37 protein-coding genes, 1 tRNA gene and 1 pseudogene are annotated in these 42,100 nt (G+C 72.0%); 29 read left to right on the top strand and 10 right to left on the bottom strand.

The annotated features are described in order from the left end of the window. From ACIRRH_RS13720 to ACIRRH_RS13730, 3 genes are all read left to right on the top strand, one after another. On the top strand, positions 1-91 hold a 91-nt coding region (locus tag ACIRRH_RS13720), incomplete at its 5' end, for an acyl-CoA dehydrogenase family protein (RefSeq protein WP_144385854.1). A gap of 143 nt (positions 92-234) precedes the next feature. Beyond that, the gene (locus tag ACIRRH_RS13725) at positions 235-918 is read left to right on the top strand and encodes a TetR family transcriptional regulator (protein ID WP_403066815.1); all 684 of its coding nucleotides are present in this window, start codon (positions 235-237) and stop codon (positions 916-918) included. Between the two features lie 470 nt (positions 919-1,388). Then, positions 1,389-1,658 carry a hypothetical protein gene (locus ACIRRH_RS13730; RefSeq protein WP_403066286.1) on the top strand — a complete coding sequence of 90 codons (270 nt, stop codon included), beginning with the start codon at positions 1,389-1,391 and terminating at the stop codon, positions 1,656-1,658. Positions 1,659-1,771: 113 nt separating this feature from the next. On the opposite strand, the gene ACIRRH_RS13735 is transcribed toward ACIRRH_RS13730, so the two are convergent. Next, positions 1,772-1,859 (bottom strand) — tRNA-Leu (locus tag ACIRRH_RS13735). A gap of 291 nt (positions 1,860-2,150) precedes the next feature. Between ACIRRH_RS13735 and ACIRRH_RS13740 the strand changes: the two genes are divergently transcribed. The 3 genes from ACIRRH_RS13740 to ACIRRH_RS13750 all read left to right on the top strand — a co-directional run bounded on the left by ACIRRH_RS13740 (position 2,151) and on the right by ACIRRH_RS13750 (position 5,101). Next, the gene (locus ACIRRH_RS13740) at positions 2,151-3,482 is read left to right on the top strand and encodes a M20/M25/M40 family metallo-hydrolase (protein WP_403066288.1); all 1,332 of its coding nucleotides are present in this window, start codon (positions 2,151-2,153) and stop codon (positions 3,480-3,482) included. 258 nt (positions 3,483-3,740) lie between these two features. Next, complete coding sequence (locus ACIRRH_RS13745; RefSeq protein WP_403066290.1) at positions 3,741-3,977, top strand: chaplin; 237 nt, start codon at positions 3,741-3,743, stop codon at positions 3,975-3,977. A 365-nt stretch (positions 3,978-4,342) separates the two neighbouring features. Continuing rightward, on the top strand, positions 4,343-5,101 hold the full coding sequence (locus tag ACIRRH_RS13750; RefSeq protein ID WP_403066292.1) for a chaplin: 759 nt from the start codon (positions 4,343-4,345) through the stop codon (positions 5,099-5,101). 151 nt (positions 5,102-5,252) lie between these two features. Here ACIRRH_RS13750 and ACIRRH_RS13755 read toward each other — a convergent pair whose 3' ends face one another. After that, entirely contained in the window at positions 5,253-5,462 is a 210-nt protein-coding gene (locus ACIRRH_RS13755; protein ID WP_224285495.1) for a DUF5703 family protein, read from the bottom strand. A gap of 363 nt (positions 5,463-5,825) precedes the next feature. On the opposite strand from ACIRRH_RS13755, the gene ACIRRH_RS13760 reads away from it, so the two are divergent. After that, on the top strand, positions 5,826-6,431 hold the full coding sequence (locus tag ACIRRH_RS13760) for a hypothetical protein (RefSeq protein WP_224285494.1): 606 nt from the start codon (positions 5,826-5,828) through the stop codon (positions 6,429-6,431). A 102-nt stretch (positions 6,432-6,533) separates the two neighbouring features. Here the strand turns inward: ACIRRH_RS13760 and ACIRRH_RS13765 are convergent, their stop codons facing one another. Further along, complete coding sequence (locus tag ACIRRH_RS13765; RefSeq protein ID WP_403066294.1) at positions 6,534-8,651, bottom strand: helix-hairpin-helix domain-containing protein; 2,118 nt, start codon at positions 8,649-8,651, stop codon at positions 6,534-6,536. 59 nt (positions 8,652-8,710) lie between these two features. After that, a complete protein-coding gene (locus ACIRRH_RS13770) occupies positions 8,711-9,691 on the bottom strand; it encodes an aldo/keto reductase (RefSeq protein ID WP_403066296.1) in 981 nt (326 codons plus the stop codon). Positions 9,692-9,941: 250 nt separating this feature from the next. Between ACIRRH_RS13770 and ACIRRH_RS13775 the strand changes: the two genes are divergently transcribed. Then, a complete protein-coding gene (locus ACIRRH_RS13775; protein WP_403066298.1) occupies positions 9,942-10,988 on the top strand; it encodes an LLM class F420-dependent oxidoreductase in 1,047 nt (348 codons plus the stop codon). Positions 10,989-11,013: 25 nt separating this feature from the next. Here ACIRRH_RS13775 and ACIRRH_RS13780 read toward each other — a convergent pair whose 3' ends face one another. Then, the gene (locus ACIRRH_RS13780; protein ID WP_403066300.1) at positions 11,014-11,994 is read right to left on the bottom strand and encodes a magnesium and cobalt transport protein CorA; all 981 of its coding nucleotides are present in this window, start codon (positions 11,992-11,994) and stop codon (positions 11,014-11,016) included. 142 nt (positions 11,995-12,136) lie between these two features. Here ACIRRH_RS13780 and ACIRRH_RS13785 point away from each other — a divergent pair, with 142 nt between their 5' ends. The 6 genes from ACIRRH_RS13785 (at position 12,137) to mshC (ending at position 17,880) form a co-directional block, all read left to right on the top strand. Beyond that, entirely contained in the window at positions 12,137-12,829 is a 693-nt protein-coding gene (locus ACIRRH_RS13785; RefSeq protein ID WP_403066302.1) for a histidine phosphatase family protein, read from the top strand. 183 nt (positions 12,830-13,012) lie between these two features. Further along, positions 13,013-13,579: a DUF3090 domain-containing protein gene (locus ACIRRH_RS13790; protein ID WP_224282337.1), complete on the top strand. Its 567-nt coding sequence runs from the start codon at positions 13,013-13,015 to the stop codon at positions 13,577-13,579. 44 nt (positions 13,580-13,623) lie between these two features. Next, positions 13,624-14,421: an SCO1664 family protein gene (locus ACIRRH_RS13795; RefSeq protein ID WP_403066817.1), complete on the top strand. Its 798-nt coding sequence runs from the start codon at positions 13,624-13,626 to the stop codon at positions 14,419-14,421. 148 nt (positions 14,422-14,569) lie between these two features. After that, positions 14,570-15,499, top strand: a complete 930-nt coding sequence (locus tag ACIRRH_RS13800) for an AraC family transcriptional regulator (protein ID WP_403066304.1) — start codon at positions 14,570-14,572, stop codon at positions 15,497-15,499. A 124-nt stretch (positions 15,500-15,623) separates the two neighbouring features. After that, positions 15,624-16,454 carry a carbohydrate-binding protein gene (locus tag ACIRRH_RS13805; protein ID WP_403066306.1) on the top strand — a complete coding sequence of 277 codons (831 nt, stop codon included), beginning with the start codon at positions 15,624-15,626 and terminating at the stop codon, positions 16,452-16,454. Between the two features lie 196 nt (positions 16,455-16,650). After that, on the top strand, positions 16,651-17,880 hold the full coding sequence (gene mshC, locus ACIRRH_RS13810; protein WP_403066308.1) for a cysteine--1-D-myo-inosityl 2-amino-2-deoxy-alpha-D-glucopyranoside ligase: 1,230 nt from the start codon (positions 16,651-16,653) through the stop codon (positions 17,878-17,880). Positions 17,881-17,946: 66 nt separating this feature from the next. On the opposite strand, the gene ACIRRH_RS13815 is transcribed toward mshC, so the two are convergent. Both ACIRRH_RS13815 and ACIRRH_RS13820 read right to left on the bottom strand, forming a co-directional pair. Next, positions 17,947-18,900: a PAC2 family protein gene (locus ACIRRH_RS13815; protein WP_403066310.1), complete on the bottom strand. Its 954-nt coding sequence runs from the start codon at positions 18,898-18,900 to the stop codon at positions 17,947-17,949. A 388-nt stretch (positions 18,901-19,288) separates the two neighbouring features. Then, positions 19,289-20,383 carry a hypothetical protein gene (locus ACIRRH_RS13820; RefSeq protein ID WP_403066312.1) on the bottom strand — a complete coding sequence of 365 codons (1,095 nt, stop codon included), beginning with the start codon at positions 20,381-20,383 and terminating at the stop codon, positions 19,289-19,291. Positions 20,384-20,526: 143 nt separating this feature from the next. On the opposite strand from ACIRRH_RS13820, the gene metH reads away from it, so the two are divergent. The 3 genes from metH (at position 20,527) to ACIRRH_RS13835 (ending at position 26,710) form a co-directional block, all read left to right on the top strand. Beyond that, positions 20,527-24,039, top strand: a complete 3,513-nt coding sequence (gene metH, locus ACIRRH_RS13825; protein WP_403066314.1) for a methionine synthase — start codon at positions 20,527-20,529, stop codon at positions 24,037-24,039. Between the two features lie 139 nt (positions 24,040-24,178). Beyond that, positions 24,179-24,883 (top strand): HAD family hydrolase, encoded by a 705-nt coding sequence (locus tag ACIRRH_RS13830; protein ID WP_403066316.1) that lies wholly within the window; start codon positions 24,179-24,181, stop codon positions 24,881-24,883. Between the two features lie 222 nt (positions 24,884-25,105). Then, entirely contained in the window at positions 25,106-26,710 is a 1,605-nt protein-coding gene (locus tag ACIRRH_RS13835; RefSeq protein WP_403066318.1) for an ABC transporter substrate-binding protein, read from the top strand. Positions 26,711-26,809: 99 nt separating this feature from the next. Here the strand turns inward: ACIRRH_RS13835 and ACIRRH_RS13840 are convergent, their stop codons facing one another. Together ACIRRH_RS13840 and ACIRRH_RS13845 are read right to left on the bottom strand one after the other, a co-directional pair. After that, positions 26,810-27,481 (bottom strand): response regulator transcription factor, encoded by a 672-nt coding sequence (locus tag ACIRRH_RS13840; protein ID WP_188299078.1) that lies wholly within the window; start codon positions 27,479-27,481, stop codon positions 26,810-26,812. Further along, on the bottom strand, positions 27,482-28,381 hold the full coding sequence (locus tag ACIRRH_RS13845; protein WP_224282027.1) for a RecB family exonuclease: 900 nt from the start codon (positions 28,379-28,381) through the stop codon (positions 27,482-27,484). Positions 28,382-28,542: 161 nt separating this feature from the next. Between ACIRRH_RS13845 and ACIRRH_RS13850 the strand changes: the two genes are divergently transcribed. The 3 genes from ACIRRH_RS13850 to ACIRRH_RS13860 all read left to right on the top strand — a co-directional run bounded on the left by ACIRRH_RS13850 (position 28,543) and on the right by ACIRRH_RS13860 (position 31,506). Further along, on the top strand, positions 28,543-29,760 hold the full coding sequence (locus ACIRRH_RS13850) for a site-2 protease family protein (protein WP_403066819.1): 1,218 nt from the start codon (positions 28,543-28,545) through the stop codon (positions 29,758-29,760). 46 nt (positions 29,761-29,806) lie between these two features. Further along, a complete protein-coding gene (locus ACIRRH_RS13855; protein WP_403066321.1) occupies positions 29,807-30,766 on the top strand; it encodes a tRNA (adenine-N1)-methyltransferase in 960 nt (319 codons plus the stop codon). Positions 30,767-30,849: 83 nt separating this feature from the next. Beyond that, positions 30,850-31,506 (top strand): hypothetical protein, encoded by a 657-nt coding sequence (locus ACIRRH_RS13860; RefSeq protein WP_403066323.1) that lies wholly within the window; start codon positions 30,850-30,852, stop codon positions 31,504-31,506. Positions 31,507-31,514: 8 nt separating this feature from the next. On the opposite strand, the gene ACIRRH_RS13865 is transcribed toward ACIRRH_RS13860, so the two are convergent. Beyond that, a complete protein-coding gene (locus tag ACIRRH_RS13865; RefSeq protein ID WP_403066325.1) occupies positions 31,515-31,817 on the bottom strand; it encodes a ferredoxin in 303 nt (100 codons plus the stop codon). A gap of 286 nt (positions 31,818-32,103) precedes the next feature. Between ACIRRH_RS13865 and arc the strand changes: the two genes are divergently transcribed. The 9 genes and pseudogenes from arc to ACIRRH_RS13910 all read left to right on the top strand — a co-directional run bounded on the left by arc (position 32,104) and on the right by ACIRRH_RS13910 (position 41,922). Beyond that, entirely contained in the window at positions 32,104-33,870 is a 1,767-nt protein-coding gene (gene arc, locus ACIRRH_RS13870) for a proteasome ATPase (RefSeq protein WP_403066327.1), read from the top strand. Positions 33,871-34,098: 228 nt separating this feature from the next. After that, the gene (gene dop / locus ACIRRH_RS13875; protein ID WP_403066329.1) at positions 34,099-35,610 is read left to right on the top strand and encodes a depupylase/deamidase Dop; all 1,512 of its coding nucleotides are present in this window, start codon (positions 34,099-34,101) and stop codon (positions 35,608-35,610) included. A 173-nt stretch (positions 35,611-35,783) separates the two neighbouring features. Then, on the top strand, positions 35,784-36,002 hold the full coding sequence (locus tag ACIRRH_RS13880) for a ubiquitin-like protein Pup (protein ID WP_188299085.1): 219 nt from the start codon (positions 35,784-35,786) through the stop codon (positions 36,000-36,002). 131 nt (positions 36,003-36,133) lie between these two features. Next, positions 36,134-36,211, top strand: a pseudogene (locus tag ACIRRH_RS13885) (recombination endonuclease VII); the annotation flags it as partial. Beyond that, on the top strand, positions 36,208-37,005 hold the full coding sequence (gene prcB / locus ACIRRH_RS13890) for a proteasome subunit beta (protein WP_403066821.1): 798 nt from the start codon (positions 36,208-36,210) through the stop codon (positions 37,003-37,005). The pseudogene ACIRRH_RS13885 and the gene prcB, both read left to right, overlap by 4 nt. Positions 37,006-37,036: 31 nt before the next feature. Further along, positions 37,037-37,792 carry a proteasome subunit alpha gene (gene prcA / locus ACIRRH_RS13895; protein WP_403066331.1) on the top strand — a complete coding sequence of 252 codons (756 nt, stop codon included), beginning with the start codon at positions 37,037-37,039 and terminating at the stop codon, positions 37,790-37,792. Positions 37,793-37,910: 118 nt separating this feature from the next. Then, positions 37,911-39,272, top strand: coding sequence for a Pup--protein ligase (gene pafA / locus ACIRRH_RS13900; protein WP_224281064.1), 1,362 nt, complete (start codon positions 37,911-37,913; stop codon positions 39,270-39,272). A 140-nt stretch (positions 39,273-39,412) separates the two neighbouring features. Continuing rightward, positions 39,413-40,402: an FKBP-type peptidyl-prolyl cis-trans isomerase gene (locus ACIRRH_RS13905; RefSeq protein ID WP_403066334.1), complete on the top strand. Its 990-nt coding sequence runs from the start codon at positions 39,413-39,415 to the stop codon at positions 40,400-40,402. A 203-nt stretch (positions 40,403-40,605) separates the two neighbouring features. Continuing rightward, a complete protein-coding gene (locus ACIRRH_RS13910) occupies positions 40,606-41,922 on the top strand; it encodes an FKBP-type peptidyl-prolyl cis-trans isomerase (protein ID WP_403066336.1) in 1,317 nt (438 codons plus the stop codon). Positions 41,923-42,100 lie beyond the last annotated feature (178 nt).

Consider the following 42,100-nt stretch of genomic DNA (forward strand, 5'->3'; position numbering starts at 1 on the left):
GGAGCGGATGATGCGGGACGCGAAGATCACGCAGATCTACGAGGGGACCAACCAGGTCCAGCGGATCGTGATGGCCCGCAACCTCCCGTAACCCGCCCCGAGGCGCACCGGCGGCCGGGCCCGTGAGCGGTCCGTCCGCCGGTGCCGGCCCTCGGCGTGGATGTTAGGTTCCGGTCAATGAGCGAGAAGGAAGAGCAGGACCAGCCCATGAATGACGGGCCCTCGAAGCCGGCGATGCGCGAGGCGCTGGTGGCCGCGGCCTTCGAGCTCTTCCTGGAGCGAGGCTTCGAGCAGACGACCATCGACGACATCGTCTCGCTGGCCGGCGTCGGCCGGCGCTCCTTCTTCCGCTACTTCCCGGCGAAGGAGGACGTGGTCTTTCCCGACCACGAGCGCAGCCTCGCCGAGATGACGGAGTTCCTGGACTCCGGCAGTGGTGAGGAGGACCCGGTCAAGCACGCCTGTGACGCCGCCCGCCTGGTCCTGCGGATGTACGCCGAGCAGCCCTCCTTCTCCGTCCAGCGCTACCGCCTGACCCGCAAGGTGCCCGGCCTGCGGGCGTACGAGCTGTCCGTGGTCTGGCGCTACGAGCACACCCTCGCCGCCTACCTGCGCGGCCGCTTCGCCGACCGCCCGGACGGCCCGCTGCGCGCGGACGTGATCGCCGCGGCCGTCGTCTCCGCGCACAACCACGCCCTGCGCACCTGGCTGCGCTCGGGCGGGGAGAGCGACTGGGTGGCCGAGGTGGACGCGGCGATGGCCTTCGTCACCGGCACCTGGAGCGACCGCCCGGCCGAGACCGCCACCGAGGACGAGTCCGACGACGTCGTGGTCCTGGTCGCCAGCCGCCGGGCGCCGCTGTGGCGGATGGTCCAGGGCATCGAGAGCGCCCTGGGCACCGACGCCCGCCAGGTCTGACGGGGCCCGCCGGGCGGTCGGGCTCGCCGCATCCGGGGCCGGCCCCTCGGCCGTCGCGGTGACCAGGAGCACCTGTCAATGCGATGGTGGACCGCCAACTCGCTTTCTGTGGGCGAGACTTCGGCGGAAGTCGGACGCGTGACCTGCGGGGGCCCGTCGGCGTCCGGGCCGCCGGCCAACTGTTCCCGTGCATCCCAGTCGACGCCTGCGGGAAGTGGGGCGAAGCGGCGGCCCGCGGCGGGGGGCTCGATCAGGACGGGGAGCGACGTTCGTCTGCTCCAGCCGACTGATCCTCGGAGATAGGCATACGAACTGCATTCCCGCTGGTAGGGGCGGCGTTTCTGACGGGGCGTGAGGCCGGGCCGGGCGTGGCGCCGCTTGCGACCGGATGCGGGCCGTGGCTGTCTGAATCGCGGCGGGGCCGACCGGCGCCGCCACCGGATCCGGAAAACTCCGTGGAGGAGATCTTCATGCGTGCTCTCAAGCGAGTCGTGGCCGTCGGTGCCCTCACCGTCCCGCTCGTCGTCGGCTGCGCAGGCCTGGCCTCGGCCCAGGAAGGCCTGGACGCGTCCTTCGGAAAGGGCCAGTTCATCGCCAACGAGAACGGCGCCGGTGTCGCCGGCACCCAGTCCTCCGTCGGCCCCGACGGGCTCTCGCACGCCGACTTCTGGATCTGGGCCGACGAGACCGGCGTCTACGGCTCCTTCACGGGTGCGGGCGCCACCTGGCAGCAGGGGTGACCTAGCCTGCGGATCCCCTCGGAGCCCCCGCGGGCTCCGAGGGGATCTTCCTGCACCTGAAGAGGGCCGAAGCCGAAAAGCAGAAAGGCCCCAGATGAACTGGGGCCTTCCATTGGTGTCCGAGGGGGGACTTGAACCCCCACGCCCGATAAAGGGCACTAGCACCTCAAGCTAGCGCGTCTGCCATTCCGCCACCCGGACCGGGTGTCGTCCTCGCGGCTTCCGATCTCTCGTCCGTCGCGCTGACAGATGTAACTGTAGCAAAGATCGGCTTGGGGCCCCAAAACGGTTTCCGGCGGGCGAGCGCAGCCGGTGGCGGGGGCAAGAGGCGGCGTGTGGCGGTGGCGTGACCAGGGGGTTTCGGGAGCGTGCGGGGGGTGGATCGGGATCCGGGGCTGGGGGAGGATGGACGGACGTGCTCGTACGGCCCGGGTGCAGGTCCTGGGGGTGGCGCGCTGGTGCGTCGGTGCGGGCCCAAGACGAGGAGTGACCGTGAGCGAGCGGAGCGAGTCGGCGGCGCCGAAGGTGACGGCTGAGTCGGAGGTCGCCGAGATCTGTCGCGATCTGATCCGGATCGACACCAGCAACTACGGGGACGGCTCCGGCCCGGGTGAGCGGAAGGCGGCCGAGTACGTGGCCGAGCAGCTCGCCGAGTTCGGGCTCGAACCGAAGATCTTCGAGTCGGCCAAGGGCCGGGCCTCGACCGTGGTCCGGATCGAGGGCGAGGACCGTTCCCGTCCGGGCCTGCTGATCCACGGCCACACCGACGTGGTGCCGGCCAACGCCGCGGACTGGACCCACGACCCGTTCGGCGGCGAGATCGCGGACGGCTGCGTCTGGGGGCGCGGCGCGGTCGACATGAAGGACATGGACGCGATGACCCTGGCCGTCGTCCGCGACCGGCTGCGCACCGGGCGCAAGCCCCCGCGCGACATCGTGCTGGCCTTCCTCGCCGACGAGGAGGCCGGCGGCACCTACGGTGCGCGCTTCCTGGTCGACAAGCACCCGGGGCTGTTCGAGGGCGTGACCGAGGCGATCGGCGAGGTCGGCGGCTTCTCCTTCACGGTCAACGACCAGGTCCGCCTCTACCTGGTGGAGACGGCCGAGAAGGGCATGCACTGGATGCGCCTGACGGTCGAGGGCCGGGCGGGCCACGGCTCGATGGAGAACGACGACAACGCGATCACCGAGCTGTGCGAGGCGGTCGCCCGGCTCGGCCGGCACCAGTTCCCGCTGCGGATCACCAAGACCGTCCGGGCCTTCCTGGACGAGCTGTCGGACGCGCTCGGGGTCGAGCTGGACCCGGAGAACATGGACGAGACGCTGCGCGTGCTCGGCGGCATCGCCAAGATGATCGGCACGACGCTGCGCAACACCGCCCAGCCGACCATGCTCGGCGCCGGCTACAAGGTGAACGTGATCCCCGGTCAGGCCACCGCGCATGTGGACGGGCGCTTCCTGCCCGGCTACGAGGACGAGTTCCTGGCCGAGCTGGACAGCGTGCTCGGCCCGCGTGTGAAGCGCGAGAGCCTGCACTCGGACAAGGCGATCGAGACCGGCTTCGACGGCGCCCTGGTCGAGGCGATGCAGACCGCGCTGCGTGCCGAGGACCCGATCGCCCGCGCGGTGCCGTACTGCCTGTCGGGCGGGACGGACGCCAAGTCGTTCCAGGACCTGGGCATCCGCTGCTTCGGCTTCGCGCCGCTCCAGCTGCCGCCGGAGCTGGACTTCGCCGGGATGTTCCACGGTGTGGACGAGCGGGTGCCGGTGGACGGTCTGAAGTTCGGCGTCCGGGTGCTGGACCGTTTCATCGACGCCTGCTGAACCCCTGATCAGGCGACTGGGTCGGCCCGTTCCCGCAGTGCCGGGGGCGGGCCGACCGCATTGTCCGAGCTGATGATTGTGAGACAGGAAGAAGGAGATCGACAGAATCGATTCTGCCGGGAATTCCAAGCTGATCACTTGTACGAGACCTCACCGTTGCGGGTGAATGGGAGATTCGCTCCGTACCCCGTTTGCCGCAGCGTCGTTCATTCCTGTGCAGCCCGCCGAACGGGTTGCGTTGTCCATACAGGAGGAATGATGAAGGTCAAGAAGATCGCCGCTGTCGCCGCCGCCACCGGTGGCCTGGTGCTCGCCGCCGCCGGTGTCGCGTCCGCTCACGCCGGTGCCGAGGGTGTGGCCGCCGGCTCCCCGGGCGTCCTCTCGGGCAACCAGATCCAGGTTCCGGTGCACGCCCCGGTCAACATCTGCGGCAACACCGTGAGCGTCGTCGGCGTGCTGAACCCGGCGTTCGGCAACCACTGCGTCAACTCCTGAGTCAACCTCCGGGCCGTCGAGGCCTGTTGAGCGGACTCAGCCCGGCCCCCGGGCGGCGGATGTGCCGCACCGGGGGCGTTCGCGTTCCCCGGCGATCCGGTGCGGGCCGGACTTGCTCCGGCCGCCCCTGGCGGTCGCCGGATACACGGGATCCGACGTGATCGCTCGATCGGGTGAAGTCGATTCGCTCGGCTCAACCTCCCCGTTGGCCCCTCGTTAACCCGTATGCAGCCGAAGCCCTTGCGTGATTTACGGATATACCGAAATTCCGACTTGTTCGAAGGTTCATGTCAAGGCCAACACGTCGTCTCGAAATGTCAGGGGAAAACATGAGGAATGTAGCCAAGAAGGGGATCCTCACGGCCGTGGCCACCGGCAGTGTGCTGGCCTCGGCCGCCGGCTACGCCTATGCGGGGGGAGCCGAGGCGCAGGGGGGTGCCACCGGTTCACCCGGCATCGTCTCGGGCAACTCGGTGCAGGTGCCGATCGAGGTGCCGATCAATCTCTGCGGAAACACGATCGACGTGATCGGCGCGCTGAACCCGTCGTTCGGCAACCGCTGCGCCAACGTCAACCACGGCGGGAGTCACTCGGCACCCAAGCCCGCCCACAGCGGCCGGCCCGACGGCGCCACCGGCGGTGGTGGCGCCGGTGTCGACAGCTCCAGCACCGGCGGGGGCTGGGGGACCACCACCATCCCGGGCGCCGGCGCCTCCGGCGTAGCCACCGGCTCGGCGGGTGTGATCTCCGGAAACCAGATCCAGGCGCCCGTGCACGCCCCGGTCAACGTCTGCGGCAACGCGGTGAACGTGGTCGGCGTCGCCAACCCGGCCTTCGGCAACCACTGCGCCAACGTGGAGAAGGCCCCGCCGAAGCCGCCGGCCGAGGGCTGCGCCGAGGCGTGCCCGACCCCGCCGCAGACCTCCGCCGAGGAGGTCCCGGGCGTCCCGCGCAACGGCGGCCCGGCCACGGCGCCCGCCGTGGCCAGTCAGAGTGCCCAGGCTCCGGTCGCCCAGCTGGCCTCCACCGGTGCCGGTCAGGTCGAGCTGCTCGGTGCCGCCGGTCTCGCACTGCTGCTCGGTGGCGGCGTGCTCTACCGCCGGGCCCGGGCCGGCGCCCGCTGACCCGGCCGACCGGGGACCGGGGTGCGCGCTGAGCCGGACCCGCGCGCACCCACCGTAGGAACGACGCATCCGCGGCCGCCGAGTGAACGGGCGGCCGCGGATGCGTGAAGGCTCGGTGCGAGTCCTGCCCGGGGCCGCGGCGCCCCGCCCGTCACCAGCTCCGGACCTGCCGGATGATCCGCCGCTTCAGCCGGACCGTCCGGCTGCCGTCGGGGAACAACCTGAGCCGGTCGAGCTCCCAGTGCCCGTACTCGGCGTGCTCGGTGAGCAGTTGGCGCGCCGCGTTGCGCGTGGTGCCGCGCGGCATGCGCAGGGACTGGTACTCGTACTCCGGCTGCCGGACCGGCTTCCGTGGGGTCAAAACGCTCCTCCTGGGGATCACCTTCAGGCAAGCCTACGGCCTGCCCCGGACAGTCGGCCCGGGTATTTCCGGCCGTCCTCCCGTGCGGAGGCGGCGGCCCGAAGGAGTGTGACCCGGGACGGTCGACTGACAGGGCATCAGTTCCGTTGTCGCTGTGGAGGGGATACCCCTGTCCCGGCGCGCGAAGCGGCACCCGGACGGCCCCGGTGGGTCCGGTGCGCGTCCTCCGCGCCCGCTTCGCGCCGGAGCCGTGGGGGACGAAAGGGTGTGGATCGGACATCAGGGGGGAAGTTGCGGTGAAATCGCGGGTGTAGGTGACAACCGCTGTGCGTACCGACACTGCGGGGAGATAGCGTCTGCACCATGTCTGATGCCGCGCAGCCCACCATTGCCGAGGTACGCGCCGCCGCTGAGGCGGTCAAGGCCGCCATCGACCGTCATCTGGAAGCGGTGTCAAGCCCCAACGCAGCCGATGATCCCGCCGTTTCCGCCGCCTACGAGCAGCTGGCGACGGCGGCCATCGCCTACGACCAGCTCCTGTACGAGGCCTACGACGAGGTGACGCCCTTCGAGATCCCCGGGGACGAGGGCCCCGGCGGGTACCACGGCCCCGAACAGCCCGAGGCGATCAGCGTGTTGATCCGCCGCGACTACCACGTCGTCGACTCCGAGCGGCTGCGTGCCCAGGCCGAGCGGCTCGACGAGTCGCTGACCCCGGGCGGCGCCGGTGCGGGCGGGGTGAACGCCGCGATCGGCGTGCTGTTCGGCGAGTACGAGCCCGACGAGATCGCCGCCCGCAGCGAGGAGTTCGGCCTGGAGGAGGCCGACTCGACGCTCTGGGTCGCTGCCACCGAGCCGACCGAGCCGGGCGAGTGGCTGCCCGAACCCTTCGAGCACGCCGATCCGCAGCTGCTGATCTGCCGGTTCGACGTGAGCGAGGTCTACGACGACGAGGACCCGGACGACTGAAGCCGTCCAGGACGCACGACGGGCGGGCCCGGGACCACCGGGGCCCGCCCGTCGTGCGTTCCGCCCGGCAGGCCGCCGCAGCGGGGCCGGCCGGAACGGCCGTCAGTACGCCGAGGCGGTGGCGTTCTCGGCGAGGACCGCCCGCAGCCGGGTGGTGCGCGGCTGCGCCGGGCGCTCGGCGACGGCTTGGGCGAGCGCCGGGCCCGCCGCGTGCACCACGGACAGGTGCCGCTCGCCGCGGCCGAAGGCGGTGTAGACCCACTGCCGGGTGAGCGCCGGGGCGGCGTCCTCCGCCAGCACCACCACCGCGCCCGGCCAGCGCCGGCCGAGCGCCTGGTGGACGGTCAGCGCCCAGCCGTGCCGCAGCCGGGAGGCCTCGGCCGGCGGAACCGTCCGGCGCGAGCCGTCCGGGTACTCCAGGTGCAGACCGGTGGCGTCGCCGTCCAGCACCCGGGCCGGGCGGGTGAGGCCGGGGGCGGGGGAGTCGACCACCCGGTCGCCCGGGTCGAAGCCGCCGAACCGGCCGGGGCCGGGGTTGAGCCGGGCCTTGGCGGCGGCGTTCAGCGCGCGGGTGCCGGCCGGGCCGCCGTGGCCAGGGGTGAGCAGCACCACCTGCTCGACCGGGATGCCGAGCGCGCGCGGGATGGAGTCGGTGAGCAGCTGGATGGCGCGGTGGACGGCCTCGCCGGCGTCCTTGGCGGTCAGGATGACCACCTCCTTGTCCGGCGCCTCGACCGGCTGGAGCTCGCCGATGCCGACGCCGGAGACCAGCTCGCCGATCGGGCCGAAGTCCGGGGTGCGGGAGGCGACCGCCGGGCAGGCCTTGGCGGCCAGCAGGTCGGCGAAGAACCGGCCGGGGCCGGCCGACCAGAGCTGGCCCGGGTCACCGCTGAGCACCAGGCGGGTGCCGTCGGCCAGCGACTCCAGGACGGTGGCGGCCAGTTCGACGTCCAGCAGCGGGGCGTCCAGCACGACCAGCAGGTCCAGGGCGAGTGAGCCGTCCGGGGCGCGGCCGGGGCCGGCGGCGCCGGAGAGCAGCTCGGCGAGGGTGACCACGGAGGCCCCGGCGTCGGGCCCGGCAAGTGCGGCGAAGGAGTTCCGGCCCTGGTCGGTCCAGGTGGCGGCCCAGGCCCGCAGCCCGAGGCCCCGGGCGGCGGTGACCAGCGCGGCCGGCTCGGCGCGGGCCGCCTCGCCTCCGGTGTGCAGCACCAGGGCGTGCTCGCCGACGGCCTTGATCAGGGCGGCCGCGGAGGAGGACGGCGCGGACTCGGCGGCGGCCGCCCAAGCGGCCGGGCCGGGGCTGACGGGGGTCTGCTCCGCGGCGTCCGCGGCATTCGCGTCGGCCCGGGTCTCGTCGGCCCCGGTCACGTCGGCGTCGGCGTTGGCGGCCTCGTCCGCGTCCTCGCTCCCGTCGGCGTCCTCGCCCGGTACGAAGGTGGCCATCAGCTGGAGCAGCTTCTCGGCGAGGCTGTCCTCCGCCATCGCCAGCCCCTCCAGTGCGAGCAGCGTCCGGGTCGGGGCCTCGTCCTCCTCGCCGCCCGCCGCGTGCGCCTCGGCGCCGGTCAGCTCCTCCTGGAAGGGCAGCACCCGCCCGTCCTGGACGGCGGCCTGGATCGCGGCGGCCGGGTCGGGCATCCGGAGCCGGCCCAGCCCGGCCGCCACCTCGGCCAGTTCCAGTGCGGAGTGCCCGCGCAGCGCCGCCTGCTCCAGCAGCCACGGCACCAGCGCCCGGGCGCGGCGCTCGTCGCCCGGGCCGGCCTCGGGGCCGAGCAGCTCACGGGCGAAGCCGTCCGCGTGCTCGGGCCGGACGCCGGGCAGGCCCAGCACCGCCCACGGGTCCTCGCGCAGCCGCTGGGGGGCCTCCTCGCCGAACTCGGCCACGGCGGCGGCCGCCAGCTCGGGCGGGGCGCCGCCGGCGGTCAGCACCTCGGCGGTGGCGCGGAGCGCGTCGCCGTGCGGCCGGTGGGGCACCGCCGCCACCGGAGCAGCCGGGGCGGCCGGGGCGGCCGGACCGCCTCCGCCCGTGGCGTCCGCCACGGGAGCCTCCGGCCCCGACGGCTGCCGCACCGGTTCCCGCGGTGCCGAAGCGGCGGGCTCCGGCCCCTGCCCGCCCATGCTCCGCACCCGCTGCGCCAGCTCCGCGAACTTCGCCGCCTTCTCCTCCGGGGTCAGCTGGGCCCCGGCGGTCACCTCCGGAGCGCCGTTCCCCGTGTCAGTCATCGTCGTCCGCTCCAAAGGTCACTCCACTGCAGGTTCTGCTCGACAACCCGGGCCCGGGGTCACAGCTCGGTCCACCCCTGGTCCGGGTAGCGGTGCACCGGCGACGAGATGTCGTCCAGCGCACCACGGATCTCATCCGGAAGCGTAAGCGCCTCCACCGACAGCGCCGCCTGCAGCTGCGCCACCGTCCGGGCCCCGACCAGCGCACTCGCCACCCCGGGCCGGTCCCGGACCCAGGCCAGCGCGACCGCCAGCGGGCTGCTGGCGAGCCCGTCGGCGGCGGTGGCGAGGGCGTCCACGATCCGCCGCGAGCGCTCCCCGAGGTACGGCTGGACGAACCCGGCCAGGTACGGCGTGGCGCCGCGCGAGTCCTGCGGGACGCCGTGCCGGTACTTGCCGGTGAGCACCCCGCGCCCGAGCGGCGAGCCGGCCAGCACCCCGACCCCGGCGTCCAGCGCGGCGGGCAGCGCCTCCCGCTCGATGCCGCGCTGGAGCAGCGAGTACTCCAGCTGCGCCCCGGCCAGCGGCACCCGCCCGTGGTGGGCGCGCTGCCAGGTGGCGGCCTTGGCGAGCTGCCAGCCGCTGAAGTCGCAGACCCCGGCGTAGCGGGCGCGCCCGGAGGTGACGGCGATGTCGAGGGCGCTGAGCGTCTCCTCGACCGGGGTCGCCGGGTCGAAGGAGTGCACCTGCAACAGGTCGACGTAGTCGGTGCCGAGCCGGCGCAGCGAGGCGTCCAGGGCGGCGAGCAGGTGGCCGCGCGAGCCGTCGAAGCGGCGGGCGGACTCGGGGACGCTGCCGGCCTTGGTGGCGATGACGAGCTCGGAGCGCGGGATCAGGTTGTCGGTGAGCCGGGAGAGCAGGTACTCGGCGCCGCCGTCCGCGTACACGTCGGCGGTGTCGATCAGGTTGCCGCCGGCGTCGACGAACTCCTTGAGCTGCTCGGCGGCCTCGTGCTCGTCGGTGTCGCGGCCCCAGGTCATGGTGCCGAGGCCGAGCCGGGAGACCTGGAGGCCGGTACGGCCGAGGTGACGCTTTTCCATCGGACGGGCCCTCCACTGGCCGGTGGCCCCGGGAGGCCCGGCAGCCCTGTGAACGAGCAGGTGGGGAGAGCGCTCCCCACGTCGGCTGAGCGTAGCGGCCGGTGCGCGGACAGGGGTGCAGACCCGCAGAACGATCACTGCGGCGCAAACGCGGGGAGTGTGACCCAGCCCACCCCTACCGGTCAGTAGCATGACCGGCGCAGGCGTGGTTACCCTCGCCACAACCCCAACCCACTGGAAGGTGCGGCAGATGCGACTCGGGATCAACCTCGGCTACTGGGGACTCGGCATGGACGCCGACAACATCGCCGTGGCCCAGGAGGCGGACCGGCTCGGCTACGCGGTCTGCTGGGCGGCGGAGGCGTACGGCTCGGACGCCGCGACGGTGCTCAGCTTCGTCGCCGCGAAGACCGAGCGGATCGACGTCGGCTCGGCCATCTTCCAGATCCCGGCCCGCACCCCGGCCATGACCGCGATGACCGCCGCGACCCTGGACACCCTGTCCGGCGGCCGGTTCCGGCTCGGCCTCGGCGTCTCCGGCCCGCAGGTGTCCGAGGGCTGGTACGGCGTGAAGTTCGACAAGCCGCTCGCCCGCACCCGCGAGTACGTGGAGATCATCCGCAAGGCGATGTCCCGCGAGCGCCTGGTGCACGAGGGCACGCACTGGACGCTGCCACTGCCCGGCGGCCCCGGCAAGCCGATCAAGCTCACCGTGCACCCCGTGCGCGAGCACATCCCGCTGTACATCGCCGCGATCGGCCCGAAGAACCTGGAGCTGACCGGCGAGATCGCCGACGGCTGGCTCGGCATCTTCTTCTCGCCCGAGCACGCCGCGCTCTCCCTCGACCCGCTGACGGCCGGCCGCGCCAAGGCGGGGAAGACGCTGGAGGGCTTCGACCTCTGCCCGACCGTGAACCTCGCGGTCGGCGAGGACATCAAGGCCGGCGTCGACGCCCTGCGCTCGTACGCCGCGCTGTACATCGGCGGCATGGGCAGCAAGGAGAAGAACTTCTACAACCAGCTCGCCCGGCGGATGGGCTACGAGCAGGCCGCCGACGAGGTCCAGGAGAAGTACCTGGCCAGGGACTACGCGGGCGCCGCGGCCGCCGTCCCGCACGACCTGATCGACGCCACCTCGCTGATCGGCGACACCGCCCGGATCGCCGACCGGATGCAGGCCTACGCCGAGGCGGGCGTCAGCACGCTCACCCTGGCCCCGGCGGGGTTCACCCTGGACGAGCGGATCCAGGCGCTGCGCACCGGCGTCGAGGCGCTGGAGCGCGCCGGACTGGCCTGACCGGACGGCGGACGGGCAAGCGGCACTACAGCCAGTCGTGCCGCTTGAACACCCGGTGCAGCACCAGGCAGACCACCAGCATCAGCACCAGCACGGCCGGGTACCCCCAGGACTGGTGCAGCTCGGGCATGTCGTCGAAGTTCATGCCGTAGATGCCCGCGATCATGGTCGGCACGGCGGCCAGCGCGGCCCAGGCCGAGATCTTCCGCATGTCGTTGTTCTGCTGCACGCTGACCTGCGCCAGGTTGGCGCTCAGGATGTCGGACAGCAGCCGGTCCATGCCGTCGACCTGGTCGTTCACCCGGGCGACGTGGTCGGCGACGTCCCGCAGGTAGGGCGCGGTCTCGGTGCGGACGAGGCGGGCGCCGCGCTCCAGGGACAGCATCGGCTCCAGCAGCGGGCCGGTGGCCCGGCGCACGGACATCACCTGGCGCTTGTAGCCGTAGATCCGTCCGGCGGTGTCGCGGCCGACCCGGCCCGGGGAGAAGATGTCCGCCTCCAGCTCGTCCAGCTCGCTCTGGAGCGCGGTGGTCACGTCCATGTAGCCGTCCACGATGGTGTCGCAGACCGAGTGCAGCACCGAGCTGGGCCCGTAGCGCAGCAGTTCGGGCTCCTGCTCCAGGGCGGCCCGCAGTCCGCCGAGCGGGCTGTCCTCGCCGTGCCGGACGGTCATGACGAAGTCGGGGCCGAGGAAGACCATCACCTCGCCGACGGTGACGACGCGCCCGCCGGGGTCGTAGCCGAGGGTCTTCAGGGCGACGAACAGCGAGCCCTGGTAGGCCTCCACCTTGGGGCGCTGGTGGGCGCTGATGGCGTCCTCGGCGGCCAGCGGGTGCAGCGCGAACTCCTTGCCGACGTGGTCGAGTTCCTCGGCGGTGGGCTCGAACAGGCCTATCCAGACGAAACCGTCAGGACCGGCCGCGCGGGCGGCGGCGAGCGCGCCGGCCAGGTCCTCGGGGGCCTCGATCCGGCGGCCGTCGTGGTAGGCGGCGCAGTGGACGATCATGCGGGCCATTGTCACCCGAGCGGGGCCGTCCGGTACGGATGCGGGTGGTACCGGTCCACGGGCCCGCAGCGGCCGGGCCGGCCGCCGGGCCGGGCGGAGAACCGGGGCCCACGGCCGGGCCCGGAGGCCGTAGGCTGACCCCATGCCCACCCTGCTGCTCGTCCGCCACGGCCGCTCCACCGCGAACACCGCCGGAATCCTGGCCGGTTGGACGCCCGGCGTGGACCTCGACGACACCGGGCGCGCGCAGGCTGCCGGGCTGGCCGGCCGGCTGGCCGGCATCCCGCTGGTGCAGGCGGTCAGCAGCCCGCTGGAGCGCTGCCGGCAGACGCTGGAGCCGCTGCTGGCGGCCCGGCCCGAGCTGGGCCCGCCCGCCGAGGACGAGCGGCTGGGGGAGTGCCACTACGGAGAGTGGACCGGCCGCCCGCTGGCCGAGCTGGCCAAGGAGCCGCTCTGGCGCACCGTGCAGGACCACGCCGCCGCGGCCGCCTTCCCCGGCGGGGAGTCGCTGCGCGAGCTGAGCCACCGTACGGTGGACGCGGTGCGCGAGTGGAACCAGAAGATCGCCGCCGAGCACGGCGAGGACGCGGTCTGGATCGCCTGCTCGCACGGGGACGTGATCAAGGCCGTGGTGGCCGACGCGCTCGGGCTGCACCTGGACCACTTCCAGCGCATCAGTGCCGAACCCTGCTCCGTCACCGCGATCCGCTACACCCCGCAGCGGCCCTTCGTCCTGAGGATGGGCGACACCGGCGACCTCGCCCCGCTCGCCCCCAGGCCCGGCCCGAGCGCGGCCACCCCGGCCGGCGACGCGGTGGTCGGCGGCACCGCCTGAGGCCCGCCGCCGACGGGCCGCCAGGGGCGGCACCGTCCGGTTCCCCGGGTGCCACCCCCGCCCGCGGCCGTCGGCTCGGCTCCCCGGCCGGAGCCCGAAGGTCGTAGGGTGACTAACGAGTCCATCCGGCCGCGGTCCGCCCCCGGCGGAACCGCGCCGACCGACATGATCCGGAGCGAGAGCGTGCCCCGTCAGGTCTTCTTCTACGACCAGCCCGAACGGTTCGTGGCCGGCACCGTCGGCCAGCCCGGCGCCCGGGCTTTCTACCTTCAGGCCAGCGCCCGGGGCCGGATCACCAGCGTGCTGCTGGAGAAGACCCAGGTCGCGGCGCTCGCCGAGCGCATCGAGGAGGTCCTGGACGAGGCGCTGCGGCGCAGCGGCGGCGACGCCGCCATCCCGGCCGCCGCCCCGAAGGACCTGCTCGACACCGCTCCGCTGGACCTCCCGCTGGAACAGGAGTTCCGGGTCGGCACCATGGCCCTGGCCTGGGACAGCATGGAGAGCTGCCTGGTGGTCGAGGCGCAGGCGCTGATCGAGGACGAGGAGGAGGACGCCGCCGAGGCGGTCTTCACCGACGACGAGAACGGCCCGGACATGCTGCGGGTGCGGCTGTCCGGCGCGATGGCCCGGGTCTTCGCCAAGCGCGCGCTCGACCTGGTCGCGGCCGGCCGCAAGCCCTGCCCGTTCTGCAACCTGCCGCTCGACCCGGAGGGCCACCTGTGCCCGCGCGCGAACGGCTACCGGCGCTGAACACCGACACCCCACCGCAGGCCGATCCGACGGCCGCCGCCGCGCTGGCCGCCGACGTGCCCACCGCCCTCGCGCTGCTGCGCCAGGGCGAGCTCACGGTGCACGGCCGGCTCACCGAGGCCTCCAACGCCGCGCTGTACTGCACGGTGGCGCACGGCTCGCTGAGCGCCCAGGCCGTCTACAAGCCGGTGGCCGGCGAGCGCCCGCTGTGGGACTTCCCGGACGGCACGCTGGCCGGCCGGGAGGTCGCCGCGTACGAGCTGTCCGCCGCGACCGGCTGGGCGCTGATCCCGCCCACCGTGCTGCGCGAGGGTCCGCACGGGCCCGGCATGGTGCAGCTGTGGGTCGAGCCGGACCCGCGGGCCGAGCCGCTGCTCGCGCTCCAGGACCCGCGCGGCCCGGAGTCGGGCTGGCTGCCGATCGTCCGGGCCGAGGTCGAGGGCGGGCGGACGGCCCTGCTGGTGCACCACGACGACCGGCGGCTGCGCCGGCTCGCCGTACTGGACGCGGTGCTCAACAACGCCGACCGCAAGGGCGGCCACCTGATCCCGGCAGCCGACGGCCGGGTGTACGGCATCGACCACGGCGTCACCTTCAACACCGAGGACAAGCTGCGCACCCTGCTCTGGGGCTGGGCCGGCGATCCGCTGCCCACCGAGGCGCTGGAGGTGCTGGCCCGGCTGGCCGAGCAGCTGGACGGCGAGCTCGCCGAGCGCCTCGCACCGCACCTGACGGCGGCCGAGCTGGACGCGACCCGGGCCCGGGTGGCCGGGCTGCGAGGCTCCGGCCGGCACCCGCTGCCGCCCGAGGACTGGCCCGCGATTCCCTGGCCGCCGGTGTAGCCGGGGCGTCGGAGGCCGGACCGTCCCGGAGACCGGCGCCGACGGGGGCCGGGCCGCCGGCCCTGGAACACCGGTGGTCTGGACCTGCGCTCGAAAACGGCAGCAGATGGTCTGGACCTGTCCCCGGAACAGGTCGCACACTGCTCCGATGGATGTGCGACGGACCACCCCCACCCCCCGAACCACGCCGGACCTGCCGTTGCACCGGTTACAGGTCCCGCTGCCCCAGCTGCTCCCCTTCGCCATCGGCGGCTTCGACGCGATCGGCCCGCTCTCCCGGGCCGGCTTCCCCCACCGGCACTCGTTCTACGAGATCGTCCACGTCACCGGCGGTCACGGCGCCCACGTCCTGGACCTCGTCCACCGGCCGCTGGCGCCACCGCAGTTGTGCGTGATCACTCCGGGTCAGGTGCACTACTGGGCGGACACCGAGGAGCTGGCCGGCCGGGTCGTCCTGTTCAACGAGGACTTCCTGCTCGGCCACCCCCAGGACCTCGCCGCCCTGCGGGCCCTGGCCACCCGCCCGGCCCTCGCGCTCGGCGACCAGGCCGACGCGATCGCCGCACTGCTCGCCGACATGGAGTACGAGTACCGGACCAGGGCGCCCGGCTATCAGGGTGTGCTGCGGGCCAGCCTGCACATCCTGATCGTCCGGGCGCTGCGCGCCTGCGCCCCGGCCGGCCGTCCGGCGGTGCCCGGTCGTTCGGCCGAAGTGGCCGCCGCCTTCACCCGGTTGATCGCCCGGCCGGGCGGGGTGCGACACTCGGTGGCCTCCACCGCGCAGGAACTCGGGGTCTCCCCGGGGCACTTGCAGACCCTGGTGAAGCAGGCCACCGGCCGCACCCCCGGCGGGCTGATCCGCCGCCAGCAGACCCTGGAGGCCAAACGTCTGCTCGCCTGCACGGATTTGACGATTCGTCAGGTATCCAAGGAGGCGGGCTTCGTCGACCCGGCGTACTTCTGCCGGTTCTTCCGCCGGGAGACCGGGATGACCCCGGGGGAGTTCCGGGCCAGGGTCGACGGAAATCACCACGATCCCCGGATCATGTCCATCGCGGTGGCGCCGGACGGCCCGTAACTTTGCTGCTGGCCACCGGTGGCCGGTCCGGCGCGCGAGGACGGGCCGACCGGTCCGGTCCTTGTCATGCCCCCACCATGGCAAGGGCCGCCCCCACCCCCGCCTCACGAGAAGGAGACGGCGCATGCCCACGTCCGACGGCATGATCAGCCGCAAGACCGTCCTGAAGGCCGCCGCCGCGCTGGGGGCTGCCCCGCTGCTGGTCGGCGGCGGAGTCGCACTGGCCCGGGACCAGATCGGCAACGGCGAACCGCTCGGCCTCACCCCCGAGTGCCACGACGGGGACGCCCCCACCGTCGAACAGACCGAGGGGCCGTACTTCAAGCCCAACTCCCCGCTGCGCAGCTCGATGGTCAACGACGGCCCCGGCACCCGCCTGGTCGTCAGCGGCTACGTCTTCGGCCGCGCCTGCCGGCCCATCTCCGGCGTGCTGCTGGACTTCTGGCAGGCCGACGACGGCGGCAACTACGACAACAGCGGCTACACCTTCCGCGGCCACCAGTTCACCGACGCCAACGGCGCCTTCAAGCTGGACACCATCGTGCCCGGCCTCTACCCGGGCCGCACCCGGCACATCCACGTCAAGCTCCAGGCCCCCGGCCGCCCGATCGTCACCACCCAGTTGTACTTCCCGGGGGAGCCGCGCAACAGCACGGACACCATCTACGACGCCCGGCTGCTGATGAACGTCCGCCAGAACGGCCAGACCCGCGAAGGCAGCTTCGACTTCGTGCTGAACGTTCCGCAGACCACGCCGAGCCCGACGCCCACGCCCACCGCCACCTCCACCGGCGGCCCCACCACGCCGCCGGGCGGCACCTGGGCCCCAGGGGCCTCGTACAACGCGGGCGACCGCGTGACCTACTCCGGCGCCTCCTACACCTGCCTCCAGGCGCACACCGCCATGGTGGGCTGGGAGCCGCCGAACGTGCCGGCCCTCTGGCAGCGGTCGTAGCTGCTCCGGCCGCGCGCCCGAGGGGCCGGGCGCCCGGTCGGCGGCAGGGCCGACCGGGCGCTCAACCATGCCCGGACCCGGGCCGGGTTCCGCGCGATACCAGTCGGGAAACCGTCGGGCAATGGCAGGAAGCGAATCCAGTCGATCTTTCGTACTGGTTAGGCTTTCAAATGTTCGCAAGGTTAAAGTTGTTTCCATGCATGCCTGGCCCGCCTCCGAGGTTCCCGCCCTGCCTGGTCAGGGGCTCCCCCTCCGTATCCACGACACCGCAGCGGGCACAGTCCGGGAGGTCGTGCCGCAGGACGGCACCGCCCGGATCTACGTCTGCGGCATCACCCCCTACGACGCGACCCACATGGGCCACGCCGCCACCTACAACGCGTTCGACCTGGTGCAGCGCGTCTGGAAGGACGCCGGCCACGACGTCCTGTACATCCAGAACGTGACCGACGTCGACGACCCGCTGCTCGCCCGTGCGGTGGAGACCGGCCAGGACTGGACCGTCCTGGCCGAGCGCGAGACGGCCCTGTTCCGCGAGGACATGACCGCACTGCGCATGCTCCCGCCGGCCCACTACATCGGCGCCGTCGAGTCGATCCCGTGGATCGTCCCGATCGTCCAGAAGCTGCTGGCCTCCGGCGCCGCCTACCAGGTGGACGGCGACATCTACTTCTCGGTCGACGCCGACCCGCACTTCGGCGACGTCTCCGGCCTCACCCGCGAGGCCATGCGCCCGGTCTTCGCCGAGCGCGGCGGCGACCCGGACCGCCCGGGCAAGCGCAACCCGCTGGACGCCCTGCTCTGGCTGGCCGCCCGCCCGGGCGAGCCCGCCTGGGACACCGAGCTCGGCCACGGCCGCCCCGGCTGGCACATCGAGTGCGTCGCCATCGCGCTGCAGTACCTCGGCATGTCCTTCGACATCCAGGGCGGCGGCAGCGACCTCTCCTTCCCGCACCACGAGATGGGCGCCGCGCACGCCCAGGTCGCCACCGGCACCCACCCGTACGCCAAGGCGTACGTGCACGCCGGCATGGTCGCCCTGGACGGCCACAAGATGTCCAAGTCCCGCGGCAACCTGGTGTTCGTCTCGGCGCTGCGCCGCGAGGGCGTCGACCCGGCGGCGATCCGCCTGGCGCTGCTCTCGCACCACTACCGCGCGGACTGGGAGTGGACCAAGAGCACCCTGGACGAGGCCGTCGAGCGCCTCGCCCGCTGGCGTGCCGCGGTCTCCCGCCCGGACGGCCCGGCGGCCGAGCAGCTGCTCGCCGAGGTGCGCGAGGCGCTCGCGAACGACCTGGACGCGCCCGCCGCGCTGGCCGCGGTCGACCGCTGGGCGGACCGGCAGGAGGCCGAGGGCGGCACCGACACCGGTGCGCCCGGCCTCGTGACCCGCACCGTGGACGCCCTGCTCGGCGTCGCGCTGTAACCCCGCACCACACGCCGAAGGGGCGTCAGGACCAGATGTCCTGACGCCCCTTCGCCCGTACGGTGGTCACTCCTCCTCGGCGCCGTCCTGGCTCTCCCGGGCGCCGCCCGGTGCCTCCGGATCGGCCGGCCGCTCCGCCGTGGCGTGCCCCGCCACCGGCTTCTCGCCGGTCGGCCCGACGTTCTCCCGGCGGCGCAGGTAGCGCTCGAACTCGCGGGCGATGGCGTCGCCGGAGGCCTCCGGCAGCTCCGCGGTGTCCTGCGCCTCCTCCAGCTGCTGGACGTACTCGGCCACCTCGCTGTCCTCGGCGGCCAGCTGGTCCACGCCGAGCTGCCAGGCCCGGGCGTCCTCGGCGAGCTCGCCCGGCGGGATGCGCAGGTCCAGCAGGTCCTCCAGCTTGTTGATCAGGGCCAGCGTGGCCTTCGGGTTCGGCGGCTGCGAGACGTAGTGCGGCACCGCGGCCCAGAGCGTCACGGCCGGCACCCCGGCGTGGGTGCAGGCCTCCTGGAGCACCCCGACGATGCCGGTGGGGCCCTCGTAGCGGCTCTCCTCCAGGTCCAGCCGGCGGGCCAGCTCCGGGTCGGAGGTGACCCCGCTGACCGGCACCGGGCGGCTGTGCGGGGTGTCGCCGAGCAGCGCGCCCAGGATCACCACCAGCTCGACGCCCAGCTCGTGCGCGAAGCCCAGCAGCTCGTTGCAGAACGAGCGCCAGCGCATGCTCGGCTCGATGCCGCGGACCAGCACGACGTCCCTGGTCGTCGGTTCCGTCACCCGGATCACCGAGAGCCGGGTGGTCGGCCAGGTGATCCGGCGGATGCCGCCGTCCAGCCAGACCGTGGGCCGGTTGACCTGGAAGTCGTAGTAGTCCTCCGCGTCCAGGGCGGCGAACACCTTGCCGCTCCAGGTCTCGTCCAGATGCGCCAGAGCCGCGGAGGCGGCGTCGCCCGCGTCGTTCCAGCCCTCGAAGGCACAGACCATCACCGGGTCGATCAACTCGGGAACATCTTCCAGCTCGATCACCCAGCGTCTCCCTCCGGTCGGCGGTCGGACCTGCGCCGCCCCGGCTGGCCTGCCGGGGCGCCGACGGGCCGGCTGCCGACTGTCGAACCTCTCGTCTCCCATGGAACGCCTCGCCCCATGGTCCCTACCTGCCCAGCCTACGGGCTTTGATGCGCACCGCGGCCGGGCACCGGGACAGTCTGGGGGAGCGGGCCGCCGCGATCCACCGGATATCGCAAGGCGCGAGCTGACGGTCCGTCAGTCACTCGTCCGGGTGCGGACCGTGCCCGGTTGGTGGCGCAGCGCGACGGGCGCCGCCGCCCGGCACGCCGGGGGGCGGTGCACCGGCGGGGGTGCGAACGGGTGCCCCCGCCTCGGCGCCCCCGGCCGCCGGGCGGCCTGGCGGGCCCTACTGCGCGGCCACCCAGCCGCTCCGGTAGGCCGCCCAGTGCTCGGGCAGCGAGGCGAAGTCCACGTACAGCGCGACGCCGAAGTTCGCCCGCTGGCGGTCCTCCCGGCCCAGGCCCAGCCGGACGCCGCGGACGGCGGCCCGGACGGTCTCGGCGTCGCCCCAGTGGCCCCACTTGTCCTCCCAGTAGAAGGGCAGGCCCATCAGCAGGTCCACGTCGGCCGGGGTGGCCCGCAGGGCGAGTTCGGTCTGCCGGGCGACGTAGCCGCCGTACAGCGGCTCGGTGGGCATCGAGGTGTCGTAGCTCATCACCGCGATCTGGTCGACCCGGTGGGCGGTCTCGGTGAAGTACGCCTGGTCCCACCACTTGCCGTGGTCGGTGAGCAGGATGCCGGCCGTGTGCAGGCCCGGGACCGGGTCGATCTGCGGGGCGGCCACCGAGAGCTTGGCGCCGCGCGCCGCGGTGACCGGGCGGACCTGGTCGAGCAGGGCCAGCCAGCCCGCCGAACCGGGGCGGATCGGCTCCATGTCGAAGTGCACGCCGTCGAAACCGAGGTCCAGCACCTGCCGGGCGGAGGCGGTGACGCGGTCCCGGGTGGGGCCGTCCTCCAGGTCCAGGGCGTCCTTCTCCGGCTTGACCTCGTCACCCAGCCAGCTCTGCAGCCGCACGCCCGGCAGCGCCCGGTGCACGGTGTCGGTGAACCAGCGCCCCCGGGGGTGGACGGCGGGCGGCAGCGAGCCGTCGTGCTCCAGCGGGCCGGTGTGCACGTACAGGTCCCGGATGCCGGTGCCGGCCAGCTGCTGGGCCAGCGCGGCCGCGTCGGCCTCGGTCTTGCGGCCGTCCACCCAGGCGTGGCCGAGCCACAGGGCGTCCCGGCCCCGGGTGCGCGCCTCGGCGGCGGGCTCGCCGGTGTAGTGCAGCCGGAACATCACGAACGCCGAGCCCAGCGCGGTGACCGGCACGGCCACCACCAGTGCCAGGACCAGCAGTGCCCGGCGCCACCGGGACCAGGCCCGCCAGCGGTTGCGCAGCACCCGGAACGGGGCCGTCAAGGCCCGGCCGGCCCGCTGCGCAGAGGTCCCGAACCGGGCCATGCGCTTGCTCCCCCCTTGCGGTCGAGCGCTCAGGATACGGAATGGAACGGCGGGCCGACCCGTCGGCCGGATACCCTGGCCGCGTGCGTGCCCGAGCAAGCGGGTCCGCAAAGCCGACAGCCGTCGCACCAGGGAGAAGCTCCATGGCCACAGCAGCCACCCCGTCCATCACTCAGCAGAGCCGCGCGAACGCGCTGCGTGAAGCGCTCGCCACCCGGGTGGTGGTCGCCGACGGTGCCATGGGCACCATGCTCCAGGCACAGGATCCGACGCTGGAGGACTTCCAGAACCTCGAAGGCTGCAACGAGGTCCTCAACATCACCCGCCCGGACATCGTCCGGTCCGTCCACGAGGCCTACTTCGCGGTGGGCGTGGACTGCGTGGAGACCAACACCTTCGGTGCCAACTTCAGCGCGCTCGGCGAGTACGAGATCTCCGACCGGATCTTCGAGCTGTCCGAGTCCGGCGCCCGGATCGCCCGCGAGGCGGCCGACGCCCACGCCGCCGCCGACGGCCGCACCCGCTGGGTGCTCGGCTCGATCGGCCCCGGCACCAAGCTGCCGACCCTCGGCCACGCCCCGTACGCGACGCTGCGCGACGGCTTCCAGCAGAACGCGGCCGGCCTGATCGCCGGCGGCGCCGACGCGCTGCTGGTCGAGACCAGCCAGGACCTGCTGCAGACCAAGGCCGCCATCCTGGGCTCCAAGCGGGCCCTGGCCGAGGCCGGGCTGGACCTCCCGGTGCTGGTGCAGGTGACGGTGGAGACCACCGGCACCATGCTGCTCGGCTCGGAGATCGGCGCCGCGCTCGCCGCGCTGGAGCCGCTGGGCGTGGACTACATCGGCCTCAACTGCGCCACCGGCCCGGCCGAGATGAGCGAGCACCTGCGCTACCTGGCCAAGAACGCCCGGATCGGCCTGTCCTGCATGCCGAACGCGGGCCTGCCGGTGCTCGGCAAGGACGGCGCCCACTACCCGCTCTCCCCGGCCGAACTGGCCGACGCCCACGACGTGTTCACCCGCGAGTACGGCCTGTCGCTGGTCGGCGGCTGCTGCGGCACCACCCCCGAGCACCTGCGCCAGGTGGTCGAGCGGGTCCAGGGCCGCCCGATCGCCCCGCGCGACCCGCGGCCCGAGCCCTCGGCGGCCTCGCTGTACCAGGCGGTGCCGTTCCGCCAGGACACCTCGTACCTGGCGATCGGCGAGCGCACCAACGCCAACGGCTCGAAGAAGTTCCGCGAGTCGATGCTGGCCGGCGACTGGCAGGCCTGCGTGGAGATCGCCCGCGACCAGATCCGGGACGGCTCCCACCTGCTGGACCTCTGCGTGGACTACGTCGGCCGCGACGGCGTCGCCGACATGAAGGAGATCGCCGGCCGGCTGGCCACCGCCTCCACCCTGCCGATCGTGCTGGACTCCACCGAGCCGCCGGTGCTGCAGGCCGGCCTGGAGGCGCTCGGCGGCCGCGCGGTGCTCAACTCGGTCAACTACGAGGACGGCAACGCCCCCGACTCGCGCTTCGGCAGGATCGCCTCGCTGGCCCGCGAGCACGGGGCCGGCCTGATCGCGCTGACCATCGACGAGCAGGGCCAGGCCCGCACCGCCGACAAGAAGGTCGAGATCGCCGAGCGGCTGATCGCCGAACTCACCGCCGACTACGGCATCGACGAGGGCTCGATCCTGGTCGACTGCCTCACCTTCACCCTGGCCACCGGCCAGGAGGAGTCCCGCCGGGACGGCATCGAGACCATCGAGGCGATCCGCGAGCTCAAGCGCCGCCACCCCGGGGTGCAGACCACCCTCGGCCTGTCCAACATCTCCTTCGGCCTCAACCCGGCCGCCCGGGTGGTGCTCAACTCGGTCTTCCTGCACGAGTGCGTGGAGGCCGGCCTGGACTCGGCGATCGTGCACGCCTCCAAGATCCTGCCGATCTCCCGCATCCCCGAGGAGCAGCGCGAGGCCGCACTCGACCTGGTCCACGACCGCCGCCGGGACGGCTACGACCCGCTGCAGCGCCTGCTGGAGCTGTTCGCCAACGTCTCCGTCGCGTCGGCCAAGGCCTCCAAGGCCGAGGAGCTGGCCGCGCTCCCGCTGGAGGAGCGGCTGCAGCGCCGGATCATCGACGGCGAGCGGGGTGGCCTGGAGGCGGACCTGGACGAGGCGCTGACCGGGCGCCCGGCGCTGGAGATCATCAACGACACCCTGCTGGCCGGCATGAAGGTGGTCGGCGAGCTCTTCGGCTCCGGTCAGATGCAGCTGCCGTTCGTGCTCCAGTCCGCCGAGGTGATGAAGACCGCGGTGGCCCACCTGGAGCCGCACATGGAGAAGTCCGACAGCGAGGGCAAGGGCACCATCGTGCTGGCCACCGTCAAGGGCGACGTCCACGACATCGGCAAGAACCTGGTCGACATCATCCTGTCCAACAACGGCTACAACGTGGTCAACCTGGGCATCAAGCAGCCGGTCTCGGCGATCGTGGACGCCGCGCAGGAGTACAACGCGGACGTGATCGGGATGTCCGGCCTGCTGGTGAAGTCCACCGTGATCATGAAGGAGAACCTGGAGGAGCTGAACCAGCGCAAGCTGGCCTCCAGCTACCCGGTGATCCTCGGCGGCGCCGCACTCACCCGGGCCTACGTCGAGCAGGACCTGCACGAGATCTACGAGGGCGAGGTCCGCTACGCCCGGGACGCCTTCGAGGGCCTGCGGCTGATGGACACGCTGATCGCGGTCAAGCGCGGCGTGCCCGGCGCGACCCTGCCGGAGCTCAAGCAGCGCCGGCACGCGCGGGTCGAGGTGGAGGAGCCGGAGCCCGAGGTCAACCTCGGCCAGATCCGCTCCGACGTCGCCGTCGACAACACCGTGCCCGCCCCGCCGTTCTGGGGCGACCGGATCGTCAAGGGCATCCCGTTCGCGGACTACGCCTCCTGGCTGGACGAGGACGCGCTGTTCAAGGGCCAGTGGGGCCTGAAGGCCGCCCGCACCGGCGAGGGCCCGTCGTACGAGGAGCTGGTGGAGACCGAGGGCCGGCCGCGGCTGCGGGCCTGGCTGGACCGCCTGCAGACCGAGGGCTGGCTGGAGGCGGCCGTCGTCTACGGCTACTACCCGGCCAACTCCAAGGGCGACGACCTGGTCGTCTTCCACGAGGACGGCACCGAGCGCACCCGCTTCACCTTCCCGCGCCAGCGGCGCGGTCGCCGGCTCTGCCTGGCCGACTTCTTCCGCCCGGAGGAGTCCGGGGTGCGGGACGTCGTGGGCCTCCAGGTGGTCACCATGGGCAACCGGATCTCGGAGGCGGCCAACGAGCTGTTCGCCGGCAACTCCTACCGGGACTACCTGGAGCTGCACGGCCTCTCGGTGCAGCTGGCCGAGGCGCTGGCCGAGTTCTGGCACGCCCGGGTCCGCTACGAGCTGGGCTTCTCCGGCGAGGACCCGCAGGACGTCAAGGACATGTTCGCGCTGAAGTACCGCGGCGCCCGCTTCTCGCTCGGCTACGGGGCCTGCCCCGAGCTGGAGGACCGGGCCAAGATCGCCGAGCTGCTGAAGCCGGAGCGGATCGGCGTGGTGCTCTCCGAGGAGTTCCAGCTCCACCCGGAGCAGTCGACGGACGCGATCGTGATCCACCACCCGGAGGCGAAGTACTTCAACGCACGGTAACGCGCGGCTCGCCCTCCGTTCGCTCTTTTCGGACGAAGCGGGCGTATCCTGGATGATCCTGAACGGGCCGGTCCGCTCACCAGCGGGCCGGCCCGCGCCTTCCCCGGGTCGCCCGGGGCCTGCCGGAAGGACCCCTGCCATGACGACCAGCCCCACCGCCACGCGCATCCTCGACCACGGGGACGACCGCGGGCTCCAGGCGGTGCTGCTGGACATGGACGGGACGCTGGTGGACACCGAGGACTTCTGGTGGCAGGCCGAGGCCTCGCTCTTCGCCGAGCTGGGCCACGAGCTGGACGAGGCGGACCGCGCCCACGTGGTCGGCGGCCCGATGAGCAGGGTGATGGACTACCTGGTCGCCCGGACCGGGGCGGACATCGCGCCGGCCGACCTCGGCGTGCTGGTCAACCAGCGCTTCGTCGACCTGCTGGCCGGCGGCGTGCCGCTCATGCCGGGCGCCGAGCGGCTGCTCAACACCCTTGCCGCGCACGGCATCCCGGCGGCCATGGTGTCCGCCTCGCACCGGCACGTGATCGACATCGTGCTGCGCTCGCTGGGGGCCCACCACTTCGCCTTCACCATCGGCGGGGACGAGGTGCCGCGCACCAAGCCGTTCCCGGACCCGTACCTGGAGGCGGCCCGGCGGCTGGGTGCGGAGCCGGCCCGCTGCGTGGTGATCGAGGACACCCCGACCGGGGTGCGGGCGGGCGAGGCGGCCGGCTGCCCGGTGGTCGCGGTGCCTTCGGTGGCGGCGATCGAGCCGGCTCCGGGGCGGCTGGTGCTGCCCTCGCTGGAGCGGGTCGACCTCGATCTGTTGCGTTCGCTGGTCACTTCGCGAGTGTGATTGTCATCTCATTGCGACCCGGCCTTACCCGCCGGTAGTCGGCCCGGAGGGGCTCCGGGCCGGAGTCGCCGGGGGAGAAAACGGGCATTGGCTGACAACTCGTCGGGCGCGCCGTGATGCCCTGAACTACCGTGTCCCAAACGTCATCTGCGCGGGTACCGGTCGTGCGTGTTCGATATGGCACGCTACTCCGAGTTCGTGCCACCCAGAAGGACGCGCCTCGTGAAGACTTCAGCTGAACGCCTGGCAGTACTCGGTTGCGCCGGCCTGGTCGCCGTGTCGGTGGCGGGCTGCGGATCGGTGACCGACGTGGTCAAGGGAGACGGCGGCAAGTCGATCACCATGGGCACCAGTCAGCTGACCAGTGTCCTGGACCCGGCGGTCGCCTACGACTCCGGGTCCTGGCTGGTGCTGCGCAACACCTACCAGTCGCTGCTCACCTTCCAGGCCGCCGCCAGTTCGCCGTCCCCGGACGCCGCGCAGTCGTGCGAGTTCACCGGCAGTGAGGCCACCGAGTACCACTGCACCCTGAAGTCCGGCCTGAAGTTCTCCAACGGTCACCCGCTGACCGCCCAGGACGTCGTCTACTCGATCGAGCGCACCAAGAAGATCAACGACCCGAACGGCCCGGTCGAACTGCTCGACTCGATCAAGTCCGTCGAGGCCAAGGGCGACCACGAGGTGCTCTTCCACCTCTCCGCGCCCGACGCCACCCTGCCGGCCAAGCTGGCGAGCCCGGCCGGCGCCATCGTGGACCACCAGGTCTACCCCGCCGACAAGGCGCTCCCCAACGACAAGCTGGTCGGCTCCGGCCCGTACCGCTTCGACTCGGTCGAGACCCCGAGCGGCGGCAAGCAACTGGGCAAGGTCGTGCTGTCGGCCAACGACAAGTACAGCGGCGAGGCCAAGCTGCGGAACAACAAGTTCACCGTGCGGTACTTCGACAAGGCCGAGGACCTGAAGGCCGCGCTGGACAAGAGCGAGGTCGACCTCACCGACAACAGCCTGGAGCCGAACACCGCCGCCCAGGTCCGCTCCGACCAGCAGGGCGGCAAGACCGACCTCCAGGTGGCCGAGGGCGACAGCAACGACACCCGCACACTGGTGTTCAACACCAAGGACGCGCTGATGAGCAACGTCGCCGTCCGCCAGGCCGCCGCCCAGATGATGGACCGCAAGGCGCTGGCCCGCGACGTCTTCGCCCGCACCGTCCAGGCGCTCTACTCCCTGGTCCCGGCCGGCCTGCCCGGCCACACCACGGCCTTCTTCGACCGCTACGGCGACCAGGACGTGGCCAAGGCGAAGAAGATCCTGACCGACGCCAAGATCCAGACCCCGGTCAAGTTCACCCTCACCTGGTCCCGTTCGCGGGCCGGCAGCAACGAGGCCGAGACGCTGAAGAAGCAACTGGAGACCGGCGGCCTCTTCCAGGTGACGCTCGCCCAGGAGTCGGACTGGGACTCGTACCGCAAGGGCTGGACCGAGGGCAAGTACCAGGCGTACGTCATCGGCTGGTTCGCCGACTACCCGGACCCGGACAACTACCTCGCCCCGCTGCTGGTCAACGGCGGTGCCTACCACCACGGTTGGGACGACCCGCGGATCAGCCAGCGACTGGTGCCGGAGGGCCTCAAGCAGACCGACCGCAGCGCCGCGGCCGCCACCTACGCGCAGATCCAGCAGATCGAGGCCGAGCTCGTGCCGATGATCCCGCTGTACCAGAACAAGTCCTTCTACGCGTCGCGCTCGTACGTCACCGGCGTCGAGGCCACCGTCGACACCACCGGCTACTTCCGCTTCTGGGAGATCAGCCGGACCAACAAGTAGCGCCCGCAGGACGGCGGCCCGTCCGCTTCGCCCGTCGGTACGGGGGAGCGGACGGGCCGCCGTGACGTTTCCGCGGCCCCACCGGGCTGCTGCGGCCGCCTACAGGGCGCCCGGGCGCACCAGCCCGCTCTCGTAGGCGTACACCGCCGCCTGCACCCGGTCGCGCAGCTGGAGCTTGGTCAGCACATGGCCCACGTGGGTCTTCACGGTGGTCTCGCTGACGAAGAGCTCGGCCGCGATCTCCGCGTTCGACAGCCCGCGCGCCACCAGCTTCAGCACCTCCAGCTCGCGCTCGGTCAGCGCGCTCAGCGCCTGCGGCGGCGCCTCGTCGCCCGAGGGCAGCTTGGTGGCGTACATGTCCAGCAGCCGGCGGGTGATGCTCGGCGCCAGCATCGCCGCGCCGTCCGCGACCACCCGGATCGCCTGCACCAGCTCCTCGGCCGGGACGTCCTTCAGCAGGAAGCCGCTGGCGCCCGCGCGCAGCGCCTCCACGACGTACTCGTCCAGGTCGAAGGTGGTCAGTACCAGCACCTTGGCCGGACCGTCCCGCCCGGGGCCGGCGATCCGGCGGGTCGCCTCGACGCCGTCCATCCTGGGCATCCGGATGTCCATCAGCACCACGTCGGGCTGCAGCGCCCGCACCTGGTCCAGCGCCTGCTGGCCGTCGCCGGCCTCGCCGACCACCACGAGGTCGGACTCGGCTTCCAGGATCATCCGGAAACCGGTGCGCAGCAGCGGCTGGTCGTCGACCAGCAGCACTCGGATCGTCACCTAGGACTCCTTGCTCATCGGATCCCCCGTGGGATCGCTCTCATCCGACGTACGGGCCAGCGGCAGCGGGTACGGCGGCGGAGTGCCGCCGAACTCCGGGCAGCTGGCCTGGTGGTCGCACCAGTCGCAGAGGCGGTTGCGGGTGGCCGGGAAGTCCCCGGTGGCCACCGCCTGGCTGATCCGCTCCCACAGCGCCTGGAGCTTGCGCTCCACCGCGAGCAGGTCCGCCTGGTCCGGGTCGTAACTGACCACGTCCCCGCCGCCGCCGAGGTAGACCAGCTGAAGGCGCTTGGGGATCACACCCTTCCAGCGCCACACCACCAAAGCGTAGAACTTCATCTGGAACATCGCCTTGCCCTCGAAGTCCCGCGAGGGCGCCCGGCCGGTCTTGTAGTCCACCAGCCGGACCTCGCCGGTCGGGGCGACGTCCACCCGGTCGATGTAGCCGCGCAGCAGCAGCCCCGACTCCAGGGCCGTCTCCACGTAGAGCTCCCGCTCCACCGGGTGCAGCCGGGTCGGGTCCTCCAGCCGGAACCACTGGCCGACCAGCTTCTCGGCGTCCGCCAGCCAGCGGGTGAGCGCCGCGCCGTCCGGGTCGTCCGGGAACAGCGAGCCCAGCTCCGGGCGCTCGCCCAGCAGCCGCTCCCACTGCGGGCGCAGCAGGCCCAGCGCCCGCTCCGGGGTCCGCTCGGCCGCCGGGCTGTCGAACAGCCGCTCCAGCACCGCGTGGACCAGCGTGCCCCGGGTCGCCGCCGAGCTCGGCGGCTCGGGCAGCCGGTCGATCACCCGCAGCCGGTACAGCAGGGGACAGGTGAGGAAGTCCCCCGCTCGGGACGGGGAGAGCCCGGTCGGGGGTGCCGCCGGGCGTCCGGTGGCACTGCTGGTCTCGGTGTGCTGCATGGCTATGACCCTATTGCCCTTTGCTGTCATCCCGCTGCCACGGTGCTTCCACGGCGGCGGGTGAGCGGGTATGAAGCCAGAAGGAGGGCCGCGCAGCGCCGGAGGGCCACGATCACGTAGCGTGGGCACACCGGGGCACGACGGGGGAGACGACCGAAGGGATCACGGTGAGCGACAGCAGGGGGCAGCAACCCTCCGACCAGCCACCGCAGGACGACGGCGGGCGTCCGGCCGGGCCGCCGCCCGAGAACCGCGGCGGCCTCCTGATGGGCCGGCCCTTCGGGGTGCCCGTCTACGTCACTCCCTCCTGGTTCGTCATCGCCGCGCTGATCACCTGGGTGTTCGGCGGACAGCTGGGCGAGGTGCTGCCCGACCTCGGCGGCGCCCGCTACCTGGTCGCGTTCTCCTTCGCGGTCGCCTTCTACGCCTCCGTCCTGGTGCACGAGCTCGCCCACACCCTGGTCGCGCTGCGCTACAAGCTCGGGGTACGGCGGATCCAGCTCCAGTTCTTCGGCGGCGTCTCGGAGATCGAGAACGAGGCGGAGAGCCCCTGGCGGGAGTTCTGGCTGGCCTTCGTCGGCCCGCTGCTCTCGCTGCTGCTCGGCGGCGTGTTCTACCTCGCGGTGCGGGCGGTGGAGCTGTCCACCGTGCCCGGGGTGCTGCTCACCGGCCTGATGGTCTCCAACCTGGTGGTCGCCGCCTTCAACCTGCTGCCGGGCCTGCCGCTGGACGGCGGCCGGATGCTGCGCGCGGTCGTCTGGGCGATCAGCGGCAAGCCGATGACCGGCACGGTGGCCGCCGCCTGGGGCGGCCGCGGGCTGGCCGTCGCCGTGCTGATCGGCCTGCCGCTGCTGAGCGCCGCCCGCGGGGTCGAGCGCACCACCACCGACACCCTGGTGGACGCGGTGCTGGCCGCGGTGCTCGCCGCGATCATCTGGAACGGCGCCACCGGCAGCCTGCGCAACGCCCGGCTCAAGGAGGCGCTGCCCGGTCTGCTGCTGCGCGAGCTGGCCCGGCGGGCCGTCGAGGTCACCGCCGACACCCCGCTCGGCGAGGCGCTGCGCCGCGCCCGCGAGGCCCAGGCCGGCGCGGTGATCGTGGTGGACGGCCGGGGCGAGCCGATCGCCCTCGTGCGCGAGTCCGCGGTCCGGTCGGTGCCCGAGCACCGCCGCCCCTGGGTGGCCGTCGGCCCGCTCGCCCGTGACCTGGAGCCCGGGCTGCGGCTGAGTGCCGACCTCGGCGGCGAGGACCTGCTGCGGGCCGTCCAGTCCACCCCGGCGGGGGAGTACCTGGTGGTCGAGCCGGACGGCCGGGTGTACGGCGTCGCCTCGCTCAGCGACATCGAGCAGCGGCTGACCGCCGCCGTCACCGGCCGCTGATCACCCGCGTCCCGCGAGCCGGTCCGCTTCCCTTAGGATTGGCCGCATGTCCGAACCGACCGGTGCCGCCCGCCGACGCGGGCCCTTCCAGGTCGGGGACCAGGTCCAGCTGACCGATCCCAAGGGTCGCCACTACACGTTCACGCTCCAGGCCGGGAACCAGTTCCACACCCACAAGGGTGCGTTCCCGCACGACGAGCTGATCGGCGCTCCCGAGGGCACGGTCGTGCGCACCACGGGGAACGTTCCGTACCTCGCGCTGCGCCCCCTGCTCCCCGACTACGTCCTGTCCATGCCTCGCGGTGCCGCCGTGATCTACCCCAAGGACGCGGGGCAGATCCTGGCCATGGCCGACATCTTCGCCGGCGCCCGCGTGATCGAGGCCGGCGTCGGATCGGGCGCGCTCAGCATGTACCTGCTGCGCGCCGTCGGCGAGCACGGCATGCTGGCCTCCTACGAGCGCCGGCAGGACTTCGCCGACATCGCCCAGGGGAATGTCGAGCGCTACTTCGGCGGCCCGCACCCGGCGTGGAAGCTCACCGTCGGCGACCTCCAGGACAACCTGGTCGAGACCGACGTCGACCGCGTCATCCTCGACATGCTGGCTCCCTGGGAGTGCCTGGACGTCGCCTCCGAGGCGCTCGTCCCCGGCGGCCTCATCTGCTGCTACGTGGCCACCACCACGCAGATGTCCAAGACCGTCGAGGCGCTGCGCGACCACGGCACCTTCACCGAGCCGCAGGCCTGGGAGACCATGGTCCGCACCTGGCACCTGGAGGGCCTGGCCGTCCGCCCGGACCACCGGATGATCGGCCACACCGGCTTCCTGCTCACCGCCCGCCGCCTGGCGGACGGCGTGGAGCCGCCGCTGCGCCGCCGCCGCCCGGCCAAGGGCGCGTACGGCGAGGACTACGACAGCGGGGCGCCCGAGTCCACGCTCCAGGAGCGTGCCGCGGCCCGCAAGGCCGCCCGCGCCGCGGAGACGGAGCAGCCCGACCTGGGCTGAGCCCCGAACCCACCGAGAAGGGGTGGTACGAGCACATCGCTCGTACCACCCCTTTCGCATCCCGCCGGTCACGGTGTGGGACGATGCTCGACACGCCTTGGCTTCTGGAGCTCTGGAGGGGACGCCTGGTGGAGACCGCGGTCGGGACGACGGCGACGGCTGGACAGCAGACACCGCGGGGCCGCTCCGGGCCCGGGCACGCGCGCACCGCCCCCTGGCACTGGGTCGTCGCCCTGGCCGGCTGCGGCGCGGTGGTGGGGGCCGCGCTCGCCGCCTCCCCGGCGACCGGCACCCCGGTGCCCGCGCACGCCACCCCCAAGGCCCTCGCCGCGAGCGCCGCCCCTGATCCGTCCCGGGCCCAACTTCCGCTGGACTGCGGCCCGTTCCCGGTCAAGACGGCGCTCAGCGTGCCCACGCGGCTCGGCGACGGGCGGCCCGGCACGGTGGTTGCCGCGCACTGCGCCACCGAGACCGGCACCCCGCCGGACGCCGTCTTCCTGCTCGGCTTCGGCCCGGGCGAGCGCCCGGAGGTGGTGGCCACCCTGCTCACCGAGCGCGAGAACCTCACCGTGAGTCGGATCGCGGTGCGTTCGGACGGCGCCGTCACCGGACACGCGCAGGGGTATTCGAGCGAGGACGTGCCGCGGTTCCGGCCCGACATCTCACTCGACCTCACCTGGACGCACAAGGGCGGCGGCTGGGAACGCTCCCAGACCGCCGCCCCGGTCTCCGCCGTGTGACGGACCGACTACTCCGCGTCCGGGCCGTACACCTCGACCCTGTCGGCGACCCGGCGCACGTGGATGCAGTCGCCGGGGCACTCCTTCGCCGAGTCCACCACGTCCTGAAGGATCGTCAGCGGTACCGGGGCCGTCTCCCCGGGCTGCTGGCGCAGCTCGTCGTCCGGCCCCTTCACGTAGGCCAGCCCGTCGATGTCGAGTTCGAAGACCTCGGGTGCGTACTGCGCGCAGATGCCGTCGCCGGTGCACAGATCCTGGTCGATCCACACCTCCAGCTCCTCGGCCGCCGCGGTCTGCTCGGTCACCGACATGGTCCCCTGCCGTTTCTGTCCCGGGTCGCCCCTATTCCTGGAGCAATCCCGCCATTCGTACAACGATCGGACCTCGACTTGTGGTCGCGATCGGATATCACTTCGCTCGACGATACATCCGGCCCGCTTTGGGCCGTGCGCGGTGGGTATCCCCCTTAGCAGAGGGGAAGCACGCTGGGGCGAAGATCGGACACGCCCGTTCCATCTTTCTTGATCTAGGGGTTTACGGACCCCTGGTCCCAGGTAGGGTCTGGAAGCGTCCAGCTCCCCGGAGGAGGTGAGGACCGTGGCAGCCCACGATGACGACTACAACCGCAGCACCGGCAGGCCCGCTCGTGGTTCCGACGAGGCCGCTCAGGTCTCGTACCTTGAGCAGGAGATCGCCGTGCTGCGCCGCAAGCTCGCCGACTCGCCGCGCTCTTCGAGGATCCTCGAAGAGCGGATCGTCGAGCTCCAGACCAACCTGGCGGGCGTGACCGCCCAGAACGAACGGCTCGCCTCCACCCTGCGCGAGGCCCGCGACCAGATCGTGGCCCTCAAGGAGGAAGTGGACCGGCTGGCACAGCCCCCGGCCGGGTTCGGCACCTTCCTCGACGCGAACGAGGACGGCACCGCCGACATCTTCACCGGTGGGCGCAAGCTCCGCGTGAACGTCAGCCCCAACGTCGCCCTCGACGAGGTGCGGCGCGGCCAGGAAGTGATGCTCAACGAGGCCCTCAACATCGTGGACGCGATGGCCTTCGAGAGCATCGGCGAGATCGTCACCCTCAAGGAGATCCTGGAGGACGGCGAGCGCGCCCTGGTCCTGGGGCACACCGACGAGGAGCGCGTGGTGCGCCTCGCCGAGCCGCTGCGCGGGCTGACCATCCGGGCCGGGGACGCCCTGCTGTTGGAGCCCCGCTCCGGCTACGTGTTCGAGGTCGTGCCGAAGGCCGAGGTCGAGGAGCTGGTCCTCGAAGAGGTCCCGGACATCGACTACCGTCAGATCGGCGGCCTGAGCAACCAGATCGAGCAGATCCGCGACGCGGTCGAGCTGCCCTACCTGCACGCCGACCTGTTCAAGGAGTACGAGCTGCGCCCGCCCAAGGGCGTGCTGCTCTACGGCCCGCCCGGCTGCGGCAAGACGCTGATCGCCAAGGCGGTCGCCAACTCGCTGGCGAAGAAGGTCGCCGAGGTCACCGGCCGCCCCCAGGGGAAGAGCTACTTCCTCAACATCAAGGGCCCCGAGCTGCTCAACAAGTACGTGGGCGAGACCGAGCGGCAGATCCGCCTGGTCTTCCAGCGGGCCCGGGAGAAGGCGGGCGAGGGCACGCCCGTCATCGTCTTCTTCGACGAGATGGAGTCGCTGTTCCGCACCCGCGGCTCCGGCGTCAGCTCGGACGTGGAGAACACCATCGTCCCGCAGCTGCTCGCCGAGATCGACGGCGTGGAGGGCCTGGAGAACGTCATCGTCATCGGCGCCTCGAACCGCGAGGACATGATCGACCCGGCGATCCTGCGGCCCGGCCGCCTGGACGTCAAGATCAAGATCGAGCGCCCGGACGCCGAGGCCGCGAAGGACATCTTCTCCAAGTACCTCAAGGACTCGCTGCCGTTCCACCCGGACGACCTCAAGGAGCACGACGGCTCCGTCGAGGCCACGGTGGTCGCGATGATCCAGTCGGTGGTGGAGCGGATGTACTCCGAGACCGAGGAGAACCGCTTCCTGGAGGTCACCTACGCCAACGGTGACAAGGAGGTCCTGTACTTCAAGGACTTCAACTCCGGTGCGATGATCCAGAACATCGTCGACCGCGCGAAGAAGATGGCCATCAAGGACTTCCTCGACCACGGTCAGCGCGGTCTGCGCGTCTCCCACCTGCTCGCCGCCTGCGTGGACGAGTTCAAGGAGAACGAGGACCTCCCGAACACCACCAACCCGGACGACTGGGCCCGCATCTCCGGCAAGAAGGGCGAGCGGATCGTCTTCATCCGCACGCTGGTCACCGGCAAGCAGGGCGCCGAGTCCGGCCGCTCGATCGACACTGTCGCCAACACGGGGCAGTACCTGTAAGCACGCGGTTGTCCGGGCCGGCAGCGGTCCCCGGAGCTGTACGCACACCGTCCGGCTGTGGCGCCTCGCGGCCCCGCAGCCGGACGGCGCGTCTCCGGGCCCGCCGGTCGGCGCCGGGTTCTAGGCTCGACCCACCGTCCGCGGGCAGATGGCCGGCGTCGGTGTTGTTCGGCGGTACGTCAGCGTGCTCCGCCCGTCGGGGGTGGGGCACCGGGCAAGGAGGGCCGCATGACCGTACGGCGCGTGATGGGCATCGAGACCGAGTACGGGATCTCCGTGCCCGGGCACCCCAACGCCAACGCCATGCTCACCTCGTCCCAGATCGTCAACGCGTACGCGGCGGCGATGCACCGGGCACGGCGGGCCCGCTGGGACTTCGAGGAGGAGAATCCGCTGCGCGACGCACGGGGGTTCGACCTGGCCCGCGAGGTCGCGGACGCCAGCCAGCTGACCGACGAGGACATCGGCCTCGCCAACGTCATCCTCACCAACGGGGCCCGGTTCTACGTGGACCACGCGCACCCCGAGTACAGCTCGCCCGAGGTGACCAACCCGCGCGACGCCGTGCTCTGGGACAAGGCCGGCGAGCGGATCATGGCGGCCGCCGCGCAACGCGCGCTGGAGCTGCCCAACGGGCAGAACATCCACCTGTACAAGAACAACACCGACAACAAGGGCGCCTCCTACGGCACCCACGAGAACTACCTGATGAAGCGGGCGACACCGTTCGCCGACATCGTCCGCCACCTCACCCCGTTCTTCGTCTCCCGCCAGGTGGTCACCGGCGCCGGCCGGGTCGGCATCGGCCAGGACGGCTCGGCGCACGGCTTCCAGATCAGCCAGCGGGCGGACTACTTCGAGGTCGAGGTGGGCCTGGAGACGACGCTGAAACGCCCGATCATCAACACCCGCGACGAGCCGCACGCGGACGCCGAGAAGTACCGCCGGCTGCACGTGATCATCGGGGACGCCAACCTCTCCGAGATCTCCACCTACCTGAAGCTGGGCACCACCGCGCTGGTCCTGTCGATGATCGAGGACTCGTTCATCGCCGCCGACCTCGCCGTCGACCAACCGGTGCGCACCCTGCACCGGGTCTCCCACGACCCGACGCTCAAGCACCTGATCACCCTGCGCAACGGGCGCCGGCTCACCGCCGTCCAGCTCCAGCTGGAGTACTTCGAACTGGCCCGCAAGTACGTCGAGGACCGCTTCGGGACCGACGCGGACGAGCAGACGGTGGACGTGCTGGCGCGCTGGGAGGACGTCCTGGGCCGACTGGAGCGCGACCCGATGTCGCTGTCCCGGCAGCTGGACTGGATCGCCAAGCGGGAGATCCTGGAGGGCTACCGCAGCCGGGACGCCCTGGAGTGGGAGAACCCGCGGCTGCACCTGGTCGACCTCCAGTACAGCGACGTACGGCCCGAGAAGGGCCTCTACAACCGTCTGGTGGCCCGTGGGCGGTTCGAGCGGCTGCTCACCGAGGACGAGGTCGAGCGGGCCGTCACCAAGCCCCCGGAGGACACCCGGGCGTACTTCCGCGGGCGCTGCCTGGAACAGTACGCGGACCACGTCGCGGCGGCCTCCTGGGACTCGGTGATCTTCGACCTGCCCGGCCGGGACTCGTTGCAGCGCGTGCCCACCCTGGAGCCACTGCGCGGCACCCGCAACCACGTCAAGGAACTGCTGGACCGCTGCCGCACGGCCGAGGACCTGCTCCGGGTGCTGTCCGGCGGGTAACTTTTCGATCACCACGGGTGAACGTCCGCCGAATGGGAATCATCCGGGGTGGCAGCGGGTGTTGGACAGGAAGCGCCACCGGCAAACCGGGAGCGGCAGTCGCACCTTGTGTATAGGGTCGGTGCAGCAGCAGCGACCGAACCGTGCCAGACGAATCGAGCGGGGTGAGGGAAATGGCGAGCAAGGACACCGGCGGCGGCCAGCAGCGGGCAAACCGTTCCTCCGAGGAGGTCGAGGAGCAGGCCGCGGAAAGCCAGAATTCCGACGACCTCAAGGAGCGCCAGGAAAAGCTGAGCGACGACGTCGACGCGGTGCTGGACGAAATCGACGAGGTCCTCGAATCCAACGCCGAGGATTTCGTCCGCGGATTCGTCCAGAAGGGCGGGCAATAGCCCGGCCCGGCATTCCGAATTCACGGTCGCGACCATCCGGGGCGGCTGGGCGGCGAGCACCGTCCGGCCGTCCGGCACCGGCCCCTCCACCCGTGGACAGTGATCGACGGGCGGGTAGGGTGCGGGCAGCGCGCGCTTCAAGCTACCTGGAAGGAATCGTGTGGAAGCCAACACTCGTGGCACCGGGCGTCTACCGGCTGCCTTCCTGACCCCGGGGTCGTCCTCGTTCATCGACTTCCTCGCCGAGCACAAGCCGGAGCTGGTCCCCGGCCGCCGCGGGCTGCCCGAGGGGGCCGTGATCGAGGCCCCGCACGGGACCACGATCGTGGCCGCGGTCTTCGACGGCGGCGTGGTGATCGCGGGTGACCGCCGGGCGACGATGGGCAACGTGATCGCCCAGCGTGACATGGAGAAGGTCTTCCCGGCCGACGAGTTCAGCGCGGTCGGCATCGCCGGCACCGCGGGCCTCGCGATCGAGATGGTCCGGCTGTTCCAGCTGGAGCTGGAGCACTACGAGAAGATCGAGGGCACCACGCTCTCCCTGGAAGGCAAGGCCAACCGGCTCACCACCATGATCCGGGGCAACCTGGGCATGGCGATGCAGGGCCTCGCGGTGGTGCCGCTGTTCGCCGGCTACGACCTGGACCTCGGCCGCGGCCGGATCTTCAACTACGACGTCACCGGCGGGCGCTCCGAGGAGCGCGGCTTCACCGCGACCGGTTCGGGCTCGGTCTTCGCGCGCGGCTCGATGAAGAAGCTCTACCGCGAGGACCTGACGGCCGACCAGGCCGTCACCATGGTCGTCCAGGCGCTGTACGACGCGGCGGACGACGACTCCGCCACCGGCGGCCCGGACCTCGCCCGCAAGATCTTCCCGATCGTCTCGCTGATCACCGAGGACGGCTTCCGCCGGCTCACCGAGGCGGAGGTCACGGAGGTCGCCGTCGCCGTCACCGACGAGCGCCGGGTCCGGCCCAACGGCCCGCAGGCCCCGCTGATCTAGCCACCACCTCACAGGAAAGGGACGACCGCCGGTGTCGACACCGTTCTACGTCTCGCCCCAGCAGGCCATGGCGGACCGCGCGGAGTACGCCCGCAAGGGCATCGCGCGCGGCCGCAGCGTGGTCGTGCTCACCTACGCCGACGGCATCGTCTTCGTCGCGGAGAACACCTCCAGGGCGCTCCACAAGGTCTCCGAGATCTACGACAAGATCGCCTTCGCGGCGGTCGGTCGCTACAACGAGTTCGAGAACCTGCGCATCGGCGGCGTCCGCTACGCCGACCTGCGCGGCTACTCCTACGACCGGGCCGACGTCACGGCCCGGGGCCTGGCCAACGTGTACGCCCAGACCCTGGGCACCATCTTCTCCTCGGTCGGCGAGAAGCCGTACGAGGTCGAGCTGATCGTGGCCGAGGTCGGCCGCACCAGCGACAACGACCAGATCTACCGGCTCACGCCGGACGGCTCGGTCGTGGACGAGAAGAACTACGTGGTGGTCGGCGGCAACGCCGACTCGATCGGCAACTACCTGGGCCAGCGCCACCGGGTCGGCATGAGCCTCACCGAGGCGGTGAAGCTCGCCGTGGACTCGCTCGCCCGCGACCCCAACGGCGGCAGCCCGCGCAGCCTCACACCGGAACAACTGGAGGTCGCGGTCCTCGACCGCCAGCGGTTCCAGCAGCGCAAGTTCAAGCGGATCCTGGGCAACCAGCTGGGCCGGCTGCTCGACGGGGACCAGTCCGCCGAGGCGGACGACGAGGAGAACCCGGCGGACGGCACGCCGGTGTAGCAGTGCCTGCGGAGTCCCGTACGGCGGCCCTTCCGCCGTACGGGACTCCGGTGCCCCTGCGGCGGCCCAGTCGCCGTGGAGGCGGTTTCGGACAGCTCCGACACGGAATGGAGTGCTCATGGACCGCCGGATTTTCGGGCTGGAGAACGAGTACGGCGTGACCTGCACGTTTCGCGGGCAGCGACGGCTGTCGCCGGACGAGGTGGCGCGGTACCTGTTCCGCCGGGTCGTCTCCTGGGGGCGCAGCAGCAACGTCTTCCTGCGCAACGGCGCCCGCCTCTACCTCGACGTCGGCTCCCACCCCGAGTACGCCACCCCCGAGTGCGACGACGTCGTCGAACTGGTGACGCACGACAAGGCCGGCGAGCGCATCCTCGAAGGACTCCTGGTGGACGCCGAGCGGCGGCTGCACGAGGAGGGCATCGCGGGGGACGTCTACCTCTTCAAGAACAACACCGACTCGGCCGGCAACTCCTACGGCTGCCACGAGAACTACCTGGTGGCCCGGCACGGCGAGTTCTCCCGGCTGGCCGACGTGCTGATCCCGTTCCTGGTCACCCGGCAGCTGATCTGTGGCGCGGGCAAGGTGCTCCAGACCCCGCGCGGCGCGGTGTACTGCGTCAGCCAGCGGGCCGAGCACATCTGGGAGGGCGTCAGCTCCGCCACCACCCGCTCGCGCCCGATCATCAACACCCGGGACGAGCCGCACGCGGACGCCGAGCGCTACCGCCGGCTGCACGTGATCGTCGGCGACTCCAACATGTCCGAGACCACGACACTGCTCAAGGTCGGCTCCACCGACCTGGTGCTGCGGCTGATCGAGGCCGGCGTGGTGATGCGCGACCTCACCCTGGAGAACCCGATCAGGGCGATCCGCGAGGTCAGCCACGACCTCACCGGCACCCACCAGGTGCGGCTCGCCAACGGCCGGGAGGCCAGCGCGCTGGACATCCAGGAGGAGTACTACACCAAGGCCCTGGAGTTCGCCGACCGCAAGGGCATCAACACCGGGACCGTCGCCCGGGTGCTCGACCTGTGGGGCCGCACCCTGGAGGCCGTCCGCACCGAGCGGCTGGACGGAGTGGCCCAGGAGATCGACTGGATCATGAAGTACAAGCTCATCGAGCGCTACCGCGAGAAGCACCAGATGACCATGTCCAACCCGCGGGTGGCCCAGATCGACCTCGCGTACCACGACATCCACCGCCGCCGCGGCCTGTTCTACCTGCTCCAGGGCAAGGGCCAGGCGCAGCGGGTGACCACCGACCTCAAGACCTTCGAGGCCAAGTCGATCCCGCCGCAGACCACCCGGGCCCGGCTGCGCGGGGACTTCATCCGCCGGGCGCAGGAGCAGCGCCGGGACTTCACGGTGGACTGGGTGCACCTGAAGCTGAACGACCAGGCGCAGCGCACGGTGCTGTGCAAGGACCCGTTCCGTTCGGTGGACGAGCGGGTGGAGAAGCTGATCGCGGGGATGTAGTCCCGACGCGGTGTGATCGAGGCGCCAAGATCAAGACGCTGGAGCCGGCCCCGGTGGTGTCTACCGGGGCCGGACGCGTGCCGGGCATACGCTGTCCGTCGAGTCAGGAGAGCCGACTTCGACCGACAGTTAGGACCACCGTGCGCCGCACCGCCGGTTTGCTTCTCACCCTGCCGCTGCTGCTCGCGGTCGCCTGCAGCAGCTCCCCCAAGGCGGCCGGCCCGGCGACGCCGTCCCCGGCGAGCGCCGCCCCGACGGTGCCCGCGCCGGTCGGCGAGGCGTCGCCGATGCCCACTCTTTCGGGTGGCGGATTCGGCAGCAAGGCCACCATCGCCATCCCCGAGGGCCAGCAGCCCAGCGGCCAGTTCGTGGTGAACACGGTCAGCGAAGGCGACGGCGCGACCGTCAACAAGGGCGACTGGGCGACGGTCAACTACACCGCCAAGGACTGGACCACCGGCAAGGATCTGCCCAGCTCGTACGACGCCAACGGCAAGCCGCAGCTCTACCAGGCCGGCAGCGGGCAGCTGGTGCCGGCGCTGGACCAGAGCGTGATCGGCAAGAAGGTGGGCACCCGGCTGCTGGTGGTGGCCCCGCCGGCGGCAGCCTTCGGAGAGCAGGGCTCCAACCAGCTGGGCGTCAACAAGGGCGACACCGTGGTGTTCGTGCTGGACATCGTGGGGAGCCTGCCGCCGGACTCCACCCTGACCGGGACCATGACGGAGCCGCCCGCGACGATGCCGCAGGTCAAGGACAACGGCAAGGCGGCGGCGACGATCACGATCCCGGCCGGGCAGGCCCCTCCCGCCGACCTCCAGCAGGCGGTGCTGATCAAGGGCGAGGGCAAGCAGGTCAAGAGCGGGCAGACCCTGGTGGTGCAGTACACCGGGGTGCTGTGGGCCAACGGCCAGCAGTTCGACTCCTCCTGGACGCACGGCGGCGCGCAGGCGGTGCAGATCGGCACCGGCAGTGTGATCGAGGGCTGGGACAAGGGCCTGGTCGGGCAGAACGTCGGCAGCCGTGTCCTGTTGGTGGTGCCGCCGGCGCTCGGTTACCAGGACAAGGCGCAGGGCTCGGTGCCGCCGAACTCGACCCTGGTCTTCGTGATCGACATTCTCGAAGCGGTCTAGGAAGTCACCCCCGGGATTCCGTACGCTTGGGCGGACGCTCGTACAACGAAGCGTCCGCCCTCATCCTGAGCTGTCATACTGCCCACGCACTGTGGCAGGCGCCGCCCGGTGCCGAGGTCCGGGGCGGGCGGTGCGACCGCAGGCCGGCGTGCCCACGCCGGGCGCAGACCTGGAAGACCTCGTGGCGAGATGGATGGGGAGTCATGACTGAGAAGACGCCGAGCCCGGGCGGGGCCGGCACCGCGGCGAACGACAGCTCTGCGGGTGACCCGGCCGCCTCTCGCCCCGGCGGCCCGGTCGGCGGCGACGGAGAGTCGATCGTCGTTCCCCCGGCGATCCTGGCGCAGCAGGCCGGCTGGGCGCAGCCCGGCGCCGCGCCGCGCGCCGCGGGTGGGACCAAGACGGACGACGCCCCGCAGATCTTCGCCTCCAACGTGCGCAAGGCCGACACCTCCGAGGCCGGGTACGACGAGAACCCGCCCGGCGTCGGCAGGCTGGGCGTGATCCTCGGCACCGTGCTGGCCGTGCTGCTGGTCGGCAGCGGCATCACCCTCTACATGGTGAACAAGGACGGTTCCAAGGACAGCGCCTCGGCCGCCAAGCCGGACGCGGCCAAGACCGCGCCGCCCACGCCGACCGCCGACCCGGTGCCGCCGATCAAGGACAGCGCCAAGGTGCTGCCGACGGTCGCCGGCGACTTCGGCAAGAAGGCCGAGATCCAGGTGCCGGGCGAGGCCTCCGACGGCTCCTTCGTGGTCAAGGTGCTCACCGAGGGCACCGGCGCCAAGGTGGAGAAGAACTCCTGGACCTCGGTGGACTACACCGCCAAGGACTGGAACACCGGCAAGGACATCCCGAGCTCGTACGACGCCAACGGGAAGCCGCAGATCTTCCAGGCCGGCACCGACGCGCTGATCCCGGCCCTGGACCAGGCCGTGATCGGCAAGAAGGCCGGCAGCCGGCTGCTGGTGGTGGCCCCGCCGGCCGCCGCGTTCGGCGCCCAGGGCAAGGCCGACATGTCGATCGGCCCCAAGGACGACCTGATCTTCGTGATCGACATCCGCAACGCCAACGCGCCCGACGCCGTGGTGAGCGGTACCGTCACCCCGCCGCCGGCGGACTTCCCGCAGGTCAAGGACAACGGCAAGAAGCCGGCCGAGATCACCCCGGTGGCCGGGGCCAAGGACCCGACCGAGCTGAAGTCGCACGTCCTGATCAAGGGCAACGGGCCGAAGGTGGAGAAGGGCGAGAAGGTCGTCGTCCAGTACACCGGTGCGCTGTTCTCGAACGGCAAGGTCTTCGACTCCTCGCTCAGCAAGGGCCAGGCGTTCACCTTCCCGGTCGGCGGTGGCCAGGTCATCCAGGGCTGGGACCAGGGGCTGGAGGGCCAGACCGTCGGCAGCCGGGTCGAGCTGGTGATCCCCGCCGCGCTGGGCTACGGCGACAAGGGCCAGGGCGACATCCCGGCCAACGCGACGCTGGTCTTCGTGGTGGACATTCTGGACGCCGGTCAGGGCTGATCCACTTTCGGGTGACAATGGTCGACGTGTGACCTTCGGGTCGGGCCGCGTGGCCGGACCCGGACGGGGGGGGGGGGGGGGGGGCCGGGGGGGGGGGGGGGGGGCGGGGGGGGGGGGCGCCCCGGGGGGGGGGGTTTAAGCCCCGGGTGTAATAGCGGATGTGTGGGGGAAACACCAC

The organism is Kitasatospora sp. NPDC101235 (genome assembly GCF_044767505.1).
In the GTDB taxonomy this organism is placed as follows: Bacteria; Actinomycetota; Actinomycetes; order Streptomycetales; family Streptomycetaceae; genus Kitasatospora.

Excerpts from the sequence above, each read along its gene's own strand:
- ACIRRH_RS13730 (WP_403066286.1), top strand. The coding sequence starts at position 1,389 with ATGCGTGCTCTCAAGCGAGTCGTGGCCGTCGGTGCCCTCACCGTCCCG.
- ACIRRH_RS13765 (WP_403066294.1), bottom strand. The coding sequence starts at position 8,651 with ATGACTGACACGGGGAACGGCGCTCCGGAGGTGACCGCCGGGGCCCAG.
- pafA (WP_224281064.1), top strand. The coding sequence starts at position 37,911 with ATGGACCGCCGGATTTTCGGGCTGGAGAACGAGTACGGCGTGACCTGC.
- ACIRRH_RS13880 (WP_188299085.1), top strand. The coding sequence starts at position 35,784 with ATGGCGAGCAAGGACACCGGCGGCGGCCAGCAGCGGGCAAACCGTTCC.
- ACIRRH_RS13760 (WP_224285494.1), top strand. The coding sequence starts at position 5,826 with ATGTCTGATGCCGCGCAGCCCACCATTGCCGAGGTACGCGCCGCCGCT.
- metH (WP_403066314.1), top strand. The coding sequence starts at position 20,527 with ATGGCCACAGCAGCCACCCCGTCCATCACTCAGCAGAGCCGCGCGAAC.
- ACIRRH_RS13860 (WP_403066323.1), top strand. The coding sequence starts at position 30,850 with ATGCTCGACACGCCTTGGCTTCTGGAGCTCTGGAGGGGACGCCTGGTG.
- ACIRRH_RS13770 (WP_403066296.1), bottom strand. The coding sequence starts at position 9,691 with ATGGAAAAGCGTCACCTCGGCCGTACCGGCCTCCAGGTCTCCCGGCTC.
- ACIRRH_RS13785 (WP_403066302.1), top strand. The coding sequence starts at position 12,137 with ATGCCCACCCTGCTGCTCGTCCGCCACGGCCGCTCCACCGCGAACACC.
- ACIRRH_RS13820 (WP_403066312.1), bottom strand. The coding sequence starts at position 20,383 with ATGGCCCGGTTCGGGACCTCTGCGCAGCGGGCCGGCCGGGCCTTGACG.
- ACIRRH_RS13780 (WP_403066300.1), bottom strand. The coding sequence starts at position 11,994 with ATGATCGTCCACTGCGCCGCCTACCACGACGGCCGCCGGATCGAGGCC.
- ACIRRH_RS13865 (WP_403066325.1), bottom strand. The coding sequence starts at position 31,817 with ATGTCGGTGACCGAGCAGACCGCGGCGGCCGAGGAGCTGGAGGTGTGG.
- ACIRRH_RS13830 (WP_403066316.1), top strand. The coding sequence starts at position 24,179 with ATGACGACCAGCCCCACCGCCACGCGCATCCTCGACCACGGGGACGAC.
- ACIRRH_RS13805 (WP_403066306.1), top strand. The coding sequence starts at position 15,624 with ATGCCCACGTCCGACGGCATGATCAGCCGCAAGACCGTCCTGAAGGCC.
- ACIRRH_RS13775 (WP_403066298.1), top strand. The coding sequence starts at position 9,942 with ATGCGACTCGGGATCAACCTCGGCTACTGGGGACTCGGCATGGACGCC.
- mshC (WP_403066308.1), top strand. The coding sequence starts at position 16,651 with ATGCATGCCTGGCCCGCCTCCGAGGTTCCCGCCCTGCCTGGTCAGGGG.
- ACIRRH_RS13745 (WP_403066290.1), top strand. The coding sequence starts at position 3,741 with ATGAAGGTCAAGAAGATCGCCGCTGTCGCCGCCGCCACCGGTGGCCTG.
- ACIRRH_RS13845 (WP_224282027.1), bottom strand. The coding sequence starts at position 28,381 with ATGCAGCACACCGAGACCAGCAGTGCCACCGGACGCCCGGCGGCACCC.
- ACIRRH_RS13800 (WP_403066304.1), top strand. The coding sequence starts at position 14,570 with ATGGATGTGCGACGGACCACCCCCACCCCCCGAACCACGCCGGACCTG.
- ACIRRH_RS13910 (WP_403066336.1), top strand. The coding sequence starts at position 40,606 with ATGACTGAGAAGACGCCGAGCCCGGGCGGGGCCGGCACCGCGGCGAAC.
- ACIRRH_RS13725 (WP_403066815.1), top strand. The coding sequence starts at position 235 with ATGCGCGAGGCGCTGGTGGCCGCGGCCTTCGAGCTCTTCCTGGAGCGA.
- ACIRRH_RS13855 (WP_403066321.1), top strand. The coding sequence starts at position 29,807 with ATGTCCGAACCGACCGGTGCCGCCCGCCGACGCGGGCCCTTCCAGGTC.
- dop (WP_403066329.1), top strand. The coding sequence starts at position 34,099 with ATGACCGTACGGCGCGTGATGGGCATCGAGACCGAGTACGGGATCTCC.